The 54,108-nt window shown below is 70.0% G+C and carries 51 protein-coding genes (1 of these 51 cut by a window edge); 24 read left to right on the top strand and 27 right to left on the bottom strand.

Features of this window, described 5'->3' with window-relative positions; translation table 11 throughout:
- Positions 1-257: the 3' end of a quinone oxidoreductase family protein gene (locus CRP45_RS08205; RefSeq protein WP_097244423.1), read on the top strand. The gene continues 709 nt to the left of window position 1, outside the view; only the last 257 of its 966 coding nucleotides appear in the window; its start codon lies beyond the left edge, outside the window; the stop codon is at positions 255-257.
- A gap of 97 nt (positions 258-354) precedes the next feature.
- Here CRP45_RS08205 and CRP45_RS08210 read toward each other — a convergent pair whose 3' ends face one another.
- Positions 355-957: a TetR/AcrR family transcriptional regulator gene (locus CRP45_RS08210; protein WP_097244424.1), complete on the bottom strand. Its 603-nt coding sequence runs from the start codon at positions 955-957 to the stop codon at positions 355-357.
- Between the two features lie 84 nt (positions 958-1,041).
- Between CRP45_RS08210 and CRP45_RS08215 the strand changes: the two genes are divergently transcribed.
- On the top strand, positions 1,042-2,466 hold the full coding sequence (locus CRP45_RS08215; protein WP_097244425.1) for an FAD-dependent monooxygenase: 1,425 nt from the start codon (positions 1,042-1,044) through the stop codon (positions 2,464-2,466).
- Positions 2,467-2,523: 57 nt separating this feature from the next.
- On the opposite strand, the gene CRP45_RS08220 is transcribed toward CRP45_RS08215, so the two are convergent.
- Positions 2,524-3,516, bottom strand: coding sequence for a heme o synthase (locus CRP45_RS08220; RefSeq protein ID WP_372508160.1), 993 nt, complete (start codon positions 3,514-3,516; stop codon positions 2,524-2,526).
- Between the two features lie 487 nt (positions 3,517-4,003).
- Between CRP45_RS08220 and tkt the strand changes: the two genes are divergently transcribed.
- The 7 genes from tkt to CRP45_RS08255 all read left to right on the top strand — a co-directional run bounded on the left by tkt (position 4,004) and on the right by CRP45_RS08255 (position 13,609).
- The gene (tkt, locus tag CRP45_RS08225; RefSeq protein WP_097244427.1) at positions 4,004-6,145 is read left to right on the top strand and encodes a transketolase; all 2,142 of its coding nucleotides are present in this window, start codon (positions 4,004-4,006) and stop codon (positions 6,143-6,145) included.
- Positions 6,146-6,151: 6 nt separating this feature from the next.
- Positions 6,152-7,291, top strand: a complete 1,140-nt coding sequence (tal, locus tag CRP45_RS08230) for a transaldolase (protein WP_097244428.1) — start codon at positions 6,152-6,154, stop codon at positions 7,289-7,291.
- A gap of 5 nt (positions 7,292-7,296) precedes the next feature.
- Positions 7,297-8,862 (top strand): glucose-6-phosphate dehydrogenase, encoded by a 1,566-nt coding sequence (zwf, locus tag CRP45_RS08235; RefSeq protein WP_097244429.1) that lies wholly within the window; start codon positions 7,297-7,299, stop codon positions 8,860-8,862.
- Positions 8,859-9,767 (top strand): glucose-6-phosphate dehydrogenase assembly protein OpcA, encoded by a 909-nt coding sequence (opcA, locus tag CRP45_RS08240; RefSeq protein ID WP_067780774.1) that lies wholly within the window; start codon positions 8,859-8,861, stop codon positions 9,765-9,767. The genes zwf and opcA overlap by 4 nt, the downstream gene beginning before the upstream one ends.
- Positions 9,760-10,500, top strand: coding sequence for a 6-phosphogluconolactonase (pgl, locus tag CRP45_RS08245; RefSeq protein ID WP_097244430.1), 741 nt, complete (start codon positions 9,760-9,762; stop codon positions 10,498-10,500). Before opcA ends, pgl begins: the two co-directional genes overlap by 8 nt.
- A 158-nt stretch (positions 10,501-10,658) precedes the next feature.
- Positions 10,659-12,995, top strand: a complete 2,337-nt coding sequence (locus CRP45_RS08250; RefSeq protein ID WP_097244431.1) for a thiamine pyrophosphate-dependent enzyme — start codon at positions 10,659-10,661, stop codon at positions 12,993-12,995.
- Between the two features lie 134 nt (positions 12,996-13,129).
- Positions 13,130-13,609, top strand: a complete 480-nt coding sequence (locus CRP45_RS08255; RefSeq protein WP_097244432.1) for an SRPBCC family protein — start codon at positions 13,130-13,132, stop codon at positions 13,607-13,609.
- Positions 13,610-13,651: 42 nt separating this feature from the next.
- Here the strand turns inward: CRP45_RS08255 and CRP45_RS08260 are convergent, their stop codons facing one another.
- Complete coding sequence (locus CRP45_RS08260) at positions 13,652-14,203, bottom strand: hypothetical protein (RefSeq protein WP_097244433.1); 552 nt, start codon at positions 14,201-14,203, stop codon at positions 13,652-13,654.
- 217 nt (positions 14,204-14,420) lie between these two features.
- On the opposite strand from CRP45_RS08260, the gene CRP45_RS08265 reads away from it, so the two are divergent.
- Both CRP45_RS08265 and CRP45_RS08270 read left to right on the top strand, forming a co-directional pair.
- Positions 14,421-15,242, top strand: a complete 822-nt coding sequence (locus CRP45_RS08265; RefSeq protein ID WP_097244434.1) for a bestrophin-like domain — start codon at positions 14,421-14,423, stop codon at positions 15,240-15,242.
- A gap of 70 nt (positions 15,243-15,312) precedes the next feature.
- Entirely contained in the window at positions 15,313-16,431 is a 1,119-nt protein-coding gene (locus CRP45_RS08270) for a hypothetical protein (RefSeq protein ID WP_097244435.1), read from the top strand.
- A gap of 13 nt (positions 16,432-16,444) precedes the next feature.
- Here the strand turns inward: CRP45_RS08270 and CRP45_RS08275 are convergent, their stop codons facing one another.
- Positions 16,445-17,437, bottom strand: a complete 993-nt coding sequence (locus tag CRP45_RS08275; protein ID WP_425436924.1) for an alpha/beta fold hydrolase — start codon at positions 17,435-17,437, stop codon at positions 16,445-16,447.
- A 51-nt stretch (positions 17,438-17,488) separates the two neighbouring features.
- Here CRP45_RS08275 and CRP45_RS08280 point away from each other — a divergent pair, with 51 nt between their 5' ends.
- Positions 17,489-18,337 (top strand): SDR family NAD(P)-dependent oxidoreductase, encoded by an 849-nt coding sequence (locus CRP45_RS08280; RefSeq protein ID WP_097244436.1) that lies wholly within the window; start codon positions 17,489-17,491, stop codon positions 18,335-18,337.
- Positions 18,338-18,411: 74 nt separating this feature from the next.
- On the opposite strand, the gene CRP45_RS08285 is transcribed toward CRP45_RS08280, so the two are convergent.
- A complete protein-coding gene (locus CRP45_RS08285; RefSeq protein WP_097244437.1) occupies positions 18,412-19,101 on the bottom strand; it encodes a DUF8020 domain-containing protein in 690 nt (229 codons plus the stop codon).
- A gap of 186 nt (positions 19,102-19,287) precedes the next feature.
- On the opposite strand from CRP45_RS08285, the gene CRP45_RS08290 reads away from it, so the two are divergent.
- Genes CRP45_RS08290 through CRP45_RS08310 form a run of 5 tightly spaced genes read left to right on the top strand, consistent with a single transcriptional unit; the run spans position 19,288 to position 24,420 of the window.
- Positions 19,288-20,415 (top strand): ABC transporter ATP-binding protein, encoded by a 1,128-nt coding sequence (locus CRP45_RS08290; RefSeq protein ID WP_097244438.1) that lies wholly within the window; start codon positions 19,288-19,290, stop codon positions 20,413-20,415.
- 41 nt (positions 20,416-20,456) lie between these two features.
- Positions 20,457-21,821, top strand: a complete 1,365-nt coding sequence (locus tag CRP45_RS08295) for an ABC transporter substrate-binding protein (protein WP_097244439.1) — start codon at positions 20,457-20,459, stop codon at positions 21,819-21,821.
- On the top strand, positions 21,818-22,666 hold the full coding sequence (locus CRP45_RS08300) for a metallophosphoesterase (RefSeq protein ID WP_097244440.1): 849 nt from the start codon (positions 21,818-21,820) through the stop codon (positions 22,664-22,666). Before CRP45_RS08295 ends, CRP45_RS08300 begins: the two co-directional genes overlap by 4 nt.
- Before the next feature lie 4 nt (positions 22,667-22,670).
- Positions 22,671-23,618 carry a carbohydrate ABC transporter permease gene (locus CRP45_RS08305; protein WP_097244441.1) on the top strand — a complete coding sequence of 316 codons (948 nt, stop codon included), beginning with the start codon at positions 22,671-22,673 and terminating at the stop codon, positions 23,616-23,618.
- Complete coding sequence (locus tag CRP45_RS08310) at positions 23,611-24,420, top strand: carbohydrate ABC transporter permease (RefSeq protein ID WP_097244442.1); 810 nt, start codon at positions 23,611-23,613, stop codon at positions 24,418-24,420. The genes CRP45_RS08305 and CRP45_RS08310 overlap by 8 nt, the downstream gene beginning before the upstream one ends.
- 1 nt (position 24,421) lies before the next feature.
- Here CRP45_RS08310 and CRP45_RS08315 read toward each other — a convergent pair whose 3' ends face one another.
- From CRP45_RS08315 to CRP45_RS08325, 3 genes are all read right to left on the bottom strand, one after another.
- Positions 24,422-25,336, bottom strand: a complete 915-nt coding sequence (locus tag CRP45_RS08315; RefSeq protein ID WP_097244443.1) for a LysR family transcriptional regulator — start codon at positions 25,334-25,336, stop codon at positions 24,422-24,424.
- Positions 25,337-25,438: 102 nt separating this feature from the next.
- Positions 25,439-25,672 (bottom strand): preprotein translocase subunit SecG, encoded by a 234-nt coding sequence (secG, locus tag CRP45_RS08320; RefSeq protein ID WP_067780768.1) that lies wholly within the window; start codon positions 25,670-25,672, stop codon positions 25,439-25,441.
- A gap of 57 nt (positions 25,673-25,729) precedes the next feature.
- Entirely contained in the window at positions 25,730-27,340 is a 1,611-nt protein-coding gene (locus tag CRP45_RS08325; protein ID WP_097244444.1) for an MFS transporter, read from the bottom strand.
- Positions 27,341-27,447: 107 nt separating this feature from the next.
- Between CRP45_RS08325 and CRP45_RS08330 the strand changes: the two genes are divergently transcribed.
- Complete coding sequence (locus CRP45_RS08330; protein ID WP_097244445.1) at positions 27,448-28,239, top strand: META domain-containing protein; 792 nt, start codon at positions 27,448-27,450, stop codon at positions 28,237-28,239.
- Positions 28,240-28,361: 122 nt separating this feature from the next.
- Here the strand turns inward: CRP45_RS08330 and tpiA are convergent, their stop codons facing one another.
- The 8 genes from tpiA to CRP45_RS08375 form a co-directional block, all read right to left on the bottom strand.
- Positions 28,362-29,147, bottom strand: a complete 786-nt coding sequence (tpiA, locus tag CRP45_RS34500) for a triose-phosphate isomerase (RefSeq protein ID WP_097244446.1) — start codon at positions 29,145-29,147, stop codon at positions 28,362-28,364.
- A gap of 3 nt (positions 29,148-29,150) precedes the next feature.
- Positions 29,151-30,365: a phosphoglycerate kinase gene (locus tag CRP45_RS34505; RefSeq protein ID WP_067780415.1), complete on the bottom strand. Its 1,215-nt coding sequence runs from the start codon at positions 30,363-30,365 to the stop codon at positions 29,151-29,153.
- A 5-nt stretch (positions 30,366-30,370) separates the two neighbouring features.
- On the bottom strand, positions 30,371-31,390 hold the full coding sequence (gene gap / locus CRP45_RS08345; RefSeq protein WP_067780412.1) for a type I glyceraldehyde-3-phosphate dehydrogenase: 1,020 nt from the start codon (positions 31,388-31,390) through the stop codon (positions 30,371-30,373).
- A 596-nt stretch (positions 31,391-31,986) separates the two neighbouring features.
- A complete protein-coding gene (gene whiA / locus CRP45_RS08355) occupies positions 31,987-32,964 on the bottom strand; it encodes a DNA-binding protein WhiA (RefSeq protein ID WP_174554775.1) in 978 nt (325 codons plus the stop codon).
- Positions 32,961-34,007, bottom strand: coding sequence for a gluconeogenesis factor YvcK family protein (locus tag CRP45_RS08360; protein ID WP_067780407.1), 1,047 nt, complete (start codon positions 34,005-34,007; stop codon positions 32,961-32,963). Before CRP45_RS08360 ends, whiA begins: the two co-directional genes overlap by 4 nt.
- Entirely contained in the window at positions 34,004-34,945 is a 942-nt protein-coding gene (gene rapZ, locus CRP45_RS08365) for an RNase adapter RapZ (RefSeq protein ID WP_245909977.1), read from the bottom strand. The genes CRP45_RS08360 and rapZ overlap by 4 nt, the downstream gene beginning before the upstream one ends.
- A 166-nt stretch (positions 34,946-35,111) precedes the next feature.
- A complete protein-coding gene (gene uvrC / locus CRP45_RS08370; protein WP_097244447.1) occupies positions 35,112-37,304 on the bottom strand; it encodes an excinuclease ABC subunit UvrC in 2,193 nt (730 codons plus the stop codon).
- A gap of 196 nt (positions 37,305-37,500) precedes the next feature.
- Positions 37,501-38,196: an HAD family hydrolase gene (locus CRP45_RS08375; protein WP_097244448.1), complete on the bottom strand. Its 696-nt coding sequence runs from the start codon at positions 38,194-38,196 to the stop codon at positions 37,501-37,503.
- A gap of 89 nt (positions 38,197-38,285) precedes the next feature.
- Between CRP45_RS08375 and ggt the strand changes: the two genes are divergently transcribed.
- The gene (gene ggt, locus CRP45_RS08380) at positions 38,286-40,238 is read left to right on the top strand and encodes a gamma-glutamyltransferase (RefSeq protein ID WP_097244449.1); all 1,953 of its coding nucleotides are present in this window, start codon (positions 38,286-38,288) and stop codon (positions 40,236-40,238) included.
- Positions 40,239-40,323: 85 nt separating this feature from the next.
- On the opposite strand, the gene CRP45_RS33725 is transcribed toward ggt, so the two are convergent.
- The 5 genes from CRP45_RS33725 to CRP45_RS08405 all read right to left on the bottom strand — a co-directional run bounded on the left by CRP45_RS33725 (position 40,324) and on the right by CRP45_RS08405 (position 43,972).
- Positions 40,324-40,722 carry a GNAT family N-acetyltransferase gene (locus tag CRP45_RS33725; protein WP_179830796.1) on the bottom strand — a complete coding sequence of 133 codons (399 nt, stop codon included), beginning with the start codon at positions 40,720-40,722 and terminating at the stop codon, positions 40,324-40,326.
- A gap of 185 nt (positions 40,723-40,907) precedes the next feature.
- Positions 40,908-41,426: a PH domain-containing protein gene (locus CRP45_RS08390; protein WP_097244451.1), complete on the bottom strand. Its 519-nt coding sequence runs from the start codon at positions 41,424-41,426 to the stop codon at positions 40,908-40,910.
- A gap of 2 nt (positions 41,427-41,428) precedes the next feature.
- Positions 41,429-41,908 (bottom strand): 6,7-dimethyl-8-ribityllumazine synthase, encoded by a 480-nt coding sequence (gene ribH, locus CRP45_RS08395; protein ID WP_097244452.1) that lies wholly within the window; start codon positions 41,906-41,908, stop codon positions 41,429-41,431.
- A 108-nt stretch (positions 41,909-42,016) separates the two neighbouring features.
- Positions 42,017-43,261 (bottom strand): bifunctional 3,4-dihydroxy-2-butanone-4-phosphate synthase/GTP cyclohydrolase II, encoded by a 1,245-nt coding sequence (locus CRP45_RS08400; RefSeq protein ID WP_097244453.1) that lies wholly within the window; start codon positions 43,259-43,261, stop codon positions 42,017-42,019.
- Between the two features lie 87 nt (positions 43,262-43,348).
- Positions 43,349-43,972, bottom strand: coding sequence for a riboflavin synthase (locus tag CRP45_RS08405; RefSeq protein ID WP_097244454.1), 624 nt, complete (start codon positions 43,970-43,972; stop codon positions 43,349-43,351).
- A 596-nt stretch (positions 43,973-44,568) separates the two neighbouring features.
- Here CRP45_RS08405 and CRP45_RS08410 point away from each other — a divergent pair.
- Complete coding sequence (locus tag CRP45_RS08410) at positions 44,569-45,039, top strand: hypothetical protein (protein WP_097244455.1); 471 nt, start codon at positions 44,569-44,571, stop codon at positions 45,037-45,039.
- Between the two features lie 60 nt (positions 45,040-45,099).
- Here CRP45_RS08410 and rpe read toward each other — a convergent pair whose 3' ends face one another.
- A complete protein-coding gene (gene rpe / locus CRP45_RS08415; RefSeq protein WP_067780383.1) occupies positions 45,100-45,753 on the bottom strand; it encodes a ribulose-phosphate 3-epimerase in 654 nt (217 codons plus the stop codon).
- A gap of 124 nt (positions 45,754-45,877) precedes the next feature.
- Here rpe and CRP45_RS08420 point away from each other — a divergent pair, with 124 nt between their 5' ends.
- Positions 45,878-46,300: an ATP-binding protein gene (locus CRP45_RS08420; protein WP_067780379.1), complete on the top strand. Its 423-nt coding sequence runs from the start codon at positions 45,878-45,880 to the stop codon at positions 46,298-46,300.
- Positions 46,300-47,160, top strand: a complete 861-nt coding sequence (locus CRP45_RS08425) for an RNA polymerase sigma factor SigF (RefSeq protein WP_097244456.1) — start codon at positions 46,300-46,302, stop codon at positions 47,158-47,160. Before CRP45_RS08420 ends, CRP45_RS08425 begins: the two co-directional genes overlap by 1 nt.
- Before the next feature lie 4 nt (positions 47,161-47,164).
- Here CRP45_RS08425 and CRP45_RS08430 read toward each other — a convergent pair whose 3' ends face one another.
- The 4 genes from CRP45_RS08430 to def all read right to left on the bottom strand — a co-directional run bounded on the left by CRP45_RS08430 (position 47,165) and on the right by def (position 51,639).
- Positions 47,165-47,509 carry an MmcQ/YjbR family DNA-binding protein gene (locus tag CRP45_RS08430; protein WP_067780376.1) on the bottom strand — a complete coding sequence of 115 codons (345 nt, stop codon included), beginning with the start codon at positions 47,507-47,509 and terminating at the stop codon, positions 47,165-47,167.
- 451 nt (positions 47,510-47,960) lie between these two features.
- Positions 47,961-49,403: an RsmB/NOP family class I SAM-dependent RNA methyltransferase gene (locus CRP45_RS08435; protein ID WP_097244663.1), complete on the bottom strand. Its 1,443-nt coding sequence runs from the start codon at positions 49,401-49,403 to the stop codon at positions 47,961-47,963.
- Between the two features lie 755 nt (positions 49,404-50,158).
- The gene (fmt, locus tag CRP45_RS08440; protein WP_067780370.1) at positions 50,159-51,082 is read right to left on the bottom strand and encodes a methionyl-tRNA formyltransferase; all 924 of its coding nucleotides are present in this window, start codon (positions 51,080-51,082) and stop codon (positions 50,159-50,161) included.
- Entirely contained in the window at positions 51,082-51,639 is a 558-nt protein-coding gene (gene def, locus CRP45_RS08445) for a peptide deformylase (protein WP_067780367.1), read from the bottom strand. The genes fmt and def overlap by 1 nt, the downstream gene beginning before the upstream one ends.
- 22 nt (positions 51,640-51,661) lie before the next feature.
- Here def and CRP45_RS35270 point away from each other — a divergent pair, with 22 nt between their 5' ends.
- Positions 51,662-52,165, top strand: a complete 504-nt coding sequence (locus CRP45_RS35270; RefSeq protein WP_143861376.1) for an HIT domain-containing protein — start codon at positions 51,662-51,664, stop codon at positions 52,163-52,165.
- A gap of 133 nt (positions 52,166-52,298) precedes the next feature.
- Here CRP45_RS35270 and CRP45_RS08450 read toward each other — a convergent pair whose 3' ends face one another.
- Positions 52,299-53,027: an NAD-dependent epimerase/dehydratase family protein gene (locus CRP45_RS08450; protein ID WP_218841102.1), complete on the bottom strand. Its 729-nt coding sequence runs from the start codon at positions 53,025-53,027 to the stop codon at positions 52,299-52,301.
- 129 nt (positions 53,028-53,156) lie between these two features.
- Here CRP45_RS08450 and CRP45_RS08455 point away from each other — a divergent pair.
- Positions 53,157-54,108 (top strand): GlxA family transcriptional regulator (locus CRP45_RS08455; RefSeq protein ID WP_097244664.1); only part of this gene is annotated, 952 nt, incomplete at its 3' end.

A 54,108-nucleotide genomic window follows, 5' to 3' on the forward strand; every position in this document is an offset into this window, starting at 1 on the left:
CCAGCGGACCGGTCCCGCCGTTCGACCCGCAGCGCTTGAACGCGGGCGGCTCGCTGTTCCTGACCCGCCCGTCGCTGGTGCACTACACCCGCGATCGCGCCGAATTGCTTTGGCGCGCCGGCGATATCCTCGCGGCACTGGCGAAGGGGACGCTGCGCATTCGGGTCGGCGCGACCTATCCACTCGCGGAAGCCGAACGGGCGCACCGTGATCTGGAAAGGCGCAAGACCACGGGCTCGATCGTCCTGCTGCCCTGAGTTCTCGGCGGGGGTCGACCCGCAACCCGCGCCACCGACAACGCTGACCCCGAACCGGAGACCGGCCCACCGTGGACAGCTTGTAGGCGGCCGTTACTCAGTAGTCCCGGCCGGTCAGCCCGCGGTAGATGAAGCGGGTCAGCCCTTCCACGGCTTCGTCGTCGTCCAGCTCGACATTGCCGTCCTCGACGGCGCCGAACAGCGCCTGCGTGAGCAGGAACATCATGGCGAGGCTCGCGTCCGGCGTGCTCGGCAGCCGTAGGCCCGCCGCGGCGAAACCATCCAGGTGGTCGGCGATGTCGGCGCGCTGATCCTTCGCGAACCGCGCTGCGCTGCGGCCGAATTCGGCATCGACCAGGGCCGCCTGCTCGACCGCGCGCAGCACCGCGACGTGCTCGCGGGCGAAACGCCAGTAACCCTCGATGTGGTACCGAACCGCCTCGGGACGACGGAAATCCGGGTCGTGGCCCTCCGCTTCGGCGCGCGCGTCGCCCGCGTCGGCCATATCCCGGAGCAGCGCCGTGAGCAGGTCTTCCTTGCTCGCGAAGTGGTTGTAGAAGGAGCCAGCCGCCCGCCCGGCGGCCGCGGTGATGTCGGTGATCTTGGTGTTCAGATAGCCGCGTTCGGCGAAGACCCGCAGTGCGGCCGCCTTGAGCGCCTGTTCCGTCTCGGCCGACCTCTCCTTGCGGCTCGTCGCCACCGCGCCACCTCCTTGACAGCACAACGTACCAACTCCAATACTGAATCAACATTCAGTGAATTTAAATTCAGTTACGGAGTCGTCGTGCAAGTACTCATCGCAGGAGCCGGACCGACCGGCCTCACCCTCGCCATCGATCTGGCCCGCCGCGGCGTGCCGGTGCGCATCGTCGACCAGGCCGCCGAATTCTTCGCCGGGTCGCGCGGTGACGGCATCCAGCCGCGCACGCTCGAGGTGTTCGACGATCTCGGCGTACTCGACGCGGTGCTCGGGGCGGGCTCGCCACTCCCGGTGCTGCGCGCCTACCTCGGCGGCGAGTTCGCCGGGGAACGCCGGATGGCCGAGCCCGTCGCGCCGACGCCCGCGGTCCCCTACCCCAATGGATGGGTGCTCGGACAGTCGCGGACCGAGGCGATCCTGCGCGACCGGCTCGCCGAGTTCGGGGTTCGCGTGGAGACCGGCACCGCCCTGGTGTCGTTCGAGCAGGACGACGACGGCGTCACCGCGATCCTGGACCGCGACGGCGTGCGGGAGACCGTGCGGGCGGCATATCTGATCGGCGCCGACGGCGGCCGCAGCACGGTGCGCAAACACCTCGGCATCCCGTTCGAGGGCAGCACGGACGACTCCCTCCGCATGTTGCTGGGCGACGTGCGCGCCGACGCCCTCGACCACGCGTACGGCTACTGGTTCGCCGCCGACGCCGAGCGTCCGATGGACGGCATCGTGCTGTCACCGCTGCCCGGCGGCGCGCACTTCCAGGTCGCCGCGCCGCTGACCGAGAACGCCGAGCCGACGCTCGCGCTGCTCCAGCGCTACCTCGACCACCACAGCGGCCGCACCGACATCGTGCTCACCGACCTCACCTGGGTCACCGTCTGGCGGCCGAACATCCGGCTGGCCCAACGCTTCCGGGACCGCCGGGTCTTCCTCGCGGGCGACGCCGCGCACACGCACCCGCCCACCGGCGGCCAGGGCATGAACACCGGCATCCAGGACGCCTACAACCTCGGCTGGAAGCTCGCCGCCGCACTCGACGGCGACGAATCCGCGCTCGACACCTACGAATCCGAGCGACGGGCGGTGGCGGCGCGGGTGCTCGGTCTCAGCACCGCACTGCTGAACAAGCTGACCGACGGCGACGAGGACGCGCTCGCACGCGGCGAGGACACCCGCCAGCTGGACATCAGCTACCGCGCGCCAGGCGATCACCGGCCGTTGGCGGTGGGTGACCGCGCGCCCGACGCGCCGGTGAAGGACGCCGACGGACGCCAGGTGCGGCTGTTCGATCTCTTCCGCGGACCGCACGCGACGCTGCTCTGCTTCGGCGCGACGGGCCCGCTGCCCACCGAGCCGGGCGCGCGGAGTTACGCCGTGCTGCGCCCCGGAGCGACCACCACCGAACCGCACGTGGTCGACGTGGACGGGCACGCGTTCTCGGCGTACGCCGCCGTCGAGGGCGAGCGCGTCCTCGTCCGTCCCGACGGATACCTCGGCCGCCGCGACTGATCGCACCGACGAAAAAGGCCGACGCGGGATGCGTCGGCCTTCTTCGAATTCGGGCGATTACCCGAAGAAGCTTCCGATGGTCTCCCAGCCGAGCACCGAGTCGACCGCGAGACCGCAGAACACCACGGCCAGGTAGTTGTTCGACTGGAGGAACAGCCGCAGCGGCTTGACCGATTCCCCGCGCCGCACGCCCGCGTACAGCTGGTGCGCCATGAGCAGGAACCACGCACCCGCCACCAGCGCCACCGCGGCGTAGAGCACGCCGGTGGCCGGGACAAGCGCCAGCGTGGTGAGCACGGTCAACCAGGTGTAGATGACGATCTGTTTGGTCACCGTGCGCTCGGTGGCGACGACCGGCAGCATCGGCACGCCCGCCGCACGGTAGTCCTCCTTGTAGCGCATGGCCAACGCCCAGGTGTGCGGCGGCGTCCAGAAGAAGATGACGCCGAACAGCGCGATCGCGGGCCAGCCGATGCCGCCGGTGACCGCCGACCAGCCGACCAGCGCGGGCATGCAGCCCGCCGCGCCGCCCCAGACGACGTTCTGCGAGGTGCGCCGCTTCAGGCCGAGGGTGTAGACGAAGACGTAGAACAGGATGGTCGCGACGACCAGCGCGCCGGCGAGCAGGTTCGCCTGCCACCACAGCCAAACGAAGGATCCGATGCCGAGCGCGACGCCGAAGACGAACGCGTTGCGGGTCGGCACCGCCTCCCTGGCCAGCGGACGCTTGGCGGTGCGCTTCATCACCTTGTCGATGTCCGCGTCGGCCACGCAGTTGAGCGTGTTGGCGCTCGCGGCACCCATCCAGCCGCCGAACAGGGTGGCCAGGATCAGCGGCATGTTCACGTCGCTGCCGCGATCGGCCAGCAGCATGGTCGGAATCGTGGCGACGAGCAGCAGCTCGATGACGCGCGGCTTGGTCAACGCGATGTAGGCGAGCACCCGTCGCATCAGCCGGGACGGTAGGCCGGGACCAGTGAAACGGTCGGCAAGCACCGTCGCGGAGGAGCCGTGTGCGCCATTGCCACCCGGCTGTTGCCCAATCCGCACTGTCTCTCCTCGCACGCTGTGCATCGCATCCGGCAATGGAACGAGCAGCTCGCTCGGACCCGGTCACGGATGCGCGAGCGCCGGACGTCCGTCCGCCTCGGCGCCCTACAGCCGAATGCGGCGCGGCTACTACTACAGAGGATGGTAGACCCCCGCCGACACCGCTCCGCCGCGAGCCCCGCCCGGCGCGCGGCCCCGGCGCCCAATCAGTGGGCCCGGACACAGTCCGCTATCCGGCCGCGTACGTCCCCGGCGAAGGCGCGATATCACCTGCGACGCGTAGTCGGACACGGTCCGCTATCGGTCCGCGCACAACCGGGCCGAGGCCGAGGTACGCCCGTTAAACCGGGTTCCCGGCATGGCGCTCAGCGGGCACATCTAGGGTGGTTGGATACACAACCGGTATGCATGCCACAGCTGCCGTGCGTTCCCACCTCCGTTAGCAAGCACCGCCGTCGACGAGACCAATGTCAGGAGAACCTCGGTCGTGTCAGTCACAGACGACATCCGCGCCCTCACTCAGCCGAACTACCCGGACGACTGGACGGATCTGGACACCAAGGCCGTCGACACCGTCCGCGTCCTAGCCGCCGACGCGGTGCAGAACGCGGGCAACGGCCACCCGGGCACCGCCATGAGCCTGGCCCCGCTGGCCTACACCCTGTACCAGCGGGTGCTGCGCCACGACCCGAGCGACCCGAGCTGGGTCGGCCGGGACCGGTTCGTGCTGTCGTGCGGTCACTCCAGCCTCACCCAGTACATCCAGCTCTACCTGACCGGCTTCGGTCTGGAACTGGACGACCTGAAGAACCTGCGCAAGTGGGGCTCGCTCACTCCTGGCCACCCGGAGTTCCGGCACACCGACGGCGTCGAGATCACCACCGGCCCGCTGGGCCAGGGTCTGGCCTCCGCGGTCGGCATGGCGATGGCGGCCCGCCGCGAGCGCGGCCTGTTCGACCCGGCCGCCGCGCCGGGCACCAGCCCCTTCGACCACTTCGTCTACGTGGTGGCCTCCGACGGCGACCTCGAGGAAGGCGTCACCTCCGAGGCGTCCTCGCTCGCTGGCACCCAGCAGCTGGGCAATCTCGTCGTGATCTACGACGACAACCGGATCTCGATCGAGGACGACACCACCATCGCCTTCACCGAGGACGTGGCCGCGCGCTACGAGGCCTACGGCTGGCACGTGCAGACCGTGCAGGGCGGCGAGGACGTCGTCGCGATCGAGGCCGCCATCGAGGCCGCCAAGGCCGAGACCGGCAAGCCCTCGATCATCGTGCTGCGCACCGTGATCGGCTACCCGGCCCCGAACAAGATGAACACCGGCGCCTCGCACGGCGCGGCGCTCGGCGCGGACGAGGTGGCCGCGACCAAGAAGATCCTCGGCTTCGATCCCGAGCAGAGCTTCCAGGTCGACGACGCCGTCATCGCGCACACCCGCAAGGCCGTCGAGCGCGGTAAGGCGGCACACGCCGCCTGGCAGGAGCAGTTCGACGCCTGGGCCGCCGCCAACCCGGAGAACAAGGCGCTGTTCGACCGCCTCACCGAGCGCAGGCTGCCGGACGGCTGGACCGCCAACCTGCCGGTGCACGAGCCCGACCCCAAGGGCATGGCCACCCGCAAGGCGTCCGGCAAGGTGCTCGCCGCGCTGGCCGACGTGCTTCCCGAGCTGTGGGGCGGCTCGGCCGACCTCGCCGAGTCCAACAACACCACCATGCCCGGCCAGCCGAGCTTCGGCCCGGAGTCGATCTCGACCGGCATGTGGAAGGCCAACCCGTACGGCCGCACCCTGCACTTCGGTGTGCGCGAGCACGCGATGGGCTCGATCCTCAACGGCATCGCGCTGCACGGCCCGACCCGCCCGTACGGCGGCACCTTCCTGGTGTTCAGCGACTACATGCGCCCGGCGGTCCGCCTCGCGGCGCTGATGCGGGTGCCCGCGATCTACGTGTGGACCCACGACTCCATCGGCCTCGGCGAGGACGGCCCGACCCATCAGCCGATCGAGCACTTGGCCGCGCTGCGCGCGATTCCCGGCCTGAACGTGGTCCGTCCCGGTGACGCCAACGAGACCACCTACGCCTGGCGGGCCATCCTCGAGCGTGAATCGGCCGAGAACGCCTCGCACTTCTCGGTCTCCGAGATGCCGCACCAGGACGGCCCTTCCGCGCTGGCGCTGACCCGCCAGGACCTGCCGATCCTGGAGGGCACCGGCTACGAGGGCGTCGCCAAGGGCGGCTACATCCTTGCCGAGGCGTCCACCGGCACCCCGCAGGTGATCCTGATCGCCACCGGCTCGGAGCTGCACCTCGCGGTGGCCGCGCGCACTACGCTGGAGGCGCAGGGCATCGGTACCCGGGTGGTCTCGATGCCGTGTGTGGAGTGGTTCGACGCGCAGGACAAGGCTTACCGGGACGAGGTGCTTCCGCCCGCGATCCGCGCGCGCGTCGTCGTCGAGGCCGGTATCGCGATGCCGTGGCACCGGTTCGCCGGTGACGCGGGCGAGATCGTGTCCATCGAGCACTTCGGCGCCTCGGCCGATTACAAGACCCTGTTCCGCGAGTTCGGTATCACCGAAGACGCGGTCGTTGCCGCCGCGCAGCGCACGCTGGACAACGTGAAGGGATAAGACCTCATGGCACAGAACGAAAACCTCGCCGCGCTCGCCGCGGCGGGCGTCTCGGTGTGGCTCGACGATCTGTCGCGGGACCGGATCCAGTCCGGCAACCTGGCCGAGCTGGTCGCGACCCGCAGCGTCGTCGGCGTCACCACCAACCCGACGATCTTCCAGGGCGCGCTCAGCCAGGGCCACGCCTACGACGCGCAGGTGAAAGCGCTTGCCGCACAGGGCGCGGACGCCGACGCGGCGATCCGCACCATCACCACCGACGACGTGCGCGCGGCCTGCGATGTGCTGGCCGGGGTGTACGAGTCTTCCGGCGGCGTGGACGGCCGGGTCTCCATCGAGGTCGACCCGCGGCTGGCCTTCGACGCCGAGAAGACCGTCGCCCAGGCCATCGACCTGTGGAAGACGGTGGACCGCCCCAACCTCTTCATCAAGATCCCCGCGACCGAGGCGGGCCTGCCCGCCATCACCGCGGTGATCGCCGAGGGCATCAGCGTGAACGTCACGCTGATCTTCTCGGTGGCGCGCTACCGCTCGGTGATGGGCGCCTACCTGGACGGTCTGCGCAAGGCCAAGGGCGCGGGCTACGACCTGGCCAAGATCCATTCCGTCGCTTCGTTCTTCGTGTCCCGGGTGGACACCGAGATCGACAAGCGGCTCGAGGCGATCGGCTCCGACGAGGCGCTCGCGCTGCGCGGCAAGGCCGGTGTGGCCAACGCCCGCCTGGCCTACGCCGAGTACCAGGACGTGTTCGACGGCGGCAAGCACACCTCCACCTACTCGCACCTGGCCTCGGTCGGCGCGAACCGGCAGCGGCCGCTGTGGGCGTCGACCGGCGTCAAGAACCCGGACTACCCCGACACCCTCTACGTCACCGAGCTGGTCGCCCCGAACACCGTGAACACGCTGCCGGAGAAGACGCTCGAGGCGGTCGCCGACCACGGCGAGGTGCGCGGCGACACCGTCAGCGGCACCGCGGCGGAGGCCAAGGAGGTCTTCGACAAGCTCGCCGCGGTGGGCATCGACCTGGACGACGTGTTCGAGGTGCTGGAGCGCGAGGGCGTCGACAAGTTCGAGAAGTCCTGGGAGGAACTGCTTTCCGCCACCGCCGAGGAGTTGGGCGCAGCGTCGTCGACCGGGGGCAACTGAATCCCATGGCAGGCTCGGCCAAAACGTCGACAGTCTGGAAGAACCCACTCCGCGACGAGCGGGACAAGCGGGTACCGCGGATCGCGGGACCGTGCAGCATGGTCATCTTCGGTGTGACCGGTGACCTGTCCCGCAAGAAACTGATGCCCGCCATCTACGACCTGGCGAACCGGGGGCTGCTGCCCCCGGGTTTCGCGCTGGTCGGTTTCGCGCGGCGCGACTACGCGGACGAGGACTTCGCCGCGGTCGTGCTCGACGCGGTGAAGGCGCACGCCCGCACGCCGTTCCGCCAGGAGGTCTGGGACCACCTTGCGGAGGGAATCCGGTTCGTGCAGGGCACCTTCGACGACGACGCCGCCTTCGCCAAGCTGGCCGACACCCTCGGCAGGCTGGACAAGGAGCGCGGCACCGGCGGCAATCACGCCTTCTACCTCTCGATTCCGCCGAACATGTTCCCGGTGGTGCTCGATCAGCTCTCCGAGCACAAGCTCGCGCAGCCGACCACCACCGACATCGCCGGGCGCAAGCCGTGGCGGCGGGTGGTGATCGAGAAGCCGTTCGGGCACGACCTGGACAGCGCGGTCGAGCTCAACGCGCTGGTCAACCGGGTGTTCCCGGAGGAGACGGTGTTCCGCATCGACCACTATCTCGGCAAGGAGACGGTGCAGAACATCCTGGCGTTGCGTTTCGCCAACCAGCTGTTCGACCCGATCTGGAACGCCAACTACGTCGACCACGTCCAGATCACTATGGCCGAAGACATCGGCCTCGGCGGACGCGCGGGCTACTACGACGGCATCGGCGCGGCCCGCGACGTCATCCAGAACCATCTGCTGCAGCTGCTCGCGCTCACCGCCATGGAGGAGCCGATCAGCTTCGAGCCCAAGCAGTTGCAGACCGAGAAGATCAAGGTGCTCTCGGCGACCAAGCTGGTGGAGCCGCTGGAGGAGACCACGGCGCGCGGGCAGTACTCGGAGGGCTGGCAGGGCGGCGAGCACGTCGTCGGCCTGCTCGACGAGGAGGGTTTCGACCCGCAGTCCAAGACCGAGACCTACGCGGCGATCACCCTCGAGGTCGACACCAGGCGCTGGGCGGGCGTGCCGTTCTACCTGCGCACCGGAAAGCGCTTGGGCCGCAGGGTGACCGAGATCGCGGTGGTCTTCAAGCGGGCGCCGCACCTGCCCTTCGACCAGACCATGACCGAGGAACTGGGGCAGAACGCGCTCGTGATCCGTGTGCAGCCGGACGAGGGCATCACCATGCGCTTCGGCTCGAAGGTGCCCGGCTCGGGCATGGAAGTGCGCGACGTCAACATGGATTTCAGTTACGGCGAGGCGTTCACCGAGTCCTCCCCCGAGGCCTACGAACGCCTGATCCTCGACGTGCTGCTCGGGGTGCCGTCGCTGTTCCCGGTGAACGCGGAGGTCGAATTGTCCTGGCGCATCCTGGATCCCGTGCTCGAGCGGTGGGCGGCGGACGGCACGCCGGACCCGTATCCCGCGGGCACCTGGGGTCCGGCTTCGGCCGACGAGATGCTCGAGCGCACCGGCCGGGAATGGCGGCGCCCGTGATCATCGACATGCCCGACACCACAACCGGCGCGGTCACCAAGCGCCTGGTGAAGCTGCGCGAGAGCAACGGCGTCATCACCATGGGCCGGGTGCTCACCCTGGTGGTGTGCACGCTCGACAGCTCCGAAGCCGAGGACGCCATCGACGCCGCCAACGATGCCAGCCGCGAACATCCTTGTCGCGTCGTGGTTCTCGCGCGCGGCGACCGCGAGGCCGAGACCAAGCTCGACGCCCAGATCCGCGTCGGCGGCGACGCGGGCGCGGCCGAGGTGATCGTGCTGCGCCTGCAGGGCGAGCTGGTGAGCCACGAGAGCAGCGTCGTCATCCCGTTCCTGCTGCCCGACACCCCGGTGGTGGCGTGGTGGCCGAGGGGCGCGCCGGAGTTCCCGTCCAAGGACTCGGTGGGACGACTGGCGACCCGGCGCATCACCGACGCCACCTTCGCCGCCGACCCGCAGGCCACGATCAAGAAGCGCCGCGCCTCCTACGCCTCGGGCGACACCGACTTGGCGTGGAGCCGGATCACCTACTGGCGGGCGCTGCTGGCCGCCTCGCTGGACGAGCCGCCCTTCGAACCGGTCGAGTCGGTGACCGTGTCGGGGCTGCGCGACGAGCCCGCGCTGGACATGCTGGCCGGCTGGCTGGCCGCCCGGCTCGGCTGCCCGGTGCGCAGGCGCTCGGGCGCGCTGCGGGTGGAGGTGAACCGGCCGACCGCGTCCATGGCCATCGAACGCCCGCAGACCGGGCGCACCGCGACGCTCACCCGCACCGGCGATCCCGATCAGCGAATCGCCCTGGCGCGGCGGGAAACTCGCGACTGCCTCGCCGAGGAACTGCGTCGGCTCGACGCCGACGAGATCTATCACGAAGCCCTCGCCGGAATCGAGAAGGTGACCTATGAGTGAGACTCCCAGCGACACCGTCGAAGTTCACCCCGACGCCGACACGCTCGTCGCCGCGGCGGCCGCCCGCTTCGTTCAGGTGGTGACGGCCGCCCAGGCCGAGCGCGGCTCCGCGTCGGTGGTGCTGACCGGTGGCGGCACCGGCATCGCGATGCTCGAGCAGGTGCGCAAGTCGCCCGGCGACATCGACTGGTCGCGGCTCGACATCTTCTGGGGCGACGAGCGTTTCGTCCCCGCGGGTGATCCCGAGCGCAACGAGTTGCAGGCCAGGCAGGCGCTGCTCGACCACGTGCCGGTCGACCACGCCAGGGTGCACCCGGTGGCGACGTCCGACGGCGAGTACCCCGATCCGGTCGAGGCCGCGGCCGAGTACTCGGCGGCGGTGCACGCCCACCTCGCCGAGCACGGCGCGTTCGACCTGCACCTGCTCGGCATGGGCCCCGACGCGCACATCAACTCGTTGTTCCCCGGCACCGACGCGGTGCGCGAGGAACACGAACTCGTTGTCGCCGTGACGAATTCCCCCAAGCCGCCGCCGGTCCGCGTCACGCTGACGCTGCCCGCCGTGCGGCGCTCGCGGCACGTGATGCTGGTCGTCGCAGGCGCGAGCAAGGCCGAAGCCGTCGCCGCGGCGGTCGGCGGGGCCGAGCCGGTCGACATTCCCGCCGCGGGCGCGGCCGGGCAGGAATCGACCACGTGGTTGCTGGATCGAGAGGCCGCGGGCGCGCTGCGCTGAGTATTCTCGAGCGGTCCGCTCGAGCGTTGATCTCGAGCGCCGACTGCTTTCGACAACGGAGGTCGGGTGCCGCACCTGCTCGTCGACAACCCCACGATGGACCGGCGGCGTGGTCGCACGGCCCACCGTCGGCCGTGCTCGCCCAGCGCGGGGCAGCGATGAGCGGGGTGGCGCCGGAATCCGGCGCGAATCCGGCGCGGGCCTTGGACGAGCGTTTCCGCGCCGAGATCGGCACGCTGGCGCCGCGGCACATTCGCGACGAGAACCTCGGACCCGGCATCTCCCCGGACACGCTGTGGGAGGTCTTCGACGCGCAGGCCACCAGCAGGCATCTCGATCTGGCGGCGCGCGCGCTCGGCGTGGCCAAGCGCGGCTACTACAGCATCGGCTCCTCCGGCCACGAGGGCAACGCGGCGCTCTCGGTCGCGACGCGGGCCACCGATCCGGCACTGCTGCACTATCGTTCCGGCGCGTTCTTCGTGCACCGCGCGCGCCGGGTGCCCGGGCTGGATCCGATCCGCGATGTGCTACTCGGCGTGGTCGCCGCGGCGGTCGACCCCATCTCCGGCGGTAGGCACAAGGTCTTCGGCAGCAAGCCCGCGCACGTGATTCCGCAAACCTCCACCATCGCCTCGCATCTGCCGCGGGCGGTCGGGCTCGCCTTCGCGATCGAACGGGCGGATCGGCTCGGCATCCCCTCGGAATGGCCGCGAGACTCGGTGGTGCTGTGCACTTTCGGCGATGCCTCGGCCAACCACTCGACGGCCGCGGGCGCCGTCAACGCCGCGATTCACACCGCGCACCAAGGGATTCCGGTGCCGATCCTGTTCGTCTGCGAGGACAACGGCATCGGCATCAGCGTGCCGACGCCGCCGGAGTGGATCGAGCACGCCTACGGAACACGGCCCGGCCTTGCCTATTTCGACGCCGACGGTTGCGATCCGATCGACGCGCTGACCGCGTCCGAACGCGCCGTCCGCTGGGTGCGCGAGCACCGCAAGCCCGCGTTCCTGCGGCTGCGCACAGTGCGGTTGCTCGGCCATGCCGGTTCGGACATGGAGACCGCGTATCGCCGTCCCGCCGACATCGCGGCCGATCTGGTGCGCGACCCGGTCGTCGCGACGGCCCGGCTGCTAGTCGAACGGGGGTTGGCCAAGCCCGACGAGATGGTCTCGCTCTACGACGAGATCGGGCACCGGGTGACGGCCATGGCCGAATTGGTCTGGCGGGAACCGAAATTGACGTCCGCGGCGGCGGTCACCGCACCCTTGGCGCCCGCGCACCCCGAGGAGGTGCGGGCCGACGTGCTGCGCGCAGGGCCGCCCAGGGAGCGGCGTGACGAGCAAGCTTCCGGTACGGTCGGCGCGGCTTCCGGGATGCCGGACGGCCACGCGGATTCGCGGTCCGCGGCGCACAGCACGGCATCCCGGCACGGCGCGCGTCTCACGGGTCCGGACCGTCGGACGGCCCGCGCCACCGCGTCCACGAGCGAACCAGGGATGACCATCGCGCAGGCGATCAACCACACCCTCGCCGACCTGCTCGCGCGCGACCCCGACGTGCTGGTGTTCGGCGAGGACGTCGGCCGCAAAGGCGGCGTGTACGGCGTCACCAAGGGTTTGCAGAAGCGTTTCGGCGCGCGCCGCGTCTTCGACACGCTGCTCGACGAACAGAGCGTGCTCGGCACCGCGCTCGGCGCGGGACTCGCCGGATTCGTCCCGATTCCGGAGATCCAGTACCTCGCCTACCTGCACAACGCGGCCGACCAGTTGCGCGGCGAGGCGGCCACCCTCCAGTTCTTCTCGCACGGCCGCTACCGCAATCCGATGGTGGTGCGGATCGCCGGGCTTGCCTACCAGAAGGGCTTCGGCGGGCACTTCCACAACGACAATTCCGTTGCGGCGCTTCGTGACATCCCCGGGCTGGTGATCGCGGTGCCGTCGCGCGCCGACGACGCGGCGGCGCTGCTGCGCACCTGCGTCTCGGCGGCGCGCGTGGACGGACGGGTCTGCGTATACCTCGAGCCCATCGCGCTGTACCACACCAAGGATCTGCATCCTGGCGACGGCGCGTGGTCGGCCCCTGCCACCGGGCCGCACGTGGAGATCGGCCGCGCCCGCGTCTACGGCGACGGCGGCGACCTCACGATCGTGAGTTTCGGCAACGGCGTTCCGATGAGCCTGCGGGTGGCGGACCGGCTCGCGTCGCGCGGTGTCCGCGCCCGCGTGCTCGATCTGCGGTGGCTCAGCCCGCTACCGGTCGCCGATCTGCTCGCGCACGCCCGCGCCACCGGCCGCGTCCTCGTCGCCGACGAGACGCGGCACAGCGGCGGGGTCTCCGAATCGGTGTGCACCGCGCTGATCGACGCCGGTTTCACCGGTCGCGTCGCGCGGGTGACCAGCACGGACAGCTTCGTCCCGCTCGGGCCCGCGGCGGACACCGTGCTGCTGGACGAGACCGGCATCGAGAAAGCCGCGGCGGAACTGCTCGCCTGATCGGCGCTGCGGACGAAGTCCGTCGGCAATCGCGCGGGCGATCGGCGCGCGGATCCGCGTGTTCGCGGTTCGATGGCCGGCAGCGGGAAATACCCTGGACGAATCACCAGTGACCGGCGGCGAAAGGCAGGACGATGACCACGATGTCCATCCTGGGCGAGGTGCGACCCGAGCACGACGCGACCGAGGGCGACGCTCGCGTGCTGCTGCACTACCTGCGGTCCTACCGTCAGCCGGTGCTGGACGTCTGGTCGGCGTGCACGTCACGGAGCCAGCTCGAGCGCTGGTTGGGCGCGGTGTCGGGCGGCAGCGGCAACTACACGATCGAGCCGGTGGACGGTCCCGTAGCGGGTCCGATCGCGGTCCGCGTGGAGCACTGCGTGGCGCCGCACGAGCTCGTCGTGCACATCGACGGTTGTATCGTCGAGCTGCGCCTGTCCCAGGTCGGCGTGGTCACCAATCTGGAACTCGTCCGTCGCCACCTCTGCCATCCCGAAGCGAGTGCGGTCGGTCCGCGCTGGCAGTACCTGCTGGACCGGCTCACCGCCTACCTGGAGTATCGGCCGCTCCCGTGCTGGGCGGATTATCCGGAGCTCGCGGCGGAATACCGCTGAACGTCCTGTCGCGCCGAAACAACGAACCGCCCGCGCGCTGATTCAGTATCGGTACCAGGGACCGTCGTACGGTTCGAAGCGATAGCCGTACTCGCCCTTCGGTTGCGGTGCCCCGTTCGGAAAGTAGGCGAAGCCCTCCTTCGCATACCAGCCATGGCCCGTGCTGAACAGGCAACCGCCTTCGTGCGGCTCGACGCTGATGATCGTGTAGGCGCCGTAGCGAGCACTCGTTTCGGATGGGACGCACTCGGTGGCCGCCCGGTCGAGGCTGCCCTTCGACAGCCACCACCCGACGTGTGCCGGTAGCCCCGCCCAGAACAGCGCGACCGCGAGGACGACGACCAGCGGCGCGATCGAACTCAGTCGCGCGTTGTCGTAGGCGATCAAACCGATCACGCCGCAGACCATCCACAACGCTCCGGCCGTGAGCAGCCCGAACAGCAACAGCATCGTGCCGTCGCCGCCCTCGCTCTCGGTCACCTCTTGGACGATCAGACCGAGACAGCAGACCGCGGCGAGTCCCGCGGTGCCCAGCGCCCAGACGACCCACCACCGTGGCGCCCCACGCCGCCAATCGATTCCCCCGATTCTCATGAGGCCACAGTACCGACCGCTCGGCCCGCTCGGCGCGGACCGACGACATCCGAAAAACCGGCCGCCGCAGCGCGACTCACCGAATGCGCGACACGCCAAGGGATCTCATCCGTCCGAGGCACCGCCCCGAATCACTGACGATCGCTGCTGTCCGCGATCACGCCACACGCCGGGGTGTCACCCCGGCGGCCCAGTTGTGCGGAAGGCGGTGCCCGATATGGCCTTGGAATTCATCTTTCCGGTTGCCGCGGCGGTCTTGGCGCTGACGGTGTTCGTGGTGGGCGACCGAGTTCGCCCGGAATCGTGGCGGCAGACCGGCGACGAGGCGTCCGGAACCCTGGTGCTCGATCTCATCAAGACGTTCTTCACCGCGGTCGTCGCGTTCGTCGTGGTGATCTGCTGGCAGCAGTATCAGAACGCGCACAACCACACCGTCGCGGAATCCAAAGCGCTGGTGGACACCTACCTCGCCGCGCAGGGGCTGCCCGAGGCCGACCGGCAGCAGGTCCAAGGTCTGCTGCGCGCGTACACCGACCAAGTCGTCAGCGGGGAATGGGCGGTGATGGACGCCGAAGGCAAACTCAGCCCGGCCACCCAGGACACCTTCGACACACTGCGCGCCAGCGTCACCGCGGTGTCGTCGAGTGATACCGCGACGAGCGATACCCGCGCCGCAGCGTTGGCCGGACTCGACCAGGTAGCGCAGGCCCGGCACGATCGAGCCGTCGACGCGGGCCGCGGCGTGCCCGGATTCCTTTACCTCGCCTTGTTTTTCGGCACCCTCCTGCTGCTGTTCAGCCCGGTGCTCTCAGGTCTGCGGGTGACCAAACGCAGCGTCGCGATGACCGCGCTCCTCGGCGTGGTTGTCGGCGCCGCCGTGCTCGCCATCCACAATCTGGACCGCCCGTTCTCCGGCGGCAACGTCGTCCCGAGGGACGCCTACGAATACGCGCAGACCCGCTTCGAGCAGATCGGCGGGCGCTCGGCGCATTCCGCACCGGCCACGGCGATCGGCGCAGGCGATGTTCCGCACCGGTAAGCCGCGCCGCGCCGGCGTGCGAAAGGCTGACCGCAGCGGGCGAAAGCGCTGCCCGAGAGTCGGATTGGCCGTGGCACTGCCCGTGGCCGCCATCTGGCTGACGTGCCCGCCGCTCGCCGCCGCCTCGCCCGCGCCGCCGCTCCCACCACCGGGCATCATCACCGGCAGCGCCGCGGGCGGGCCATCGACGGGAATCGAGAGTCCGCCCACCGCAGCACCTTTGGCGCTTGGTCCGAAACCCGCGCATGTCCCCCGCGACAGCGGTAGCGCGGGCGGCGACGCGGCCGAGCCCGATCAGCCGCTCGTGCCACTGAGCCTCGGTGCGGGCGACACGTCCACGGGCGGAACGCCGATCGGAAGCGGAAGCGCCGCTGCCGGGGCAGCCGGGTCGACGCCGCGGACCAACTCCGGTAGCGCCCTCACGGATCTGACGGCGATCGATACCGGAAGTGCCTACGCCGCAATTCCCGTGGCGCTCACGCCGGAAGGCTCGCCGATGGGCGAGTCTCCGCCGGTCACCGGTGCTCCGGGCTACGAGCCGGTTCCCGTCGCGGACACCGACTCGGCTCTCGAACCGGCCACCACCACCCCCGCCGAAACCCTCGGCCTCGACGTCGGAAGCGTGCGCACGGCCTGTACCGGCAGCGCGGCGGCGGGCAGCGCGGCACTAGCGCTCGGCTCGGCCGCCCCCGCACTGGGCAGTGGCCTGATCGGTTCCGGCTCGAGCGGGTCCGCCCTCAGCAGCGGTCTGATGGGTCCGGGTCTGCTCGGCTCGGGCTCGGCGCTCGGCAGTGGCACGGGCAGCGGCCTCGTCGGACCGGGTTCCAGCGGTTCGGCCCTCGGCAGCGCCGCGGGCTCCGCACTCGGTGGCAGCGCCCTGCTCACCTGCCTCCTGCTGCTCCCGACGACACCCCCGACGCCCGGCATTCCGCTTCGGCTCGAGCCACCGCTGCCCATTCCGATACCGCAGGCCGCGCCCGAACCCGTTCCAGCGCAGGCCCTTACACCGGAACCTGTGCCGCCGCCGCTCCCCGCGCGACCACCCGAAGCGGCGGATCCACAACCCGTCGAACCCACCGCCGACCAGCTCGCCTGGAACCTCTTGGAGCTCATGACGGTCCTGGTGATCACGGTGCTCGCCGCCGTCCGCACCCGGGTCGTCGCGACTCGCGCCCCGAGACTGCCGTGATGATGTCGCGGTATCAGGCCGGGACGTCGGCGGTGGTCGCCGCCAGGTCGGCCAGGTGCGCGGTGATCAGCGCGTTCACTTCGTCGCCACGCTCGAGCTGGACGAGGTGCCCGGCGTCGGCAATCTTGGTCACCGCGCGCAGGTCCGGCACGTATGCGCGCAAGGTCCCCAGCGGATCGCGCCCGCTGAAGCCTTCCATATCCGGGTCGCGGTCACCGTAGAGGAAGTAGGTGGGCACGCTCACCCGAGCGTCCGCGTAGTCGGCCGTGAGCGTCCAGTTCCGGTCCAGGTTGCGGTACCAATTGAGGCCGCCGGTGAAGCCGGTGCGCTCGAAATCGGCTGCGAGCGTGTCGAACTCGTCATCGGACAGCCAGCGCCACGGCAGCGCAGGAGCCTCGGGAAGCACATCGAGGTAGCCGGTGCCCTCTGCGGGAAAACGCCAGGTGTCGAGGTAGTGGTAGTCGGCGCTGAGCGAGTAGTAGACGCGGGCGAGGAATTCCCGCGGGCGGGCCGCGAGCTCGGCGTCGGCGACACCGGGCCGCTGGAAATAGTCCAGGTGCAGGAAATGGCGCGCGGCGGCCTTGGCCCACAGCTCGGAGGGCGCCCGCGGCGGACGCGGCGCGTAGGGGTTGTTCAGCACGATCACCCCCGCCACCCGCTCGGGCGCGCGCAGCGCCAGCTCCCACACGAGCGCGGCGCCGAAATCCAGGCCGACGAACACCGCGCGTTCGGCGCCGATGTCGTCCAACAGGCCGAGGAGATCACCGATGACGGCGCGATTCGTGTACTCCGCCGGATCATCGGGAGCTTCGGTCCGGCCGTATCCGCGCAGGTCCGGGGCGATGGCGCGATACCCGGCGGCAGCGACAGCGGCGAGCTGCCGATGCCAGACGAACCAGGTGTGCGGGAAACCGTGACAGAACACCACGGGATCGCCACTGCCCTGTTCGGCGATGTGCATCCGGATGCCGTTGGTGGTCACGAACCGATGCGTCAGCTCCACTATCGCCTCCAAATCTAGAACGCGTTCTACAAGTAACGGTAATGTCCGAGAGTCGTGAGCGGAATACCTCGAGAACTCCACGGCCGGGTCGCGGTCGTCACCGGCGCGAGCCGCGGCATCGGCAAGGGCATCGCATTGGAACTGGGCGCGGCGGGCGCGACGGTGTACATCACCGGGCGGTCGGCGACGGCGGGCCGACTACCCGGCACCGTGCACGACACCGCGGCCGCGATCGACGCGCTCGGCGGGCACGGAATCCCCTTCGTCTGCGATCACCGCGACGACGACGCCGTACAGCGCCTCTTCGAACGGGTGCGCGCCGAACAGGGCCGCCTCGACGTGCTGGTGAACAACGTCTACAACTCCCCCGCCGCGGCCCGCTGGCTCGGCAAACCGTTCTGGGAGGTGCCGCCGAGCGCCTGGGACGAAACCTTCGACGTCGGCGTCCGATCCCATTACGCGGCAAGCTTCTACGCCTCGCCGCTGCTGATCGGTTCGGGCGGGCTCGTCGTCAACGTCTCCTCGCCGGGTTCCCAGCGGTACATGCACAACGCGGTCTACGGCGTGGCCAAGACCGCGCTGGACCGGCTCACCGCCGACATGGCCCGCGATCTCGCCGACACCGAGGTCACCGTGGTCTCGCTGTGGCCGGGGATCGTGGACACCGAACTCCTGCAACTGGTCCCGGCCGACGCCGAGGGACGCCGCCTTGTCACCCTGCCCGGCGAGGGCACCTTCGACCTCGGCGCCGCCGAGACACCGCGCTTCCCCGGCCGCGCCGTCGTCGCGCTGGCCGCCGACCCGCGGCGGCGCGCACGCACCGGATCGGCTTGGCGCGTGGCCGATCTCGCCGACCAGTACGGCTTCACCGACATCGACGGACGGGTGCCGCGCAACGACTGACCGGGTCGACCCGCCACCGCTGCCGCGGCGCAGGTCGTGACGCGCGAGCGAGCGCGCGCCACGACGCGCCGGGGTCACTTCCGCGGGAACGGGGTGTTGATCGTCGTGAAGTACTGGGTCGCGGCATGCACGGCGACGGGCGCGGTCACCAACAGCTGACCGGCGACGGTGCCGAGCGCACCGATGGCGACGATGCCACCGAGGCAGCCCACCGCCGCGGCCGGGACGAACGGACCGAACAGCCCGAGGATGGTCGCCGAAGCCACGGTCGCGCCGACGACACCGCCAAGCACACAGCCGACCGCCGCGCCGCCGAGCCCGCCGACCAGCGTCCCGATGGTGGCGCCCATCGAGATGGTGGCGGTCATCCTGCTCCATGCCGCCTGCTCGCGCTCGTATTCCGTCTTCCACGGCGCCTGATCCTCGAAGGGCAGCGCGACGGGGCGATAGGCGGCGTGCGCGAGGTCGAAGCGCGGGGTCAGCGTGGCCGAGCGTCCGGCGATCTCGGCGGTGATGGGGAACACGAAATCGTCTACCCGAAACGACAATTCGGTGCCCGCGAGCACCGTTCCGTCCGCGGCCCTGATTTCGAGCGCGCCGTCGTCGACCACCATCGAACCGGCGTCGACGGTGATCACGGCGGACGTTTCGGTGGCCGTTGCGGAGAATCCGACCGCGTCGGGTTCCGGCGTGGCGCTCGCCGTCACCGCGCCGAAGGCGAGCGCGGCGGTCAGTAGCGCGCAGGTCGCGAGCGTGCTCTTCATGGGGTCTCCTCTGTTCGTCGGGTCGGCGCCCGGCGCGCCGACGTCGGCGAGAAGACCGTCCCGTCGCGGCGCGGCCTGGACGCGCTCGATGGCGGGACATGATTCGCGCGATCGGCGTTTCCTATCGCCCGCCGCTACGCCCGCCTCGCCGCCCGACACTCGTCTCGGTGCGAGAGGAGGACCCGGATGGCCCGGCTGCAGATCGACGCGGTGTCGAAACGTTTCGGCGCGACCGACGCGGTGCGCGAGGTGTCCCTGGACATCGCCGACGGCGAGTTCATGGTGCTGCTCGGTCCGAGCGGCTGCGGCAAGTCGACGCTGCTGCGGCTGATCGCCGGGTTGGAGACGCCGACCTCCGGACGCGTCCTGCTCGACGGCCGCGACATCACCGGCGTGGCCCCGCAGCAGCGGGACTTGGCGATGGTCTTCCAGAGTTACGCGCTGTACCCGCATCTCACGGTCGAACGCAACATCGCGTTCCCGCTGCGGGCCAGGCGCCAGTCCCGCGCCCGGATCGCCGAGCGGGTGGCGGAGGTCGCCGCGGCGCTCGAGCTGACGCCCCTGCTGCGGCGGCGCCCTGCGGCGCTGTCGGGCGGCCAGCGGCAACGAGTCGCTCTGGCGCGCGCCATGGTTCGCGATCCCGGCGCCTTTCTCATGGACGAGCCGCTGTCGAACCTGGACGCGAAGTTGCGCAGCGCGACGCGCGCCGAACTCATCGCGCTGCACCGCAGGCTCGGCGCGACCTTCCTGTACGTCACGCACGACCAGGTGGAGGCGATGACGATGGCCACCCGCATCGCGCTGTTCGAGGACGGCAGGCTGGCGCAGGTCGGCCCGCCCGAGGAGCTGTACGACCGGCCGCGCTCGACATTCGTCGCGGGCTTTCTCGGATCGCCGCCCATGAATCTGTTGTCCGCCACCGCCACCGTCACCGAGCGCGACGGTCGACTGCGTGTGGTCGCGGAGGGACTCGACGCCGCGCTCGGCATCCGGGGCGCCCACGGTGACATCGCGGTCACCGTGGGCGTCCGCCCGGAGCGGTTGCGTGTGGTCGCGGAGCGAGGCGCGCTGCGCGGTCGCGTGACGATGGTCGAGAACCTCGGCAGCGAGGAGTTGCTGCACGTGGACCTGGGCGGACAGTCGCTGTGCGCACGCGTCGCGCGGCCCGCCGCGGTCCGTCCCGGGGACGCCGTCGAACTCGACGCCGCGCCCGCCGACCTGCACCTGTTCGACCCGGACTCCGGGCTGCGGCTGACTTGGCGGGAACCACAACACCTTTCGACCACCGAGGCCACCACGCTCTCGGCGGTCTGACGCGACCCGAACACCGAACACGAGGAGCACCGTTGAAACGCATGATCTCCGCCATGGGCATCGCCCTGGCGACCACCCTGGCGGCCAGCGCCTGCGGCGGACTCGGCAGCACCGCGTCCGATGCGCCGTCGCAGGTCGGCCCGGTCCCGGAACTCGCTCCTGATCAACAGGTTTCGATCGTCTTCGAGTCCTACAACTACGGCATGGCCGGCGCGTGGACCGACACCTTCGACGCGCTGCTCGCCGAATTCCGCGCCGCGCACCCGAACATCTCGGTGACGGCGCGGAAACCGCAGGGCAACAGCCCCAATCCGGCCACCGACACCATCTCCAGCATCCAGAACCAGCTGGTGGCGGGCACGCCGCCGGACGTGGCCCAGCTGGGGTTCAGCGATCTGGATTTCACCGTGAACGAGTTGCGCGCCAAACCGCTCGACGCGCTGTTCGGTAGGGACGCGGTGCAGCGGAACTTCGACGGCGCCGAGCACGGCTACGCGCCGCGGGCCCGCACCCTCGCCGACTGGAACGGTCAGACCTACGGCGTCCCGTTCGTCTTCTCCACGCCCGTGTTGTATTACAACGCCACGCTTTTCGCGCAGGCCGGGCTCGATCCGAACCGCCCGCCCACGACTTGGCAGGAGGTGGCCGAGGCGGCCGAGGCGATCACCGCGGCGACCGACAAGGACGGCGTGTACATCGACTGCCTGACCAAGACGGCCAAGGACTGGTGCTTCCAGTCTCTGGTCCGCTCCAACGGAGGCCGGGTCCTCGCCGAGGATCGGCGCACCCTCACCTACGCGGAGGACGCGGCGGTCGAGGTGACGAGAATGGCGCAGGATCTGGTGCGCGGCGGCGCCATGCCCGCGCTGAATCAGAAGCAGGGCTACGAGGCGTTCGGTCGCGGCGAGATCGGCATGATCCTGGAGACCAGCGCGATCCAGGGGCAGTTCGTCAAGGGCGCGCAGGATCGCTGGGATCTGCGTTCGGCCCCGATGCCGAGCTTCGGCGCCAAGCCGACCGTTCCGACGAATTCCGGTGCCTCCCTGTACATTCTGTCCGACGACCCGGCCAAGCAGCGCGCGGCGTGGCAGCTGATCGAGTTCCTCACCAGCGAGCGCGCCTATGTCCGCATCGCGCAGGGCATCGGGTATCTGCCGCTGCGCACCGGCCTGCTCGACGACGAGGACGGCCTGCGGGACTGGGCGCGCCGTAACCCACTGCTCGCGCCGAACGTCGCCCAGCTCGCGACGATGGAGCCGTGGATCTCCATGCCGGGCAACAATTATCTGCAGATCCGCGACGGCATGATGGACGCGGTCGAGGCCGTCGTCTTCCACGGCGCCGATCCGAAGTCCACCCTGACGGCCGCACAGGAGCAGGGCCGCAAGCTGCTCCCGGTCGCATGAACGCGGTCACGGTCGTCCAGCTCACCGATCTGCACCTGCGTCCGGAGGGCGAGCTGGTGCACGGCACGGTCGACACGTTCGCGACCGTGCGCCGAACCCTGTCCGAACTGGTAACCGCACGCCGTCCGGTCGACGCGCTTGTCCTCTCCGGTGATCTCGCCGACAACGGCGCACCGGAGGCGTATCGGCGGTTGCGCGCGCTGGTCACACCCGCGGCCGACGCGCTCGGCGCCGAAATCGTCTACGCCATGGGCAATCACGACGAACGTGTCGCGTTCGCCGCGGAACTGCTCGACCGGACCGTGGCTCTCGAGACCACGATCGACCACGTCACGCAGGTGCGCGGACTGCGAATCATCGTGCTGGACAGCACCATTCCCGGTCGACACCACGGCGAGCTGAGCGGACCACAGCTCGACTGGTTGGCCGCCGAACTGCGCACACCCGTGCCGCGCGGAACACTGGTCGTGTTGCACCACCCGCCGATTCCCTCCCCCGTCGCCGGACCCGACCTGCTGCGGCTGCGCCGGCCCGAACTGCTGGCCGAGGCGGTCGGCGGCACCGACGTCCGGATGATCGTGTGCGGGCACAACCACGCGACAGCGGCCGGTGCGCTGGCGGGTGTTCCGGTGTGGGTCGGCCCCGCGCTGGCCTATCGGGTCGACCCGTTCGCGCCCGCTGGCAGGCACCGCGGCTTCGCCGGATCCGGTTTCAGCCGTATCGATGTGATGGACTCGGGCACGGTGGCGACGGCGGTGGAGACCACTCCGGCGCCGTCGGTCTACGACCACGACGAGCGGGAGGTGCTCGATCAGCTCGCGGCGCTCGGCGCCGGGCGAGGGTGAGGCGATGTTCGTCGTCGAGTCGCCATCGGCAGCTCCGGCGGTTCAGCCGTCGGTCCGCCGCGGCGTCCGTGAAAAGATCCGCGCCGCAGGCCGTTCCGTCGTTCCCTATCTGTACCTGCTGCCCGCTGTCGTGCTGCTCGTCCTGTGGACATACCGTCCGCTGGTGCAGGCGGTCGAATTGTCCACGTACTCCTGGAATCTGCTGCCCATCTCCCCTGTGCGGCCGGTCGGCGCGGCCAACTACGAGCGGCTGGTCGAGCTGCCCGCCTTCCGGGATTCGCTGGCCCGCACGGCGGTGCTGATCGCGGGACTGCTGCCGTTCACGGTCCTGCTTCCGCTGGCGCTCGCCATGACCGCCCGGCGGGTCGGCGTCCGGGCGCGCACGGTCTACCAGGCGCTCGTCTTCCTGCCGTTCCTCGTCGCCCCGGTCGCCGCGGCGGCGGTCTGGCGCTGGCTGCTGCACCCCGGCGGCGGGGCGGTCGACCGGGTGCTCGGTTCGGGGCGCAACTGGGTCTACGACGCCGCGACCGCGCACCCGGTGATCATCGTCATCACCGGCTGGCAGCTGCTCGGCTTCGCCACGCTCGTCGTCTCGGCGGGACTGGCGGGAATCAATCCGGACTACTCGGAAGCCGCCCGGGTCGACGGTGCGAGTCCGCGGCAGATCCGCCGGTGGATCACCGTGCCACTGCTGTCGCCGACGCTGCTGTTCCTCGTCCTCACCACCGTCCTGCTCACGCCGACGCTGACTTTCCCGCTCATCGACTCGATGACCCAGGGCGGTCCCTCGCAGGCCACCACGAATGTCTACTACCTGCTGTGGGATTACGCGTTCCACAGTTTCGACGCCGGGCTCAGCGCGGCGGCGGGCGTGCTGCTGTTCGCCGGCTTCGCGGTCGTCGCGGGATCGCTGGTGTGGCTCTCGGAAAGGCTGTCGTATCACGATGATTGAGCGTCTGCGCGGCGTCGGCCGTCATCTGCTGCTCGGCGGCGTCGCGATCGCCTGCGCGTTCCCGGTGTACTGGTTGTTCGCGACCGCGCTGCGCCGACCGGCCGACGTGATGTCGCTCTCGCCGCTTCCGTGGCCGCTGTCGCTGGACAGCTACACCGACGCGGCCGAGAAGGTCGATCTGGCGGGTCTTTTCGTCAACACCGCGGTGGTCGCGCTGTGCTCGGCCGCGGCGCAACTGCTCGTCGCGCTGCTCGCCTCCTACGCCTTCGCCATGTACTCCTTCCCGTTCCGGCGGGTGCTGTATCTGGCGTTCGTCGGCACGTGGCTGGTGCCGTTCCAGGTGACGATGCTGCCGAACTATGTGCTGCTCAACCGTTTCGGGCTCATCGACACGTTGATCGGCGTGGTGCTGCCGACGCTGTGCTCCGCGCTCGCGGTGCTACTCCTGCGCCAGCACATGGCGAGCTTCCCCGCCGAGCTGGTCGCCGCCGCCAAGCTGGACGGCCGTTCGTCGTGGTCGATCCTGTGGACCGTCGTGGTACCGAATCTGCGGCCCGCGCTTGCCGCGCTCGGCATCCTGTTGTTCGTCAACGCGTGGAACGAGTACTTCTGGCCCGCGGTCGTGCTGCGCCGCTCCAACGGCGTGCTGCAACTGGGTCTGCGCAGCTTCATGGGCACCGAGGGCGAGGACTGGGGGCCGATGATGGCCGTGGCGAGCCTCGCGTGTCTGCCGGTGCTGCTGCTGTATCTGGTGTTGCAGCGCCAGATCACGAACGCGTTCGTCCGCTCCGGGCTGAAATGAGCTAGACCGGCACCGTCTGCTCGTGCGGTGCCTCGATCGCGTCGAGGAACAGCCCCACCGCGGGGTTGGTCTCCTCGGCGCGCCACACCGCGAACAGATCCAAGGTCGGCACCGGATCGAGCAGCTTGACCGCCACGGCCCCGCTGTCCGGGCCGCCCATGTTCATCGACTGCGCCCGCGGCAGCGAGGCGAATCCGACGAACGGCCGCACCGAGACCATGTGCGCGGTCGCACCGGGATCGTCGGCGGTCTGCGCCACATCGAGGCCGATCCGGTTGTCCGCGGCGGCACGAAAGATGGAGTCGTACATCGCCGGACACTGCTCACGGGCGAAGAGCACACACCGCTGCTCGGCGAGTTCCGCGAACCGGACCCCCGAGCGTCCCGCCCAGCGATGCGTCCGTCCCACCACCGCCACCAGCGGAATACGTTGCAGTAGTGGACGATAGCGGAACGCGGCGGTGTGCGGGTGGCCGTACACCAGCCCGACGTCGAGTGTTCCGTCGTTCAAGGCGGCCAGCTGCGGGCCGGTGCGCTTCTCCCACAGCGAGACCGTGACATCCGGGTGCTCGCGCGCCATCCTGGCCAGCGCGTCGGGCAGGACGTGCCTGCTCGCGGGCAGGTTGTAACCGACATTCAGGCTGCCGGAGTGGCCCGCGGCGGCGGCTTTGGTGATCTCGGCGGCGCGATCCAGTTGCGCGACGATCAGCCGGGCCTGTCCCTCGAATTCGCGTCCGGCCGGTGTCAGCTTCACCTCGTGCGAGTTCCGGGACACCAGTTGCACGCCGAGGGACTTCTCCAATTTCCGCAGCTGCGCGCTGAGGCTCGGTTGGGTCAGGTGCAGCCGCTGCGCGGCGCGACCGAAGTGCAGTTCCTCGGCGAGCGCGAGAAACGACATCAGATGCCGGAGTTCCATACCGACTCCTTCCCGTGCTCGTCACGCTAACGGTGTCGAGTAACGGGAAGTGAATCGCGCGCCAACGTTCGCGGCAGGCCCGATGACCGAGCCGTTGCCCGCTCAGGCGAACTTGATCTCCAGACCGATGCCGAGGATGGCGATGACCCAGATGACGCCGGTGAAGATCGTGACGCGGTCGAGGTTCTTCTCGACGACGGTGGAGCCGGACAGGCTCGATTGCACGCCGCCGCCGAACAGGCTGGACAGGCCTCCACCCTTGGCGCGGTGCAGCAGCACCAGCAGCACCAGCAGCAGGCTGGTGATGATCAGGAGGATATCCAGGAACATCCGCATGGCGACCAGTCTATGGGGTGCCATGATCACCCGCCTAATGGGCCTCGGCGGCGAGGCCTATCGGCGGTCCATCGCGACGAGATGGGTGATCTGGTCCTCGCCCGCGGAGAACTCCGCCACCGCGTGCTCGCGGATCTGGTCCTGCGCGGTGAGCCGCACCTGATGCTGCTGCATGTGCTCGGCCCAGGAGCGCACCACGAAGGCCTCGACGTACCGATCGACCACGCCGACGTCGCGATACAGCCGCCATTCCATCGCGCCCGTGCGCTGGCGCGACCGGCCGACGAACGCCATCGCGGCGAGGAACTCCTCGACCCGGTCCTCCGGCACGTCGTAGCCGCGCAGCACCAGCACCGGGCCGTCGTCCGGCTCGGGCTCGACCACCAGCTCGGGTTCCGGCCAGAACGCCGACGGCGTGAGGTCGAGCTCCTCGGCGTTGTGCCGGATCGGCAGCCACACGCTGCTCACCGCGCTGGCCGCCAGCAACGCCGCGGCGATCAGCAGTGCGGTCACCGGCGCGAGCGCACCGGCGACCAATCCCCAGAGCAGCGAACCGATGGCCTGCCCGCCCATGAAGACCAGCATGTAGACCGAGAGCCCGCGGGCGCGCACCCAGGCGGGCAGCAGCAGCTGCATGGTGGAGTTCATCGTCGACATGGCCAGCAGCCAGGCCAGACCCGCGCCGACGAGCAGCACCAGCACCACCGCCACGTTGTGCAGCAGGGCCGCGCCCGCCGAGGCGATGCCGAACAGCACGGCGGCCGCGGTCAGCCGTTGCGTGGGTGTCAACAGCGCGCGGATCCGCGACAGGCCGAACGCGCCGAGCACGGCCCCGACGCCGAGCGCGCCGAGCATCAAGCCGTAGCCCGAGGAGGACAGGCCGAGCGAGTCCCGCGCGATCACCGGAAGCAGCGCCCACAGCGCGCTGGCGGGGGCGATGAACAGGATCGACCGCAGCAGCACCCGGCGGATCGCGGGCGCGGCGCGGATGAACCTCGTGCCCGCCTGGAGCGCCGCCAGCGGCCGCTCGGTGGGCAGCTGCCGGTCGGTGACCGGCCTGCGCCACACGGTCAACACGGCGACGATCCCGGCGAAGGACGCCGCGTTGAGCGCGAACACCAGCGTCGGCCCGGACAGCGAGACCAGGACGCCCGCGACCGCGGGTCCCACGGCGCGGCCGATGTTGATGTTCATGCTGCCCAGTGCCGCGACGGACGGAATCTGTTCGCGCGGAACCAGTTCCGGCTGGATCGCCTGCCACGCCGGCGCGGTGAGCGCCTGTCCGCAGCCGAGCAGGAACAGCAGCGTGAGCAGGACCGCGGGCGTGGTGTGGTCCGTCGCGGTGGAGATCGCCAACAACGTGGCAAGCAGCGCCATCGCGGACTGGGCGCCCAGCAGCAGGCGGCGGCGATCGACCAGGTCGGCGAGCACGCCGGAGGGTATGGACAGCAACATGACCGGCAGCGTGATCGCGGTCTGCACGAACGACACCAGCGTCGCCGCGTTCGGCTCGTCGACCAGAATCCACTGCGCGCCGACCGTCTGCATCCACGTGCCGAGATTCGACACCAACTGCGCGATCCACAACGCCCGATAGATCGGCGACCGCAGCGGCGCCCAGGTGGAGAGCGGGGTCGTCGCGTCGGCAGTGGTCACTCCGCAGAGCATATCGCCGCGCGAAAACCCGCACCTTCCTACGTAGCAGCGGTGCCGCACTCGACCGGCCGGGGCTGGATCCCCGGTTCGCGGGCCGGGGGCTCGGTAGCATCGCGGCCATGGCCTCTCTTACGCGACTCGTCCCAGTGTTGTTGCTCGCGTTCGGTGTCGCCGCGTGCGGGGGCGCGGAGGACGGTGAGCCGACCGAGCCGGAGGCGACGCCGATGGGCCGGACCTTTCTGTCGGCCGAGGTGGAGGGCGCGCCGATTCCGGGTGGCGGGCCGCTCCGCTTGCGGTTCGCGGACGGCAACATCACCGCGTACGCGGGGTGCAACACCATTTCGGGGGCGGTGACGCTGGACGAGCACGTGTTGCGGGTCGACGAGCTGGCGAGCACGCTCATCGGTTGTCCCGGTGACCTCGCGAAAGCGGACCAGTGGGTGGACACGCTGCTGACCTCCGCGCCGACCTGGCAGCTCGACGGCGACACCCTGACGTTGAAGAACAACGAGCAGACGGTCACGCTGCTGGACAAGAAGGTCGCGCAGCCGGACAAACCGTTGCGCGGCACCACGTGGGTGGTGAACGGGCTGATCACGCCGGACGCGCAGATCCAGTCCCAAGCCATCGTCGACGCGAAGCCGACGCTGGTGATCGCCGAGGACGGCGCGGTCACCGGTTCGGCGGGCTGCAACCGGCTGACCGGCACGGCGACCGTCGAACCGAGCCAGGACGCCGAGAAGGTCACCTTTCAGGTGGCCACCACCAAAATGATGTGCCCGCCGGAGGTGATGGAGGTCGAGGCCGCGGTGCTGCGCGTGCTCGACGGACAGACCACCGCCACCATCGACGCCGACGTGCTCACCCTGCGCAACGCGAACGGCCACGGCCTGACGCTGACGGCCCAGTAGCCGGATCCTGGCGAGTACCACCCGCCCGCCGAAACGCCGTCGGCCCGGCATCGCCTCCGCGATACCGGGCCGACTTCGAGCGTTGTGCCCTATGCCAGGAACGGCTCGGCGCCGTCCACAGCTCAGGGCAGCGGACCGCCCGCGGCGATCGCCGAGAGCGTGGCGAACTCGTCGCCCTTCAGCGACGCGCCGCCGACCAGCGCACCGTCGATGTCGGGCTGAGCGACCAGCTCGCCGACATTCTTGGCGTTGACCGAACCGCCGTAGAGCACCCGCACCTCCATGGCGACCTCGGGCGAGGCCAGCTCGCCGAGCTCGGCGCGGATGGCGCCGCACACCTCCTGCGCGTCGGCGGGGGTGGCGACCTTGCCGGTGCCGATGGCCCAGACCGGCTCGTAGGCGATGACGACCTTCGAGATCTCCTCGGCCGTCAGGCCTTTCAGCGAACCGCGCAACTGCTCGAGGTTGTACTCGACGTGCGTGCCCGCCTCCCTGACGTTCAGGCCCTCGCCGATGCAGACGATCGGCGTGATGCCGTGCTTGAGCGCCTGCTTGGCCTTGGCGAGCACGGTGGCGTCGTCCTCGTTGTGGTACTGCCGCCGCTCCGAGTGCCCGACCACCGCGAAGGTGCAGCCGAGCTTGGCCAGCATGCCGCCGCTGATCTCACCGGTGTAGGCGCCCGAGTCGTACATGGAGACGTCCTGCGCACCGTAGGTGATCAGCAGCTTGTCGCCCTCGACGAGGGTTTGCACGCTGCGGATGTCGGTGAACGGCGGGATGACCGCCACGTCGACCTTGGCGAAGTACTTCTCCGGCAGCGCGAAGGCGATCTTCTGCACCAGGGCGATGGCCTCGAGGTGGTTGAGGTTCATCTTCCAGTTGCCCGCGATAAGCGGTTTCCGTGCCATGGATCAGTCCTCCAACACGCTGATGCCGGGGAGTTCCTTGCCCTCCAGGTACTCCAGCGACGCGCCGCCGCCGGTGGAGATGTGCGAGAAACCGTCCTCGGGCAGGCCGAGCGCGCGCACGGCCGCGGCCGAGTCGCCGCCGCCGACCACGGTGAACGCACCCTTGCCGGTCGCGGTGACGATGGCCTCGGCGACTCCGCGGGTGCCCGCGGCGAAGTTCGCGAACTCGAACACGCCCATCGGGCCGTTCCAGAACACCGTCTTCGCCTCGGTGAGCAGCGCCGCGAAGCGGTCGACCGACTCCGGGCCCACGTCCAGCCCCATCCAGCCTTCGGGGATCTCGTTGGCGGGCACGATCTTGGAGTCGGCGTCGGCGGCGAACTTGTCCGCCACCACGATGTCGCGCGGCAGGTGGATGACGTCGCCGAAGCGCTCGAGCAGGCCCTTGCAGGTGTCGATCATCTCTTCCTGCAGCAGCGAGGAGCCCACCGAAAGGCCCTGTGCGGCAAGGAAGGTGAAGCACATGCCGCCGCCGATCACCAGGGTGTCGACCTTCGGAGCGAGCGCCTCGATGACCGCCAGCTTGTCGGAGACCTTCGAGCCGCCGAGCACGACCGCGTACGGCCGCTCCGGGTTCTCTGTCAGCTTGGCCAGCACGTCGACCTCGGCAGCGACCAGCGTGCCCGCGTAGTGCGGGAGCAGCTTGGCCACGTCGTAGACCGAGGCCTGCTTGCGGTGCACGACGCCGAAGCCGTCGGAGACGAACGCGCCGTCGTCACCGACCAGTTCGACGAGCGCCGCGGCGAGCTTGCCGCGCTCGGCGTCGTCCTTGCTGGTCTCGCGGGGATCGAAGCGCACGTTCTCCAGCAGCAGCACGTCGCCGTCGGTGAGGCCCTCCGAGCGCGAGAGCGCGTCGTAGCCCACCACGTCACCGGCCAGCTGGACATTGCGGCCGAGCAGCTCGGCCAGCTTCGCGGCGACCGGAGCCAGCGAGAACTTCGGGTCCGGCTCGCCCTTCGGGCGGCCGAGGTGCGCGGTGACGACGACCTTGGCGCCGGCCTGGACCAGCGCCTCGATGGTCGGCACCGACGCGATGATGCGACCGGGGTCGGTGATCTCGCCGTTGTCGTCGAGGGGAACGTTCAGGTCGGAGCGCACCAGCACGCCCCGGCCCTCGACGCCTTCGTTCAGGAGATCCTGGAGTGTCTTGACTGCCATGCCGATCAGAGGGACTTGCCGACGAGGCCGATGAGGTCGGCGAGGCGGTTGGAGTAGCCCCACTCGTTGTCGTACCACGACACGACCTTCACCTGATCGTCGATGACCTTGGTCAGCGGCGCGTCGTAGATCGACGAGTGCGGGTCGGTGACGATGTCGCTGGACACGATCGGGTCCGTGTTGTACTTCAGGATGCCCTTCAGCGGGCCCTCGGCGGCGGCCTTGTACGCGGCGTTGATCTCGTCGATCGTGGCCGACTTGCGCAGGGTCGCGGTCAGGTCGGTGACCGAGCCGGTCGGGACCGGAACACGCAGCGCGTAGCCGTCCAGCTTGCCCTGCAGCTCGGGCAGCACCAGGCCGATGGCCTTGGCGGCGCCGGTGCCGGTGGGCACGATGTTCAGCGCGGCGGCGCGGGCGCGACGCAGGTCGCTGTGCGGGCCGTCCTGCAGGTTCTGGTCCTGGGTGTAGGCGTGGATCGTGGTCATCAGGCCACGCTCGATGCCGAACTCGTCGTTGAGGACCTTGGCCAGCGGGCCGAGGCAGTTGGTGGTGCAGGACGCGTTGGAGATGATGTTCTGGCTGCCGTCGTACTGGCTGTCGTTGACACCCATGACCACGGTCAGGTCCTCACCCTTGGCCGGGGCGGAGATGATGACCTTCTTGGCGCCCGCCGCCAGGTGGCCCTTGGCCTTGGTGGCGTCGGTGAAGATGCCGGTGGACTCGACGACGACGTCGACGCCCAGGTCGCCCCAGGGCAGCGCCGCCGGGCCTTCCTTGATGGCCAGCGCCTTGATCCGCTGGTCGCCGACCACGATGGTGTCCTCGCCGTCCAGCGAGACATCCTGCGGCAGACGGCCGAGGATCGAGTCGTACTTCAGCAGCGTGGCCAGGGTCGCGTTGTCGGTGAGGTCGTTGACCGCGACGATCTCGATATCGGTGGTGCCGAGCGCCTTCTGCGCCTCCACCGCCCGGAAGAAGTTACGTCCGATACGACCGAAGCCGTTGATGCCTACCCGGACTGTCACGTTATCGCTCCTCAGCTTTCAAGCGGATTCATTCCGATGCCTTACTCACACTAGTGCCCTACCGTCACCTCTCCGACACGCACCTGGCGCGGTGAGGACCGCCCGAGGGCCGTGACCGGTCACGATCCGGCGACCGGCCGCCCAGGTGGGCGCCACGTCGACGACGGCGCGACCGGCCGTTCGCGTCGTCCGCGCGGGACCTGGGACGGCGACAATCCCCCTCGACAGAACTCCGCGTGTCGCGGAAGCACAGCGCCCCAATGCTTTTCGCCGCCGCACCGCCCGACGAACGCACCGATGGCGCCATCGCCGGTTCGTCGCGGCCAGTGCGCCGCCGAGGACGCCCGGAAAATCGCCGGCGCATCCCGCGTGGCGCGGCAGGATGGACGGCTTCGTCGACCTCGCGCCCCTCCTCGCCGAGCCGGACGGTGACCGACCCGCCGCGTACGCCGAGGCCGCGCTCGCGCCGCACAGCCCGGCCGAACCCGCCTGGTTCCTCCGCACCGGCGAGAAACCCCGCGAACGCTGGGCCCACACACGCGACACGCCCCGGGTGCCGGAATCGGCTCTCGGGGCGTGCGGTGATTCGAGTGCCCTCAGGCCTCGTCGAGAAGCTCTGCGGTGACCGCGGATTCGGTGTCGGGCACGCCGAGTTCCTTGGCGCGCCGGTCCGCCATCGACAGCAGGCGCCGAATCCGGCCCGCCACAGCGTCTTTCGTCATCGGCGGTTCGGCGAGCTGACCGAGTTCCTCCAGCGACGCCTGGCGATGCTGCACGCGCAGCTTGCCCGCCGCGGCCAAGTGATCGGGCACCTCCTCGCCCAGGATCTCCAGCGCGCGCTCCACCCGGGCGGCCGCTGCGACGGCGGCCCGCGCCGAGCGGCGCAGGTTGGCGTCGTCGAAGTTGGCAAGCCGGTTGGCGGTGGCGCGCACCTCGCGCCGCATCCGGCGCTCCTCCCAGGTGAGCCGGGTGTCCTGGGCGCCCATCCTGGTCAGCAGCGCGCCGATGGCCTCGCCGTCGCGCACCACGACGCGATCGGTGCCGCGCACCTCGCGCGCCTTGGCCGTGATGCCGAGCCTGCGGGCCGCGCCGACCAGCGCGAGCGCCGCCTCCGGGCCGGGGCAGCTGACCTCGAGCGCGGACGAACGACCGGGCTCGGTGAGCGAGCCGTGCGCGAGAAACGCTCCGCGCCAAGCGGCTTCGGCGTCGGCGATGCTGCCGCCGACCACCTGGGCGGGCAGTCCGCGCACCGGGCGGCCGCGCACGTCGAGCAGGCCGGTCTGCCTGGCCAGCGCCTCGCCCTCCTTGGACACCCGCACGACGTAACGGGAGGTCTTGCGCAGACCGCCCGCGCCGAGCACGTGCACGTCGGAGCCGTAGCCGTACAGCTCGAAGATCTCCCGGCGTAGCCGTCGGGCGATGGATCCCATGTCCACCTCCGCCTCGACGATCACCCGGCCTCCGACGATGTGCAGGCCACCCGCGAAACGCAACAGGGCGGAGAGTTCCGCCTTGCGGGAACTCACCTGGGACACCGTGAGCCTGCTCAGCTCGTCTTTCACTTCGGCTGTCATCGCCACGAGACGCGCTCCTTTCCACCCAACCCGGACCGCACATCCGCGCCCATGTGCCGTCCCTCGACTCGAAGCCCTGCCATTTGCGGCCGAGGTTGCCGGATCAGCTGATCCAGGGCGGCGGCAAGCTTTCCGGGGTGATGCCGGTCAGTTCCCGCTTCGGCGACATCGGAGAAGGTTACTCGCGCCCGCAACTGTTCGGCAGCCCTGGCCACATGTTCGCGTTCCCGTCCCTCCGGCACCGAGCCGGAATCGACCAAGACCTCGTCGACAACGAATTCCGGTGCGTGCTGGGACAATACATGTAGATGGCGCTCGGCGGAGAAACCGGCCGTCTCCCCCGGTTCGGCGGCCAGGTTGAGCACGAGCACCTTCCGCGCCCTGGTGTAGACCAGCGCGTCGCGCAGTTCCGGGACGAGGACGTGCGGAATCACGCTGGTGAACCACGAGCCCGGCCCGAGCACCACCACGTCGGCGTGTTCGATGGCCGAGGTCGCCTCCGGGCTGGCGGGCGGATCGGACGGGATCAGCCGCACGCGCCGCACCTTGCCCGGCGTGGTGGCGACCGCGACCTGGCCGCGGATGCAGCGGCTGACCCGCGGGTCCGCTTCCAAACCCGAGACGTCGGCCTCGATGTCGAGCGCGATCGGCGACATCGGGAGCACCCGACCGCTGGCGCGCAACATCTTGGCCACCTCGTCCAGCGCCGCGACGGGATCGCCGAGCACCTCGGTCAGCCCCGCGAGAATGAGGTTGCCGACGGAATGACCAGCGAGCGCGCCGGTGCCGCCGAAACGGTGCTGAACGGTCTGCGTCCACACGCCTTCGGGATCCGCGGCGAGGGCGGCCAACGCCATGCGCAGATCCCCCGGCGGCAGCACCCCGAGCTCGGCGCGCAGCCTGCCCGAGGATCCGCCGTCGTCGGCGACGGTCACCACCGCGCAGATCTTCCTGGTCAGCCGCCGCACCGCCGTCAGCGTCGCGTACAGCCCGTGCCCACCACCCAGTGCGACGATGGCGGGATTCGATTCCCACCCGGTCATTCGCGCCCCAGATCCCGGTGCACGACCCGCACGACGTCGGCGGAGCCGTCGGACTCCGGCCCGATGAGTTCGCCCAGCGCCTCGGCGATCGCCACGCTGCGGTGCTTGCCCCCCGTGCAGCCCACTGCCACCGTCATGTATCGCTTCCCCTCTTGGCGGTAACCGTTCGTCGTCAGGTCGACGAGGTGGCGGCAGGTGTGCAGGTAGTCGGTCGCCCCGGGGCGCGACAGCACGTACTCGCTGACCACCGTCTCCTGTCCCGTGTGTTCCCGCAGTTCCGGTATCCAATGTGGATTGGGTAGAAAACGCACATCCAACACCATGTCGGCGTCCAACGGAACCCCGTACTTGAAGCCGAAGGACTGCACGGTCAGCTGCAGCGCGGCGGGCGCGCCGCCGCCGTACGCCTCCTCCAGCTTGCGGTGCAGCTGGTGGATGGACAACTCGGTGGTGTCGATCACCAGGTCGGCGGCGGTCTTCACGGCCGAGAGACGCACCCGCTCGGCGGCGATGCCCGCGGACAGCGTGCCGTCGGCGCTCTCGCTCTGCAGCGGGTGGCGGCGGCGGGCGAAGCCGAACCGGCGGATCAGCACGTCGTCGGAGGCCTCGAGAAAGAGCACCCTGGTCCGCACGCCGAGCGCGCGCAGCTGTTCGGTGACCACCGAGAGATCGCCGGTGAAGAATCTGCTGCGCACGTCCATGACCAGCGCCAAGCGCCGGATCGGCGGCTCGGCGGACGCGCCGAGTTCGACGAGTCTGCCGATCAGTTCGGGCGGCAGGTTGTCGGCGACATACCAGCCGAGATCCTCCAGCACCCGCGCTGCGGTGCCGCGGCCCGCGCCGGACAGACCGGTCACGATGACGACCTCGACCTGCTGGCACAGCTGGTTGCCCGCGCGCTGGCCGCCCGCACTGTTGTTCGATTCGACGCGTGTCATGTCCTACCGGAATCCGTGTCTAGGTGCCTCTCGATCATCCCGCACCGGATTCGGTATCGGGCACGCGCGCTCACCCTCCGTGGTGCACGAGGACGGTTCACGAACATGTGGAAACGTTACCGAGGATATATGCAGGTCGGACCGGAGCCGGAGATTTCGAGATCACTCACTCGTCCCGCAGCGCGGCGAGCACGGCTTTCGCGGTGGCCACGCCGATGCCGGGTACCTCGGTGATCTGCTCCACCGTCGCCTCCTTCAACTTGGCAACCGAACCGAAATGAGTGACAAGCGCGGTCCGGCGCGCCGCGCCGAGCCCGCGCACCGAATCCAGCGCCGAGGCCGTCATCCGCCGCGAGCGTTTGCTGCGGTGGAAGGTGATGGCGAAACGGTGCGCCTCGTCGCGGACCCGCTGCAGCAGGAACAGCGCCTCGCTGTTGCGCGGCATGATCACCGGATCGGGTTCGCCGGGCACCCACACCTCCTCCAGGCGTTTGGCGAGGCCGATCACCGCGACATCGGTGATGCCGAGCTCGTCGAGCACTTCGGCGGCGGCGGCGACCTGCGGCGCGCCGCCGTCGACGACGTACAGGTTCGGCGGGTAGGCGAACTTGCGCGGGCGTCCGGTGCGCGGGTCGATGCCCGGCCGCGAGGTGAGTTCGATCTCGTCGGCGTCGTCGGCCAGCATCGTGGTCGCGCTTCCGACGTCGACCGGTGGCGTCGAGGCCGCGTCCGCCCGCGCCACCGAAGTCGCGGCTCCGGCCGAGAGTGCTGATCCCTCGGGCCCGAGAGGCGCGGCGGCGACCCCCGCTGGCTCGCCGCCGATGGGCACGCCGGCCTCGGCGTCGACCAGCGGGGCGGAGGTCCCACCGTCGAGTTCCTCGCGCTCGGCTTCGTCGCGCTCCTTGCGCAGCCGATAGAACCGCCGCCGCGTCACCTCCGCGATGCTGCCGACGTCGTCGGAACGCCCGCCGCCCGCCGCCTCCTTGATCGCGTAGTGCCGGTATTCGGACTTGCGCGGCAGACCGTCCTCGAAGACGACCAGCGAGGCCACCACGTCGGTGCCCTGCACGTGGCTGATGTCCACGCACTCGATGCGCAGCGGCGCGGTGTCCAGATCGAGCGCGTCCTGGATGTCCTGCAGGGCCGCCGAGCGAGAGGTCAGGTCGCCCGCGCGCTTGAGTTTGTGCTGGGCGAGGGCCTCCATCGCGTTGCGCTGCACGGTCTCGGCGAGCGCCTTCTTGTCGCCGCGCTGCGGTACGCGCAGCTGCACCGCCGAACCGCGCAGCTTGCTCAGCCACTCCTGGATCTGCTCGTGGTCGGCGGGCAGCTCGGGGACGAGCACCTCGCGCGGGACGACGGTGGCGGGCTGCTCGTCGGGACTCTGGTCGGCGTAGGCGACCTGTTCGCCGTAGAACTGGGTGAGGAACTGTTCGACCAACGCGGCCAGCTCGCCGCCGGAATCCGCGGTGTCGACGGCGTCGCCGGACTTGTCCACCACCCAGCCGCGCTGACCGCGCACCCGGCCGTCGCGGACGTGGAAGATCTGCACCGCCACCTCCAATTCGTCGGTGGCGAAGGCGATCACGTCGGCGTCGGTGCCGGTGCCGAGCACCACCGCCTGCTTCTCCAGTGCCCTGCGCAGCGCCTGCACGTCGTCGCGCAGCCGGGCCGCGGTCTCGAAATCCAGATCCTCGGCGGCCTCGTGCATGCGCCGCTCCAGCTCGCGCACCATCCGGTCGGTGCGCCCGGCGAGGAAGTCGCAGAAGTCCTCCACGATGCGCCGGTGCTCGTCGGCGGTCACCCTGCCGACGCACGGCGCGGAGCACTTGTCGATGTAGCCGAGCAGGCACGGGCGACCGATCTGGTTGTGCCGCTTGAAGACTCCGCTCGAGCAGGTGCGCGCGGGAAACACTCGCAGCAGCAGGTCCAGCGTCTCGCGGATGGCCCAGGCGTGCGCGTACGGGCCGAAGTACCGCACGCCCTTCTTGCGCGCGCCGCGGTAGACGAACAGGCGCGGGTATTCCTCGTTCAAGGTCACCGCGAGCACCGGATAGGACTTGTCGTCCCGGTAGCGCACGTTGAACCGCGGATCGAATTCCTTGATCCAGTTGTATTCCAGCTGCAGCGCCTCCACCTCGGTGGAGACGACCGTCCACTCCACGCTCGCGGCGGTGGTGACCATCTGCTTGGTGCGCGGGTGCAGCGAGGCGACGTCGGCGAAGTAGGAGTTCAGCCGACTGCGCAGGCTCTTGGCCTTGCCGACGTAGATGACCCGCTTGTGCGCGTCCCGGAATTTGTAGACGCCGGGTTCGACGGGGATCGTACCGGGGGCGGGGCGGTACCTCGATGGATCTGCCACTCGAACAGCCTATCGACACTGTCGGACACAGTCCGTCCGCAGCCGCGCCGGGCCGAGCGCAGGCGAGGCAGCCGCCTACCGAGTAGAGCCGACGGGTTGGTGTCCGTCCACGGCATGCGCCGGGCCGGGCGGCGGCGACGCAGGTGCGTACCGAGGGGGCCGGGCTTTCAGTCGGTCCTGCGGCGAGGAGAGACACTCACCTCGGGACGGCCAGTCCATGCGCCCTCAAGGCGTCGACGAGCGCGTCGGGCCGGTCCGCGGTGGGCAGCGGGTCCACGAGCGCGAAGCGGGAGCCGAGCGCGGTCGCGCCGCCGTCGGCGTGTGCGCTGTCGCCGACCATCAAGGCGCGCGCCGGGTCGACGCCGAGCTCGTTCAACGCGGCAAGGAAGATCTCCGGCTCGGGTTTGATCACGCCAACCTCGAACGAGAGCGCGACCGCGCCGACGAGCCGGTCCCAGCCCCTTGTGCGGAACGCCGGGCGCACGTCGAACGCGATATTGCTCACCACGCCCACCGGAACACCCTGTGCCGCAAGGAACTCCAGGACCGGTCCGGTGTCGGGGTACGGTGTCCAGGCGAGCGGGTCGATCAGCCTGCCGTAGAGCCGTTCGGCCTGCTCCTCGGTCGGCACGCCGGAGGAACGCAGCACCTCCAGGTACGCGTGCCGGTGCAGCGCCGGGTCCAAATCCCTGTTGTCCCAAGCGTGCTGGCCCGCGGCGTCGAAGGTCATGAACTGTTCGACCGGCGCCGTCATGCGCCGCAGGATCTCGGCCTTTGCCTCGACGTCGAAATCCGCGCCGTCGGCGCCGACCAGCTCCTCGCCCCACGACTCGTCCTCCTCCAATCGAAAGATCGTTCCGGAGAAGTCGAAAAGCACGGCCTCGATATCCACCCGACCAGGGTACCGACGGCGAGACGAACAACCGACGGCCTCGTCCGAAAGCCGCACCGCTGTCGGTCCCTCGGGATACAGTCCAGGCCATGACGCGCGCGCGACACATCTGGAGCGGAGCCGCCGCGGCCACGATGCTCACGGTCGGACTTCTCACCGGATGTACCACCACCGAGGAGACGACCACCGCCGAATGCACCAGCGCCCCCAACGGCACGCCCGTCGTCGCGGCGCCGCCGACCACGGCGGGCACGGCGACCACCCAGAACCTCAGCACCAACCCCGAGATCGCGTCCGGCTATCGCAGCGGGATGACCGCGGTGCGCACCGGCTCGTACGCGGTCTCCACCGCGAATCCCCTTGCCACAGAAGCGGCTTGCCGGGTGCTGCGCGACGGCGGCACCGCGGCGGACGCGCTGGTCACCGCGCAGCTGGTGCTCGGCCTTGTCGAGCCGCAGGCCTCCGGCATCGGCGGCGGCGCGTTCCTGCTGTACTACGACGGCGCCAGCAAGGCGGTCGAGGCCTACGACGGCAGGGAGGTCGCGCCCGCCGCGGCCACCGAGAACTATCTGCGCTGGATCAGCGACACCGACCGCACCGAGCCGCAACCGAACGCGCGCGCCAGTGGCCGCTCGATCGGCGTGCCCGGCGTGCTGCGGATGCTGGAGCTCGCACACCGTGAGCACGGGAAGACCGGCTGGCGTGAGCTGTTCGATCCGGCGGTTGCGATGGCCGACGAGGGTTTCACGATCAGTCCGCGGCTCGCGGGCCAGATCGCGGAATCGGCGCGCGATCTGGCCAGGGACGAGGCCGCGAAACAGTACTTCCTGAATCCCGACGGTTCGCCGAAGCAGGCGGGCACGAAGCTGACCAACCCGGCGATGTCGAAGACCTTGAGCGCCATCGCCTCCGAGGGCGCGGACGCCTTCTACACCGGCGCCATCGCCGAGGACATAGTCGAGGCCGCCACCGCGGGGTCCGGCGGACGCACCCCGAGCCTGCTCACCGCCCAGGACCTGGCGAACTACCAACCGAAGAAGCGCACCGCGCTGTGCGGCGGCTATCGCGCGCACGAGATCTGCGGTATGCCCGCGCCCTCCTCGGGCGGCAGCACGGTCGCCGCGACGCTGGGCATCCTGGAGAATTTCGACCTGGCCGCGCTGAAGCCGGAGTCCGTCGATCGCAACGGCGGCAAGCCGAGAGCCGAAGCGGTGCACCTGATCTCGGAGGCCGAGCGGCTGGCCTACGCCGACCGCAACAAGTACGTGGCCGACACGGATTTCGTTCCGCTGCCCGGCAATTCGGCGCAGACCCTGATCGACAAGAACTACCTGAAGCAGCGCGCGTCGCTGATCGATCCCGGCCGCAGCATGGGCACCGCGAAACCGGGTGACTTCGGCCCGGTTCCGGTGGGCGTCGGTCCGCAGCCGCCCGAGCACGGCACCAGTCACATCTCGGTGGTCGACGAGTACGGCAATGCCGCGGCCATGACCACCACGGTCGAGTCGGCGTTCGGTTCCTTCCATCTCGTCGACGGCTTCGTGCTGAACAACCAGCTCACCGACTTCGCCTCGGACCCGATGGACCCGGACGGCACGCCGGTGGCGAATCGGGTGCAGCCCGGTAAGCGCCCGCGGAGTTCGATGGCGCCCACCCTGGTGTTCGATCGCGGGCCCGACGGCGCGCGCGGCGAACTCACCCACGTCACGGGTTCGCCGGGCGGTTCGGTGATCATCCAGTTCGTGGTGAAGACGCTGGTCGGCATGCTGGACTGGGGTCTCGATCCGCAGCAGGCGGTCTCGGCGGTCTCGTTCGGCGCGGGCAATACCCCCACGACCGGCGTCGGCGGCGAGCACCCGGCCATCGACGCGAGCGACAACGGCGACCACGACCCGCTCGTGCTACGTCTCCGCGAACTCGGCCACCAGGTATCGGTCGCGCCCCAGTCCAGCGGGTTGAGCGCGCTACGGCGCGACGGGACCGGTCTGATCGGTGGTGCGGACCCGCGGCGTGAGGGTGCGGTCCTCGGCGATACCCGCTGACCTGGATCTGGGACGCGCGGGTCCGGTTCGCCGACCGCGGCGGTGCCGTACGCGGCGTGCTCGAGCGGCGGATTCGGCAGCTCGCTCAGCGCGACAGCCACATCGGATACAGCACCGGACCGCCCGGCAAGATCAGGTCTTCGTCACGCGCGAAACCGAAACGCTCATAGAACGCCACGTTCGAGAATCGGGTCGCGACCAGAAACACGCGCTCCGCGTCGGACCCGAGCCGCTGCTGGAGCAAGCCGGTGGCGTATCCCTTCCCCTGCGCCTCGGGCCGGGTGCCGATCGCGGCGAGGTAGAGGTGCGGTTCGGCGGGCCTGGTCGCGTCGATTCGGCGGACCGCTGGCAATGCCCTGGTCAGGCCACGCCCGAGCGCGCGCACCAGGGTGAACGGCTTCGCGATCGGTGACTCGACGCCCGCGGGCTCCCACAGCGCGACGGCCGCGATCCGACCCGCCTCGTCGTGCACCAGATCGACCAAGCCGCGGCGGTGCCGGGACGCGATGCGGGATCCCAGAAGCGCGGCAAGGCTTTTCGGCGGCGCACCGGATCCGGCCAGAACAAACTCATGAGGGGATCGTCGGCGAAAGCGGCGGCGAGGACGTGCGAACCCGGCGTCATGCCGCGAGACTACCGCCCACCGCGGGGGCCGACGGGTCGCGAAAGTCAGTCTCGCTCGGACTCTTCCGATCCCGTGTACTTCGCGCCGAGCTCGCGCAGCCGATCCATCGCCCGCGCGGCGTGTGCCTTGTCGTTGGAGCGGATCGCGAGCAACGGCACGTAGTCGTCGTCGACCAATTCCAGTCGCGCCCAGGACTTCTTGTCCAGGAAGACCACGCCGCGAATGTGTTCCCAGCCGAAGAGCTGGTCGCCGAGGATGTTGCGTACCGAGACGCCACGTGGCCCGATCCGCACCCGCGGCCGGGTCAGCATCAGTACCCCGCCCGCGATGAGCACGCCGATGGTGACCATCGCGATCTGGTCGGCGAGCCGGAAGTTCACGCCGGTCGAGCCGCTCTGCAACCAGATGCCGCCCACCGCGAACATCGCCACGATCACGGCGGCGACGATCCGCGCGGTCAGCACCGCGCGGCGCGGACGCACCTCGAAGTCCCAGTCGCCCTCGGCCGCGGCGCCGGCCGACGGCGCGCCGTCGTTTCTCCTCCAGATGCGGACGACCGGCATGACTACGTGGACTGCCGCAGCGCGCGCAGGGTGAGGGCGGCGTCCAGCGCCGCCGCGCAGGCCTGCTCGCCCTTGTCCTCGGCCGAACCGGGCAGCCCGGCGCGATCCAGCGCCTGCTCCTCGGTGTTGGTGGTCAGCACGCCGTTGGCGACCGGGGTCGCGGCATCGAGCGAGACTCGGGTAAGGCCAGCGGTCACCGCGTCACAGACGTACTCGAAATGCGGTGTGCCGCCGCGGATCACGACACCGAGCGCGACGACCGCGTCATGCGTGCGGGCCAGTTCCTGGGCGACCACCGGCAGCTCCATGGCGCCCGCGCAGCGCACCACCGTCACGTCGCGGACACCGGCCTGCTTCGCCACCCGCTCGGCGTTCGCCACCAGCGTGTCGCAGATCTTGGTGTGCCAGCGCGAGGCGACGATGCCGAGCTTGAGGTCCTTGGCATCCGACAGCTCGAAGCTGGGTACGCCGGTGCCGCTCATCGGGTTCCGCCTTTCCGGAGGTCGTTGTCGCTCATGCCTGCGCCTCGCTGACGCTCAGCTCCGCCATGCCCGAAGCGGGCTGGCACATGATTCGCTCACTTCGTTCGCTCATTGCGCCGTCTCGCCGAGATCGAGTTCGTCGAGACCGATCAGGTCGTGGCCCATGCGGTCGCGCTTGGTGCGCAGGTAGCGCAGGTTCTCGGCGTTGGCGCGCAACGGCATCGGCACGCGCTCGGTGATGCGCAGGCCGTAGCCGTCAAGGCCGACGCGCTTGGCCGGGTTGTTGGTGAGCAGTCGCATGGAGCGGATGCCCAGGTCGACCAGGATCTGCGCGCCGGTGCCGTAGTCGCGCGCGTCGGCGGGCAGGCCGAGTTCCAGGTTCGCGTCGACGGTGTCGTGCCCGGAGTCCTGCAGCTGGTAGGCCTGCAACTTGTGCATCAGGCCGATGCCACGGCCCTCGTGGCCGCGCATGTACAGCACGACGCCGCGACCCTCCTTGTCCACCATCTCCAGCGCGGCGTCCAGCTGCGGGCCGCAGTCGCAGCGCAGCGAACCGAACACGTCGCCGGTCAGGCATTCCGAGTGCACCCGCACCAGCACGTCCTCGCCGTCGCTGATGTCGCCACGCACCAACGCGACGTGCTCGACCTCGTCGTAGATGCTCTGGTAGCCGACGGCCGTGAAATTGCCGTGCGCGGTGGGGATGCGCGCCTCGGCGACCCGCACGACCTGCTTCTCGTGCTTGCGCCGCCAGGCGATCATGTCCGCGATGGAGATCAGCGCCAGCTCGTGCTCGTCGGCGAAGACGCGCAGCTCCTCGGTGCGGGCCATGTGGCCCTCGTCCTTCTGGCTGACGATCTCGCAGATGACGCCCGCGGGACGCAAGCCCGCCATGCGGGCGAGGTCGACGGCCGCCTCGGTGTGGCCGGGGCGGCGCAGCACGCCGCCTTCCTTGGCGCGCAACGGCACCACGTGGCCGGGCCTGGTCAGGTCGTCGGCCTTGGCGTCGACGTCGGCGAGCAGGCGCATGGTGGTGGCGCGGTCGGCGGCCGAGATGCCGGTGGTGATGCCCTCGCGGGCGTCGACGGACACGGTGTAGGCGGTGCCGTGCTTGTCCTGGTTCGTCGCGTACATCGGCGGCAGGCCGAGGCGGTCGCAGTCGTCACCGGTCAGCGGCACACAGATGTAACCGGAGGTGTAGCGGATCATGAAGGCGACCAACTCGGGGGTGGCCTTTTCCGCGGCGAAGATGAGGTCGCCCTCGTTCTCGCGGTCCTCGTCGTCGACGACGACTACGGCCTTGCCGGCCGCGATGTCGGCGACTGCGCGCTCGATGGTGTCGAACCTGGTCACGTCTGCTGTGCTCCATCTCGAATTAGGTGCCTCACTACAGTAAGGCCTGTCCCGTGCGCCACCGGCGGCGCACCCGCACGCGTGGGCTCAGCCGCGCTGCTGCAAGCGTTCGACGTACTTGGCGATGACGTCGACCTCGAGGTTCACGGTGGTCCCGACGGTCGCCGCGCCCAGGTTCGTCAACGACAGCGTGGTCGGGATCAGCGACACCTCGAACCAGTCGCGGTTGCCGTCGGCGGCGGGCTCGTCGGCGATGCCGAGGCCCGAGACGGTCAGCGAGATGCCGTCGACGGTGATCGAGCCCTTCTCCACCACGTAGCGGGCGATCGAGTCGGGCAGCGAGATGCGCACGACCTCCCAGTTCTCCGAGGGGGTGCGCGAGAGCACGGTGCCGGTGCCGTCGACGTGGCCCTGCACCAGGTGGCCGCCGAGGCGGCTGTTCAGCGCGGCGGCCCGTTCCAGATTCACCCGCGAGCCCTTGCCGAGTCCGCCGATCGAGGAGCGGTTCAGCGTCTCCTGCATGACGTCGACGGTGAAGGAGTCGCCGTCGACGACCTCGACCACGGTGAGGCACACACCGTTGACGGCGATCGAATCGCCGTGTCCGGCATCGGAGGTGACGAGCTCGCCCCTGATGGTGAGGCGCGCGGCGTCGGCCAGCTGCTCGGTGGCGACGATCTCGCCCAGCTCCTCGACGATGCCTGTGAACATGCGTGACTCCCTGTCGCGTGTGTACGTACGGTTGCGGAACAGCCGTGACCCCGGCCGCTATTCCCGGCGTCCGGCGCCCTCCCAGCGTAACGACGTCCGTCGTAGCGACCCCGGCGCGGTTGGTCCCCCACCGCGCATCCGAAACCGCAATTCTGCGACACACCGCGAAAACATCCCGGCGGACTTTTCCGGTCGTCCGAAAGACCCTACGCCGACATTATTCGCAAACAATTCCGTACGGTCATACCGGAATTTCCCGGCTTCTCGATCGACGACAATTGTTCAGCCAGATTTTCCGGGTATCCACCGGTCGTTTTCGACCCGTCGGCGTAACCTCGAACCCGGCTTGATACCCAGCTCGCAACACGGATACACCAACTTCTTGCGCGGTGGCAAAAGTGGAAGCAATATTGTTATGTAGCTGATTCCTACCGTTCAACTTCTGTTCCGAGCAGTTCGCCGTCGAAGTCTTCGACCAGGCCGACGCCCGCGTCGTCCGGTAGCGCCCGAGGAGTTCGACACCGGGAAATCAACCACACGAGGAAGTCGGAACACACAGTGGGTCGACACGAGTTCGATACAGATGGGGGTGCCGCGTGACCACGTTTCTCGATTCGACACTGGAAGTGCGCTGCGTGCAGTACCGGCGCGAGTTCCACATGCCGGCATCGATCGATCCCACGTCACGCCGCATCCTGTTGCACATCGGCACCCATTTCGGCGCCATCACGATGCCCGCCGATCTCGGCGAACAGGTGCAACTCGAGCTCGGCCGAGCGCAGATCGCCGCGCCGGTCGTCCACCATCCGCGCGCCAGGCGCTGGACGTTCATCACCGGCCCCGCCCGGCCCGATTCGCTGACCGTCGCCGTCTCGGCCGAACTCTTCCGGCTCTACGCGACGGTCGCCTGCACCGGAAGCCAGGTCGTACTGCCCTCGCCCGACGACGAGCGAACCGGTTACCGCGTCTGGGTGCGGCCGCCGGAGAGCGCGACGACGCTGCCGCCGCTGAGCGTGGTCATCGAGGCGACGCGGACCCTCGGAGCCCCGAAAACCCGCGCCTTGTAATCGAATTCGACCTGGCGGCACTCGCCCCGAGGTGCAGCGGGTGGCGCGCCGTCCGCTGGCTCAGTGCCAGACGGCGGCCGCCTGCCGCCGCAACTTCTCCACCGTCGCGCCGGGGTCGGCGGTGTTGTAGACCGCGGAGCCCGCGACGAAGCAGTCGATGCCCGCCTCGGCCGCCTGCTCGATGGTGTCGGCGTTGATACCGCCGTCGATCTCGACGATCAGCCGCAGCTCACCGGCGTCGACCAGCCTGCGCACGGTGCGCGCCTTGTCCAGCACGTGGGCGATGAACGACTGGCCGCCGAAGCCCGGCTCAACGCTCATCACCAGCAGGGTGTCGAACTCACGCAGGATCTCCAGGTACGGCTCGATCGGCGTGTTGGGCTTCACCGAGAGGCCGGCCTTCGCGCCCGCCGCGCGGATGTCGCGAGCCACGGCGATCGGATCGTCGGTCGCCTCGGCGTGGAAGGTGACGTTGTGCGCGCCCGCCTCCGCGTACGGCGGGGCCCAGCGGCCCGGATCCTCGATCATCAGGTGGCAGTCCAGCGGGATGTCGGTCGCCTTCAGCAGGCTCTCCACCACCGGAAGGCCGAGCGTGAGATTCGGCACGAAATGGGCGTCCATCACGTCGACGTGCAGCCAGTCCGAGCCTTCCACCCGGCGGGCCTCGTCCGCGAGATGAGCGAAGTCGGCGGACAGGATGGACGGTGCGATCATCGGCTGGCCAGGGCGGGAAAACGTCGGAGAGGACACAGCCCGGCAGTGTACCGAGCCGAGATCACAGGCCGTACCCCAGGGAATCGTTGATTGTGGGCGGCCTTCAGTGGGTAGCCTGGGCAGAGTGATCAACATTTCGGCGGAACAGGGGCTGTACAGCACCCCGGTGGAGATTCGGGTGGCCGCATCGGTCACACAGCTGCCCATCGTGCGCGGGCTCGCCGAAACTCTCGTGCTACTCAGCGATTTCACCCTGGACGAAGTGGCCGACATCCGGTTGGCCGTCGACGAGGTGTGCTCGACCCTCATCGCGCTCGCCGCGCCCGGCACCAGCCTGGACTGCCGGTTCACCATCGGTGAGACCGAACTACGGGTGGAGGTCACCGGGGTCGCCGGGTCCGAAGGGATGCCCGACCAGCGCAGCTTCGGCTGGCATGTGCTGCGCACGCTCACCGACTCGGTGGAGGCGACACAGGATTCGTACGATTCGGCGGTCTCCGGATATCCGACGACGGTGGAGTTCCGTCGGGTCCGGGGGAAGGCGTAGTGGCGGACGAGGACACCGTGTTCGACCAGGAACGTGATGAGGACGCCGAATCCGAGCCCACCGACGCCGCCGAGGACGCGGAGGCCGTCGCCGAGGCGGGGTCGGTCACCGGTTACGACGATCTGAACGCGCTGTTCGAGCGGCTGGCCGGATGCGAGCAAGGCACGGCCGAGCACGCCGCGACGCGCGCCGAGTTGATCAGCCGCTGCATCCCGCTCGCCGACCACATCGCGCGCAAGTTCAGCGGCCGCGGCGAACCGTTCGACGACCTCACCCAGGTCGCGCGGGTCGGGCTGGTGCACGCGGTGGACCGCTTCGACGTCTCGCGCGGATCGAACTTCCTGTCGTTCGCGGTGCCGACCATCATGGGCGAGGTCCGCCGCTACTTCCGCGACAACACCTGGGCCATGCGAGTGCCGCGGCGGGTCAAGGAAACCCACCTGCGCATCGGCGCGGCCATCGACACCCTGTCGCAAACCCTCGGCCGCTCCCCCACCGCCAAGGAGATCGCGGCCGAGCTCGACGTGGATCCCGACGAGGTGACCCAGGCCGTCATCGCGGGCAACGCCTATCAGCCGAGCTCCATCGACGCGGCGGCGCTCGGCCGTGACACCGACGCCTCGCTGCTGGACACGCTCGGCGAGGAGGAATCCCAGTTCGACCGGGTCGAGGAGTACGTCGCCATCCGGCCGCTGCTCGCCGGGCTCCCGGAGCGCGAACGCCGGATCCTCACCATGCGGTTCTTCGAATCCATGACGCAGACCCAGATCGCCAAGCAGATGGGCATCTCCCAGATGCACGTCTCCCGGATTCTCGCGAAAACCCTTGCCCGCCTGCGGGAGCTGTCGAGCCGGGACTGACCGGTCAGCCCGCCGCGCGCTGTTTGCGGATCTTCGCGGGCGCCGAGAGCCACCAAGCGGCATCGATCAGTTCGCGCAGTTGATCCGGCGCGACCCGGTCGAGATCGATGAGGATGTACGGGTACCCGTCGTAGTGCGGCGTGGTGTAGAAGGCGGGATCGCCCGAGGCGAGCAACGCCTCCTTCTCCACCATCTCGCACAGCAGCGCCAGCCCGCCCTCGGCCTCCGAGCGCAGCCGCGCGAACCCCTTGCCGCCGACTTTCAACCCGGGGCTGCGCCACCAAGTCGATTCCTCCACCGCAGGGAGCTCGGTCGCCATCGCCACCACGTCTTGCCACGTCAGGGTCATGGGACCAGTGTGCGCGGCGGCGCGGCGCGATGGATTGGACGGATGGAACCGACCGGCTCGGCGCGGGGACCCGCCTCCGTACCGTTCCCGCCAGTCGATGCGGGGCACCACCGCTCACCTCGGGACTAGCGTGCCGCGGCCACCACGAGCTGGCGGCCGGTCGCGGATCGTCCCTGCGCGGACCAGCCGACCCGCAGCTCCACCTGCGCAGGGCGGCGGCGAAATGGCCCCGACGCTCGGCTTGCCCAAGGTGACTACGGACGCGGCGTCAAGCCGCAGGATGCGGCCACAATCGCGCGGCGCGGCAACGTCCGGGCACCGTGCGATACCGGAGCGGGGCGGCGCGCCCCGGGATCGTGCTGCGGGCTCGATTGTCTGGCGGCTGGTCGCGGGGCGTCGCCGAGCCGGTTGAACGGACGGCCGCAGCCCGTTCGACCGGTTCGGCCGACGATCAGCTCGGCTTGCGCAGCGCCGCCATGAACATGGCGTCGGTGCCGTGGCGGTGCGGCCACAGTTGGGCGGCCGGACCGTCGCCGACGTCGGTGACGCCGGGGAGCAGGTCGCGGGTGTCTAGTTCGATCGCGCCCGTGCGGCGGACGTGGTCGGCCACGATCGACACGGTCTCGGCCAGGTGCGGCGAGCAGGTCGAGTAGACCACCACGCCGCCGGGGCGGACCAGATCCCATGCCGCGGTGAGCAATTCGCGTTGCAGCACGACGAGGTCGCGGACGTCGGCGGGGCTGCGCCGCCAGCGGGCCTCCGGTCTGCGGCGCAGTGCGCCGAGGCCGGTGCACGGGGCGTCGACCAGGATGCGGTCGTAGCCGGGCTCGAGTCCGCTGTCGCGGCCGTCGACGACGTGCACTCGCACGGGTAGGTCGTGAGTGGCCTTGCGCACCAGTTCGGCGCGGTGTTCCGCGGGTTCGACGGCGTCCACCTGGAAGCGGTCGATCGCCGCGAGCGCGCCGAGCAGCGCGGCCTTGCCGCCCGGACCCGCGCACAAGTCGAGCCAGCGGCCACCGTCGGGGCCCTCCAGCGGGGCCCGGGTCAGGCTCAGCGCGACCAGCTGGCTGCCCTCGTCCTGCACGGCGGCCATGCCCTCGCGCACCGGCTCCAGCTTGCCCGGGTCACCGCCCTCGAGGTAGACCGCGTAGGGCGACCAGCGTCCCTCTTCGCCGCCGGTGACGAGCGCCAGCTCCTCGGCGGTGATCTCACCCGGCCGGGCGACCAGGTGCACGACCGGCCGGTCGTCGTCGGCGGCGAGCAGGTCGCGCAGTTCGCCCGCGCGGGCGCCGAGCGCGTCGGCGAACGCTTGGGCGATCCATGCCGGGTGCGCGTACTCGAAGGCCAGCCGTCCCACCGGATCCTCCGGCGCCAGCGCCTCGACCCATTCCTCGGTGGTCTTCTCCCCCGCGCGCCGCAGCACGGCGTTCACGAAACCGGACTTGCCCGCGCCGAATTCGGCCCTGGCCAGCGCCACCGAGGTGTCGACCGCGGCGTGCGCCCCGATGCGGGTGCGCAGCAGCTGGTAGACGCCGAGCCGCAGCACGTCGAGCAGCGGTCCGTCGATCTCCTCGACCGACCGGCCCGCACCGTGCGCGATCACCGCGTCGAGCAGGCCCTGCGTCCGGCAGGCGCCGTAGGCCAGCTCGGTCGCCAGCGCGGCGTCCCGTCCGGAAACGCGCCGGTCGCGAAGCAGGCCGGGCAGCACGAGATTCGCGTACGCGTCGCGTTCGCGCACGGCGCGCAGCACCTCGAGCGCGACCTCGCGGGCTGGGTCGACGGAACCGGCCCGCCGGGCGCGCTTGCTAGAAGTAACCCTTTCCGCCCCAACGGGTTTCGCCGCGCTCCGCCCGGCTCGCTGTGCGCTCGTCGACCGTTCGGGGCGTCCGCCCACGGCGTCGTCCGCGCGCCTGCCGTGCGACCCCGAGCTGGTGTCCGAGCCACGGCGGCCGGAGGCGTCGGATCCGAATCCGCGATCGGCACCGCCTGATCGGCGATCACCATAGGCCGCCGAACCGGATTCGGACCCTCGACGACCACCAGCCTCGGCACCAGATCTGTATCCGCGCTCAGCACCGCTCGACCGGCGATCGCCATAGGACGCCGAACCGGATTCGGCTCCTCGCCGACCGGATTCGGCGGCGGACCGGTATCCCTCGCTGGAGCGGCCCGTGGCGTCGCTCGACCGGCGGCCGCCGTACGACGAGCCGGTCTCCGAAGTTCCGCGACGACCGAGGTCGTCCGCGCCGGACTTGCGACCCTCGGGCCGTCCCGTCCGCTTGTCGTCCCAAGCTCGGCCGCCCTTGCCGCCGGGCGCCTGCGCAGACCGCTCGGTGCGACCGTAGCCGGACCGTCCCGACTCGGAACGCCCTGCGCCGTAACCGGATTCGCGATCGCCTCCCGGCTTCTCCGTCCGCCGCGGTTTACCCTCGAAGCGGCGGTCGGCCTGTCCCCGATAGCCCGTCGCCTCCCGATCGGAACGGAACGGCTTGCGGGACTCCGGCTTCCGTTGCCCGCCGCGGGTTCCGGCCGCGTCACGATCGGCCGACTTCCCCGACGCGGCGTCGCGCCGGGCCTCCTGCTTGCGGGCGGCGCGTTTGGCCCACCCGCCGTCGACGTCGTCGGATTTGCGCGGGCGATCCGCGGGGCTCATTCGACCACCGCGCCGGGCTGCAGACGGGCGCCGCGCGCCCAGTCGAGGGCCGCCATCATCCGCTTGCCTTGCGGCTGCACCTGATTCAAGCGCACGGCGGTGGTCGCGGTGCCGACGAAGACGCCGGTCTTGCGCACCTCGATGACGCGTTCGGGCAGCACCTCCTCCACCATCTCGACGGGGCCGAGCTTGAGGCGGGTGCCGTTCACCTCCGTCCAGGCGCCGGGCGCGGGGGTGACGGCGCGGATGCGCCTGCTGATGGCGAGCGCGGGCAGATCCCAGCGGATGTGACCGTCCTCCGCGGCCACCTTCGGCGCGTACGAGACGCCGTCCGTCGACTGCGGCACGGCGTGCAGGGTGCCGTCTTCCACGCCGTCCAAGGTGGTGGCCAGCAGGTGGGCGCCGGTTTCGGCGAGCTTGGCGAGCAGCGTGCCCGCGGTGTCGGTCAGCGCGATCTTCTCGGTGACCACGCCGAAGACGGGCCCGGTGTCCAGCCCCGCCTCGATCTGGAAGGTGGACGCGCCGGTGATCTCGTCACCCGCGTCGATGGCGGCCTGCACCGGCGCCGCGCCACGCCACGCGGGCAGCAGCGAGAAGTGCAGATTGATCCAGCCGAAGCGCGGGATGTCGAGCACCCGCTGCGGCAACAGTGCGCCGTAGGCCACCACCGGACAGCAGTCGGGCGCCAATTCGGTGAGCTGCTCGACGAATTCGGGTTCGCTTGGGCGGCGCGGGGTGAGCACGGGGATGTCGTGCTCGTCGGCCAGCGTGGCGATCGGCGACCGCGTCACCTTGCGGCCGCGGCCCGCGACGGCGTCGGGCCTGGTCACCACCGCGACCACCTCGTGACGTTCCGACTCTATGAGCCTGCGCAGCGAGGGTACGGCGGGTTCGGGGGTGCCCGCGAAGACGACGCGCATCAGCGGCCCCGTCCGAACGGTCCGGCCTGACCGGCGCCGCGCGACTCGCGCACGGTGACACCCGCGTTGAACCAGTCGGATTCCCGGATGGTGCGCATCGCCTCCTTGCGGGACGCGGGGTCGAGCCGGTCGATGAACAGCACACCGTCGAGGTGATCGGTCTCGTGCTGCACGCAGCGCGCCAGCAGTTTCTCCGCGTCGAACTCGACGGGATTGCCGTGCATGTCGACGCCGGAGGCCCGCACCCGCAGCGCGCGGCGGGTGTCGTAGCGCAGTCCGGGAATGGACAGGCAGCCCTCGGGGCCGACCTGCTCCTCGTCGCCCACCACCGTGTAGGTCGGGTTCACCAGGTGCCCCGCGGCGTCGCCGGTGTCGTAGACGAACACCCGCAGCCCAACGCCGATCTGCGGCGCGGCCATGCCGACACCGCCGTCGTCGTGCATGGTGTCGGTCAGGTCCGCGACCAGCTGGCGCAGCTCACGATCGAATTCGGTGACCTCCGCCGCACGGGCGCGCAGAATCGGATCGCCGAACAGGCGAACGGGCTGAATGGTCACGGCGGCTCCCGGAAGCGGACGAATGCGGTCGTCTCATTCTAGAGAGCGGCCCCGATCACTCCGATCTCCCCAACGCAACGCCCCCGACCTGGTACAACTCACATGCGGACCGGGCGGGGTGTTCATACCCCCCGCCCGGCCGCCCGGAAAGGGCTGGCCGGCGATCCGCGACCACCCTGAACCCCCTGCTCAGCCGCCGATTAGAGGAGTAACCAACGGTGGGGCGGCACCTTCGGGGTGCCGCCAAGCCGAAGAAGCAGGCCAAATCAACGACGGCGAAGCCGCCGGACGCAGCATCGCCCACCTTCACATCCACGTCATCCCCCGCTGGCACGGCGACCTCCCCAACCCACGGCGGCATCCGCCGCCTGTTCCCCCACTGCGACGACGCACTCGACCAAGCCGCAGCAACCATGGCCCGGCAGAACGCTGCCGCTTGACGTTCGATGTCACGGGATGGCGAATCAGGGCCCGACGGGTACCGCCGCCATCTCGGCCAGGACCTCATCGATCGGAGTCGCTGTGACATGCAATGTCGTAGTGGTCGATGACGCATCGAGAATGTTGGGCCGGTCGTACAGGTACAGCAATCTCGGGGAACTCCGCCATGACCGAGTCGGTCCGACCGATTTCCGTGAGCTCGGCGAGCGTCATGCGGTTCAGGCGCGGCTCCGGCGCGCCTGCCGCCGCGGCAAGGTGCGCAGCGAGTTCGCGTACCGACTCCTCGGAGCTGGACGGGACGTGCCAGGCGCGACCCCAGGACTGCTCGTGCCGAGCCGCGGCGATGAGTGTGCGCGCCGCGTCGCCGGTATAGGTCCAGCTGTGCGGGGCGTCGAAATCGCCGGGCCACCAAGCCGCCGATCCGGCCAGCACCTGCCACCGACCATGAGCGTGAAGGGCGAATACGCGTGCGCGCCGAGGAAGTCGTTGGCCCTGACCTCGGTAACCCGCACCCGGCCCGCCTCGTAGGCGGCGCGCGCATCGTGCCACATCCGAGCTCGCACAAGACCTTTCGCGCTCGTTGCGGCCATGGGAAGCTCCGCTGTCACGGGGCCGTCCACCGGGCCGTAGCCGTAGGTGTTGCCGAGCATGACGTAATCGGCGCCGGTGCGCTCGGCCGCTGCCAGCAGCGCGGCGGCCAACGGAGGAAAGTCGGTCGGCCAGCGATCGTAGGGCGGTGCGGCGCAATTGAACAGGGTGGCCGCGCCGCGCGTCAGTTCGGTGAGCCGCGCGGCGTCGGTGGCATCGGCGGCGACTCGTTCGATCCGCTCGTGCACCGGCCCGCTGCCGCTGCGGGTGACGAGCCGGACCCGATCGCCGGAGTCGGCGAGCAAACGGGCAGTGGCCGAGCCGGTGGCTCCGGCTCCGATGACGACGTGCGAGGACATATCTGCTCCTGGTCCGCGGTGGTGTGAACGGCCTTCGGCGCAACGGTCGCGCCGACGTGCCAATGAGCCTGCGCCACAAGAGATCCGTACGATAGTGACCCACATGCCAAAGATCCGGAGGTTCGGGCCATGCACCGAGTGGCCGTTGTCGCCGTCCCCCCGGCCACGACGTTCGACCTGTCCATCCCCGACCTCGTGCTCGGCGAGATGCTGGTCGACGGCGCTCCCGGCTATCGGGTGCGCGTCTGCACCGCGAGCCCGGGGCCGGTCGCCACCAATGGCAGCCTGGAGATCACGGTTCCGCATGGCCTGGACACCGTCGAGGACGCCGATACCGTCATCGTCACCGGCACCGGCGCCCGCGACGACATCGATCCGCGCGTCCTCGCGGTGCTTCGTCGCTCCGCGGCCGCGGGCAAGCGGATAGCGTCGATCTGCACCGGAGCTTTCGTCCTCGCCGAGGCCGGACTGCTCGACGGGCGCCGCGCCACCACCTATTGGGCCAAATCCGACGAATTCTCCAGCCGTTTCCCCGCGGTGGAACTTCGCCCCGACGTGCTGTATGTCGAAGACGGCAACATCCTGACCTCCGCCGGACTGTCCGCGGGTATCGATCTGTGCCTGCATCTGGTGCGCACCGACTACGGCGCAGCGACCGCCAACTCGGCCGCCCGTCTCGTCGTCGCCGCGCCGGTGCGACCAGGCGGACAAGCCCAGTTCATTCGGACGCCGCTACCGCCCGAGACCGGTACCTCGCTGGCGGCGACCCGGAGCTGGGCGCTCGGCCGCCTGCACGAGCCACTCACCCGCGCCGCCCTCGCGAATCATGCCCGCACCAGTATTCGCACCTTGACCCGCAAGTTCCATGCGGAAACCGGCCTCAGCCCCCTGCAATGGCTGCTCCATCAGCGCGTCATCCGGGCTCAGGAGCTGCTGGAAACGACCGACTTGCCGATGGACCAGGTCGCTCGCCTCAGCGGACTCGCGACGACGGACTCGCTGCGCCAACATCTTTCGCGACGGACCGGACTGACGCCGAGTGCGTATCGCGCCGCGTTCACCCAGCGCCCGGACCGGACCT

This window comes from Nocardia amikacinitolerans (assembly GCF_900215415.1).
Classification (GTDB): Bacteria; Actinomycetota; Actinomycetes; order Mycobacteriales; family Mycobacteriaceae; genus Nocardia; species Nocardia amikacinitolerans.

Bases quoted from the DNA above. Each gene is read 5' to 3' on its own strand.
- CRP45_RS08325 (WP_097244444.1), bottom strand. From the start codon at position 27,340: ATGCTCTGCGGAGTGACCACTGCCGACGCGACGACCCCGCTCTCCACC.
- CRP45_RS08285 (WP_097244437.1), bottom strand. From the start codon at position 19,101: ATGAAGAGCACGCTCGCGACCTGCGCGCTACTGACCGCCGCGCTCGCC.
- fmt (WP_067780370.1), bottom strand. From the start codon at position 51,082: ATGCGCGTCGTCTTCGCGGGCACCCCCGAACCCGCCGTACCCTCGCTG.
- pgl (WP_097244430.1), top strand. From the start codon at position 9,760: ATGAGTGAGACTCCCAGCGACACCGTCGAAGTTCACCCCGACGCCGAC.
- whiA (WP_174554775.1), bottom strand. From the start codon at position 32,964: ATGACAGCCGAAGTGAAAGACGAGCTGAGCAGGCTCACGGTGTCCCAG.
- CRP45_RS08315 (WP_097244443.1), bottom strand. From the start codon at position 25,336: ATGGAACTCCGGCATCTGATGTCGTTTCTCGCGCTCGCCGAGGAACTG.
- CRP45_RS08360 (WP_067780407.1), bottom strand. From the start codon at position 34,007: ATGACCGGGTGGGAATCGAATCCCGCCATCGTCGCACTGGGTGGTGGG.
- rpe (WP_067780383.1), bottom strand. From the start codon at position 45,753: ATGATCGCACCGTCCATCCTGTCCGCCGACTTCGCTCATCTCGCGGAC.
- CRP45_RS08430 (WP_067780376.1), bottom strand. From the start codon at position 47,509: ATGACCCTGACGTGGCAAGACGTGGTGGCGATGGCGACCGAGCTCCCT.
- CRP45_RS08300 (WP_097244440.1), top strand. From the start codon at position 21,818: ATGAACGCGGTCACGGTCGTCCAGCTCACCGATCTGCACCTGCGTCCG.
- tpiA (WP_097244446.1), bottom strand. From the start codon at position 29,147: ATGGCACGGAAACCGCTTATCGCGGGCAACTGGAAGATGAACCTCAAC.
- zwf (WP_097244429.1), top strand. From the start codon at position 7,297: ATGGCAGGCTCGGCCAAAACGTCGACAGTCTGGAAGAACCCACTCCGC.
- CRP45_RS08305 (WP_097244441.1), top strand. From the start codon at position 22,671: ATGTTCGTCGTCGAGTCGCCATCGGCAGCTCCGGCGGTTCAGCCGTCG.
- CRP45_RS08250 (WP_097244431.1), top strand. From the start codon at position 10,659: ATGAGCGGGGTGGCGCCGGAATCCGGCGCGAATCCGGCGCGGGCCTTG.
- tal (WP_097244428.1), top strand. From the start codon at position 6,152: ATGGCACAGAACGAAAACCTCGCCGCGCTCGCCGCGGCGGGCGTCTCG.
- CRP45_RS08260 (WP_097244433.1), bottom strand. From the start codon at position 14,203: ATGAGAATCGGGGGAATCGATTGGCGGCGTGGGGCGCCACGGTGGTGG.
- CRP45_RS08330 (WP_097244445.1), top strand. From the start codon at position 27,448: ATGGCCTCTCTTACGCGACTCGTCCCAGTGTTGTTGCTCGCGTTCGGT.
- CRP45_RS08290 (WP_097244438.1), top strand. From the start codon at position 19,288: ATGGCCCGGCTGCAGATCGACGCGGTGTCGAAACGTTTCGGCGCGACC.
- ribH (WP_097244452.1), bottom strand. From the start codon at position 41,908: ATGAGCGGCACCGGCGTACCCAGCTTCGAGCTGTCGGATGCCAAGGAC.
- CRP45_RS08310 (WP_097244442.1), top strand. From the start codon at position 23,611: ATGATTGAGCGTCTGCGCGGCGTCGGCCGTCATCTGCTGCTCGGCGGC.
- CRP45_RS08295 (WP_097244439.1), top strand. From the start codon at position 20,457: ATGATCTCCGCCATGGGCATCGCCCTGGCGACCACCCTGGCGGCCAGC.
- CRP45_RS35270 (WP_143861376.1), top strand. From the start codon at position 51,662: ATGCGGTCGTCTCATTCTAGAGAGCGGCCCCGATCACTCCGATCTCCC.
- rapZ (WP_245909977.1), bottom strand. From the start codon at position 34,945: ATGACACGCGTCGAATCGAACAACAGTGCGGGCGGCCAGCGCGCGGGC.
- CRP45_RS08405 (WP_097244454.1), bottom strand. From the start codon at position 43,972: ATGTTCACAGGCATCGTCGAGGAGCTGGGCGAGATCGTCGCCACCGAG.
- CRP45_RS34505 (WP_067780415.1), bottom strand. From the start codon at position 30,365: ATGGCAGTCAAGACACTCCAGGATCTCCTGAACGAAGGCGTCGAGGGC.
- CRP45_RS08255 (WP_097244432.1), top strand. From the start codon at position 13,130: ATGACCACGATGTCCATCCTGGGCGAGGTGCGACCCGAGCACGACGCG.
- CRP45_RS08390 (WP_097244451.1), bottom strand. From the start codon at position 41,426: ATGCCGGTCGTCCGCATCTGGAGGAGAAACGACGGCGCGCCGTCGGCC.
- CRP45_RS08450 (WP_218841102.1), bottom strand. From the start codon at position 53,027: ATGTCCTCGCACGTCGTCATCGGAGCCGGAGCCACCGGCTCGGCCACT.
- CRP45_RS08265 (WP_097244434.1), top strand. From the start codon at position 14,421: ATGGCCTTGGAATTCATCTTTCCGGTTGCCGCGGCGGTCTTGGCGCTG.
- ggt (WP_097244449.1), top strand. From the start codon at position 38,286: ATGACGCGCGCGCGACACATCTGGAGCGGAGCCGCCGCGGCCACGATG.
- secG (WP_067780768.1), bottom strand. From the start codon at position 25,672: ATGCGGATGTTCCTGGATATCCTCCTGATCATCACCAGCCTGCTGCTG.